The following is a 57671-nucleotide window of genomic DNA, read 5'->3' as shown; positions in this document are numbered from 1 at the left end:
TAGTTGACCCGAAATAGAAAATTCTTCGCCTTGTTTTTTGGTCGTCAACTTATAATCCATATTCCAGTCTAAATTACCATTGCTCATATCTGTGCTACTTTCAATATTCCCAGACTTCACATTATTAGTAAAAAAACCCGAGTTACCCGGACCTCCGTTGTAAAAACGAGTGTACTTAGCATTTGTACTGATATTGTTATAAGCATTAAAATCGTAATCTAAGCCCAAACTTCCGTTGTATGCTTCTCTTTTCCAGTCTGAGGTACCGTCTTGAAGAACACTTGTAGTTACATTGTTTTTAGTAATTTCATTTAAAAATACCACTCTCGATTCTTGAGGATAGGCCAGTTGAGTACCCAAGGCAGTATTAACACTAAAACGTCCAGTTTTAGCTGTTAAATTAAAAGCTCCTGCGTTTTGGCGTGTACCCGCTGTAGCATTTACACTACCACTTACACCTTCTGCATTACTTTTTTTGGTAATGATATTGATGATACCACCAGAACCTTCTGCATCATATTTAGCAGATGGGTTAGTAATTACTTCTACACTTTTGATTTGATCTGCTGGTAACATCTTCAAAGCATCAGCAACACTATTTGCCATTGTACCAGATGGTTTACCATTAATTAAAACACGTACAGAACTTCCACGTAACTGTACATTTCCATTAATATCTACAGACAGCATTGGCACTTTACGCATTACATCAGTTGCATCGCCACCTGCATTGGTAGCATCAGCTTCTGCATTGTAAACCAATCTATCAATTTTGTTCTCAACTACCGCTTTTTGTCCGATAATGTTAACTTCATTTAAAGTATTTGAAGTTGGCGATACCGAAATAGAACCTAGGTTATAATCCGGCTTTTCTGGCGTAGTTTTAATAATTACTGTTTTTGTTTTATAACCAATAAAACCAATTGATAATTTATACTCATCTGGCGCAACATTTTGTAAAACGATTTTACCTTTTTCGTCTGTTACACCACCATTTATAGCTTTACCATCTTTTACTTTAGCTAATGAAACAGTAGCATAATCTATTGGTTGTTTAGTTAATGAGTCTAAAATAACTGCAGTAATACGACCAGTTACTGTTGCTTTTTGACCTCCTCCCATTCCTGGAAACTGAGCCTTCGCATTGAACATGATGATTAAACCAGCACATAATAGTAGAATTTTTTTCATTTGTATTATTTTTAATTTGTTTGTCTGTTTCCTTAATTAGTTCAACAAAACTACTTTTTGTTACAATAAGGACGTATTAATTTTAGACCATCTGAACTAAATAGACGGTGAATGGTAAAAATTTATCGGCGAACGGTTTGTACAAAATTGCATACAAGCAACTGAAAATTGTTAACTGAAAACTGATTAGTTCTTTTCGAAAGTTTCTATTTCTTTTAAAAACTTCCCTGATTTAATAATCGATGACCATTCAACTCCATAAAACATCATCCTGAACCATCTTTTATCCATATTTTTGATATTAATGTTATTAAAGAACCAAATACCTATATAAGTTAAAAGTGCTATTACTGGCATTTGAATAAGCCAGAATGCAAATGGATTTTTCTCAATTAGCTCTAAACGAATATTCCATGTTGCAAAGACGGGAAATTGCAAAAAACATATACCTATTACTTTTAAAGTAGAACTCTGCAACTTTGCCATTTTTTGCTGCATATATAAAATGCTCTCACTACGGTCAATTTCACTTATGAGCACCAATTGTCTAATATACATGCCTACCGCGATGATCATAATCAATAAATGAATACCAACAGATAGATTAATAAAGATGGATAAGATAGGGCTCAAATGATATAAAAAATAGGCTACCAATGCAGAATAAATAATGCCTATAAAAACGACCAAAATTTTATAATTTCTTGCTGGCCTAAGCGCATTTTTGGCTTTTTGTTGTTGCAGTTCGGCAATTATTTTTTGGTTTAGAGAAAGGGATTTTTCCAGTTTCTCATCGTATTGTTTCCAAAGATTTATAATTTCTATATTTTCCATGATTTAGTAATTATCGGGATGAAAATTTTTGTTTCAATTGTTCTTTAATTCTGTTAATTTTTGTTGCCACATTGGTAGATGTAATCCCTATAATTTCGGCCATTTCTTTATGGGATTTTTCTTCGAGATAGAGAATCATTAATGCTCTATCCAATGGGTTTAATTCATTGATGAATTGTTGTAATGCATTTAAATTTGTTTCTAAACCTTCTTCTAAATTTTCATCTGCAATTTCAATAACATGATCGCCCATCAAAACTGTTGGTGTTGCCTTTTGCTCTTTGCGATAGAATGAAATAGCAACATTGAGGGCAATACGGTACATCCAGGTAGAAAGTTTGTATTCAGATTTGAAACTGCTCCACGATTTCCATAATTGATAGATTATTTCTTGCGCAAGATCTTCTCTGTCATCCATATTGCGGCAATAAGAATTACATATTTTAAATATGATTCGCTTATTTGCCTCAATTAAGGTTAAGAAATCTGGTGAAGTTTGTTGCATTAATTTAAATTCATCTTTCCCTATTATTCGCAACAAGGTCAGAAATATCACAAGGAATGTGAAAATTATTTATTCTTTTAACCGCAGAGAAAAGGGAAGGCACAGAGAACGCAAAGTTTTATTATGCAAAATAAAACCATAGCGCAAAATGACCACTAAATATAATTCGTCATGCTGAATTTATTTCAGCATCTGTTTACCTGTGTGTGAAAATTATTTATTCTTTCACCGCAGAGAAAAGGAGGAAGGCACAGAGAACGCAAAGTTTTATTTTGTGCTATAAATCCATAGCACAAAATAGCCACAGATTTGCAGATTGATTTTAATCTGCAAATCTGTGGCTAAATATTTCGACTTACTATCTCAATACGCAAATCGCTCTACGCAATACTAAACAACAATATTCACAATCTTTCCTTTTACAAAAATGATTTTCTTAGGTGTCTTACCTTCCAAATATCCTTTTACTTGTTCATTTGCCAATACTGTTTCTGTAGCTTGAGCTTCGTCTAAACTTAAACTTAAGCTTAAATTCATCTTCATTTTACCATTAATAGAAATTGGATAAGCGAACTCTGCCTCTTCTAAATAAGCAGGATTAAATTTTGGATAGGATGTATTTGATAAATCTGTATTACCTAACAACGACCATAATTCTTCGCAGATATGAGGCGCATACGGAGAAAGTACAATCACTAAATCTTCTAACACTTGACGGTTTTTACATTTCAAATCTGTTAATTCATTAACAGCGATCATGAAACTAGAAACGGAAGTATTGAAAGAGAAACGCTCTACATCGTCCTGAACTTTTTTAATGATTTTATGTAATGCTTTCAATTCTGCTTTGGTAGGAATTGAATCCTCAACATGGAAATTCCATTCTTCATTGTGAAACAATCGCCAAAACTTACGCAAGAATTTAAATACACCTTCAATTCCGTTGGTATTCCAAGGTTTACTTTGCTCTAACGGACCTAAGAACATTTCATACATACGTAAAGTGTCAGCGCCGTAATTTTCAATCAAAACATCTGGATTAACCACATTGAATTTTGATTTAGACATTTTTTCTACTTCACGAGAACAACGAAATACTGAATTTTCAGAAATAAACTCAGCTTCATAAAATCTAGGATCCTTTTGCTTTAAACTAAGTACATCGATCTCATTTTTAGAATTAACATAATCTATTGGAACATGTATCTTATAACTATTAATAAAAGGAAGCACCACTACCTTATCAAGTAAACTAGCATTCTTCAATTCTTCATATAATGACTTCGTATAAAAATCAAAAAGCTCTTTTCTTTTCTTATCTTGCTCGATTTCTTTTTCACTTATTGGATTAATGTGTTGTTTTAGTAAAATTTCAACTATATCGTAAGACAGGAACTTTCCAGAAATAAATCTGTATTTTTCTGTAATTCTTTCAAACGCCTCCCATTCCTCGGTAAGAAAATCAATACTTTTATCTTCACCAATATTAAAACCTATACTATGCGCAAAAGCGCTTTCACCCACAATCATCCCTTGGTTAATCAACTTTTTGAAAGGTTCTTCTTCGTTTACATAACCTAAATCTTTCAAAAATTTGTTCCAGAAACGGCTATACAATAAGTGCCCAGTTGCATGTTCTGAACCACCAATATATAAATCAACATCCTTCCAATAAGCAATCGCTTCTTTAGCAGCAAAATCACAATTGTTTTGTGCATCCATGTAACGGTACCAATACCAACTACTTCCTGCCCAACCAGGCATGGTGCTCAATTCATATTCATATTGATCCTCGTAACTCCAATCTGTTGCCCTACCTAAAGGTGGTTCGCCACTTTCAGTTGGTAAATATTTGTCAATTTCTGGCAATAGTAGAGGCAGTTCTTCTTCCTTAATTAAATAAGGCAAACCATCTTTAAAGTAAACCGGAATTGGCTCTCCCCAATAACGTTGGCGACCAAAAATAGCATCACGCATGCGGTAATTAACCTTTGCCTTACCAACACCTTCTCTTTCTAACCAGTGGTTTAAATAAGAGGTAGCTTCTTTATAGCCTAAATTATTAATAAAATCAGAGTTGATGTAGCTACCTTCTTTAGTTGGGTCTGCTTCTACTTCAATATCTTTTTGTCCGTCTAATATTTGAATAATAGGTAAATCGAAATGTTTGGCAAACAACCAATCACGTTGATCTCCACTTGGTACACCCATTACGGCACCAGTTCCATAACCAGCTAAAACGTAGTCGGCAATCCAAATAGGCACCAATTCATTGTTAACAGGGTTTATTACATAACTTCCTGTAAATGCACCAGAAACTGTCTTCGTATCCGCCATACGGTCTAGCTCAGATTTCTTTTTAGTTTGTGCAATATAATTAGCTATTGATTCTTTTTGAGTTTCAGTAGTTAAAGCTTGCACCAACTCATGTTCTGGTGCTAAAACAATAAATGAAACGCCAAAAATGGTATCAACACGGGTTGTGAAAACTTCTATATAGTTCTCAGTTTTCAGTTTTGAGTTTTCAGTTTCGTCAATTGCTAACTGTGAATTGTCAACTGCAAACTTAACTGAAGCTCCCACACTTTTACCAATCCAGTTGCGTTGCATTTCTTTAACAGGCTCTGGCCAATCTATAGTGTTTAAGCCCTGTAACAAACGTTCTGCATAAGCAGAAATACGCATGCTCCATTGCATCATTTTTTTCTGTTCTACTGGATAACCACCACGTTCAGAAAAACCATCTTTCACTTCATCGTTTGCTAAAACAGTTCCCAAAGCTGGGCACCAGTTTACTGTGCTTTCTTTTAAGTAAGTTAAGCGGTATTTCAATAATTCAACTTGCTTTTCCTCGGTAGTAAATGTAGCCCAATCGCTTGGCAAAAATGAACGTACATCTTCATCACAAACTGCTTTTACATCGGCGCTACCAGCTGAATTGAATTTCTCTATTAAAGTAGTAATGTCTTCTGCTTTGTCGGTTTCTAGATTGTACCATGAATTAAACAATTGCATAAAAATCCACTGTGTCCATTTATAATACCCTGGCTCACTTGTACGTACTTCCCTACTCCAATCAAAAGAGAACCCAATTTGATCTAGCTGACGGCGATAAGTTGCAATATTTGCTTCAGTTGTAATTGCTGGGTGTTGACCAGTTTGAATGGCATATTGTTCTGCTGGTAAACCAAAAGAATCATATCCCATTGGGTGCAAAACGTTAAATCCTTTTAATCTTTTATATCTAGAGAAAATATCTGATGCGATATAGCCAAGTGGATGACCAACATGCAAACCCGCTCCAGATGGATAGGGAAACATATCTAACACATAATATTTTGGTTTTGTAGAACTTGAATCTGCTTTAAATGTATGATTTTCCGCCCAAAACTTTTGCCACTTTTGCTCTATGGCTGCAAATTGATAATCCATTAATTTCCTCTTTCTTAAATAGTTTGCAAAAATAAGGAAATTAAGCCTCTTTTTTAAGAGATGAGTTAATTAAAAAAGCGCTACCACCTATTATGGCAGTAGCGCTTGTACAAAATTCCTTAATTTATTTATCTACTCAAGTAGTAAGTCTCCGTTATCTTAGGATTTGAGCCTACAACTGTACCAGTGAATTGAAATTTATTTTCGGTAATTGTAGTTAAGGTACAATCTAAATCTTTAGCAGTAAAGTTCAAGTAAATAACATCTCCAACTGTAACATTAAAGGTTCCGAGAGATCTTTCAGCGCCCAAACTCAATTCTACATCATCTGTTTCATTATTTTTAAAGTCCATATAGTCGCTTGCTGCATATGTTTTTGTCACAGTCTCAGCACCAGCTGTTGTGATGTCAATTTTGTTAACTTGCCACTTCCCTATCATTTTAGATTTTAGTGGCTTGGTTGCTTCATCTTGTTTTTTACAAGAAGTAAAACTTGCTACAAACAGCAAAATGGTTCCGGCAAATAATAATTGTTTTTTCATGTCAATTTAAGGTTTATTTTCAGTTTAATGAGAAACGTTACCATCAATAACGAAACAAATTAGGTGTCAGTATCATTAATTATAAAAAGTTAAATAATGTTAAGGCTTCTGCTAATTGATACAAAATTTGCTAATTTGCTTACGTTAATTAAGCCTTTGTGCAAAAACAAAAAGGCATTTAATTTATGTTTCTGCTTATCTTTCTTTATTTTCGCAGAAACAAAAACACAAATACATGGAAGAATTTGAAGTAAGCGAGGCTTCTAAGAAGACCAAAACAATATACATATCAACCATTTTTAGCATTGCCTTGGTTTTGTTAATGTTAGGTATGTTAGGTTTAATCTTAGTTCACGCTAAAAACCTATCTAATTATGTAAAAGAGAATATTGTTTTAAACATTATTGTTGATGAAGGCGCAAAAGAAACTGATATTCTGGCTTTTAAAAAAGATTTAGAGGGCAATATTGCGGTTAAGCAAACACAGTATGTTAATAAAGAGGTAGCTCAACATAACTTAACAAAGGATTTAGGCGAAGACTTTGTAAACTTTTTAGGTTATAATCCCCTGCTTTCTACTATCGATGTATATTTAAAGGCTGATTATGCCAATAACGCAACCATTGATGCATTAAAAAAGAAAATTGAAACAAATCCTATCGTTAAAGAGGTTGTTTATCAAAGTTCTTTAATTGATATGGTAAATAAAAACATCAGTACCATAAGCTTAATTGTTTTAGGTTTTGCACTGATTTTATTGGTTATTGCAGTAGCTTTAATTAACAACACTATTAGGCTTGCTATCTTTTCTCAACGCTTTTTAATTAAAAGCATGCAATTGGTTGGCGCTACAAAGAACTTCATCAGAAAGCCCTTTATCTTAGTAGCAGCGCTGCATGGTTTAATAGCTTCTTTTATTGCAATTATCATTCTGCTTGGCTTACTCTATTATGCCCAGAAAGAAATTCCTGAAATATTAATCTTAAGAAATTATACAGAGTTTGGAATTGTGCTTTTAAGCATGGTTGCAATTGGTATTTTCATTACTTCGATTAGTACATTATTTGCAGTAAGCAGATATTTACGTTTAAAACTTTACGATCTTTATAGATAATGGCAGAGAAAAAATCAGCTCCTGTAAAACAGGATGAAAAATTTGAAATGGTTTTTACTAAAAAAAACTATCAATTGTTATTAATTAGTATTGCTATTGTTGTACTTGGCTTCATTTTAATGATTGGTACCACAGGCGATATTTATGATACAAGAAGAACTTTAATAGCGCCAATGGTTGTGCTATTTGGTTTTGGTTTCGGCATTTATGCCATCTTAAAAAAATAAGTTTTAATGAATTTCTTACAAGCTTTAATCCTTGCTATAATTGAGGGGTTAACAGAATTTTTACCAGTTTCATCAACTGGCCATATGATTATCGGTTCTTCTGTAATGGGCATCGCTTCAGATCCCTTTGTAAAACTTTTTACAATTTGCATTCAACTTGGCGCTATCCTCTCTGTGGTAGTTTTATATTTTAAACGCTTTTTCAAGAGTATCAACTTTTATATCAAACTTATTGTTGCTTTTATCCCTGCTGCTATTTTTGGTGTGCTATTGAGTGATAAAATCGATGCAATGCTAGAAAGCCCCTTAACAGTTGGCATTTCTTTGGTTGTTGGTGGTGTAATTTTGTTATTTGTAGACAAATGGTTTAATAATCCAACCATTAATGAAGAACCAGAAATTAATTATTTAACTGCATTAAAAATTGGCTTTTTCCAATGTTTAGCAATGATTCCTGGTGTTTCTCGTTCTGGAGCTAGCATTGTTGGTGGTATGAGTCAGAAATTAAGCAGAAAAGTTGCTGCAGAATTTTCATTTTTCTTAGCTGTGCCAACCATGTTTGCCGCAACAGGCAAAAAACTACTAGATTTTTATAAAGATGGACATACCATTTCTACAGAGCAAATGCAAATTCTAGCTTTTGGTAACATCGTAGCATTTATTGTTGCTTTATTAGCCATTAAAAGTTTTATTGGCTATTTAAACAAAAACGGTTTTAAGATTTTTGGTTGGTATAGAATTATAGTGGGCTTAGTTATTATCGCACTGCTTTTATCTGGACACGAGCTCTCTATCATTTAATCTGTACCTTTGTAAGGTAAATTAATCACCGCTTTGGATCATAAAAACATTAAATTTCCTGATTTTGATTTTGCAGCAGGCGAACTTCTATTGATCAACAAGCCTTATAAATGGACTTCTTTTGATGTAGTTGGAAAAATCAGAAACTCGCTAAAACCACTAAAACTAAAAGTTGGTCATGCTGGTACTTTAGATCCATTAGCTACTGGCCTTTTAATCCTTTGTACTGGAAAATTGACTAAACAAATAGATACTTTTCAAGCAGAAGAAAAAGAATATACAGGCACTATGATCTTAGGAGCAAGTACACCATCCTTTGACATGGAAACAGAAGTTGATGAGACCTTCCCTATTGATAATATTAGCGAAGGGGCTATTTATAAAGCAACTGAACCATTTAAAGGGGATATAGCGCAATATCCGCCAGCACATTCTGCTGTAAAGGTTAATGGCGAACGTTTATATGTTAAAGCTCGCTTAGGAGAGGAAGTTGAGCTGCGCAAGCGCTATGTAACTGTTAGTGCTTTTGAAATTACTAGAATTGCTTTACCGGAAGTAGATTTCAGAATTGTATGTAGTAAAGGAACTTACATCCGTTCATTGGTTTCAGATTTTGGAAAGCAATTAAACAATGCTGCATATTTATCTAAGCTTACCCGAACACGTAGTGGTAATTTTTTACTTTCCAATGCATTTGAAGTAGCAGATTTGGTTGAGTATCTTCGCAATAAGCGTGAAGAAAATAAAAGGGAAATAGAAACCAAATAAATCATTTTTATGATAAACATCAAATATAAAAATACTCGATTTTTAAAAGAGGGAGCTTTAATTATTTGCGGTGTAGTATCTGCTTGCTTTGGACTTAAAAGTTTTTTGTTGCCAAGTCATTTTATTGATGGTGGTGTAACCGGTATCTCTCTATTGGTTAAGGCCCTAACCGGATGGAATTTATCATATCTCATTATAGTAATCAACATTCCATTCATTTTAATGGGATACAAACAGATAGGAAAAGGCTTTGCCATAAAAACTGCAATAGCTATAGCCTTACTTTCAATAGCTTTAATTGTATTGCCTTTTAACCCAATTACACATGACAAATTACTGATTGCGTTTTTTGGCGGCTTCTTTTTAGGAGGTGGAATTGGATTAGCGATGAGAGGTGGCTGTGTAATTGATGGAACAGAGGTTTTGGCCCTATATATTAGTAGAAATAGCATGTTAACGGTAGGAAATATTATCTTAATGTTAAACATTATTATTTTCGCTTTTGCTGCTTATTTTTTAAATATCGAAACAGCGCTTTACGCCATTTTAACCTATCTATCCGCTTCAAACACGGTAGATTTTATTGTTAATGGACTGGAAGCTTATACAGGTGTAACCATCATTTCAGAAAAAAATGATGACATCAAACACTTCATTATCAACAATATGAAAAGAGGGGTTACGGTATATAAAGGTGAGGGTGGTTATTTAGAAAAGAAAGATATTGATATTATTTATACAGTTGTAACTAAGCTTGAAATGAGCAAGTTACAATCTGAAATTAGACAAATAGACCCTGATGCTTTTGTTGTTCAGCAGCAAATTGCCGACCTTAAGGGTGGTGTTGTTAAACGCCAAGCTTTACATTAAAAAATAAGTTTTGAAGATATATAACCAACTTTCTGATTTTAAGAAACTTGATAATGCCATAGTTACTATTGGCACTTTTGATGGTGTTCATTATGGGCATCAAAAAATTGTAAAAAGGCTTTGTGAATTGGCAAAATCATCTGGCGGTGAAAGTGTAATTCTAACTTTTTTTCCGCACCCGCGGATGATTATTGATCCAGAAAATCAGGACCTAAAAATGATCAATACCATTAAAGAAAAGGCCGAAATTTTAGCCAACTTAGGTGTTGATCATTTAATTATTACTCCTTTTACAAGAGATTTCTCTAACCTCAGCGCCTCCTCATATATCAAAGATATTTTGGTTGATACCATTGGTACTAAGCAAATTATTGTGGGTTATGACCATCGTTTTGGTAAGGATCGCAAAGGCGGAATGAACGAATTAATTGAACTTTCGAAAGTTTACGGATATTCAATTGAAGAAATTCCAGAACAAGACATTAATGATGTAGCAGTAAGTTCTACTAAAATTAGAAATGCTTTATTAGAAGGTGATGTTTCTTTAGCGGCAGAGTATTTGGGGTACTACTTTTCTATTAACGGACCCGTTATTAAAGGAGATAAGATTGGAAGAACAATTGGATTCCCCACTGCAAATATCTTTGTAGAGGAAACCTATAAACTTATTCCAAGTGATGGAATTTATGCCGTTACTGTAGAAATGAGCCAAGAGTTTGTAGAAGAAGGTTTGGAGCCTGGACACTCAACTCGTAACTCACAACCCACAACTTTTAAAGGAATGGCCTACATTGGCCAACGCCCAACAATCAACGGAATGACCAGAAATATTGAGGTTAATATTTTTGACTTTAATCGTGAAATTTATGGCCAAACCATTAAAATGAACTTTTTAAAATTCTTGCGCCATGATGTTAAATTTACTGGTTTGGAGGCTTTAACTTTGCAACTTCATCAAGATAAAGAAGACACTTTAAGTTTTTTCAACAGTCAGCCTAATATAAAATAGTGCCCTCAGTTAACTTAAAAACTAATTGCTTTTAGTATATTTAGAGCAATGAGGTTTTTGATTACTTGCTTGCTATTGTTTTGTTTTCAATCTTTTGTGGTTTGCACCAAAGAAGATGGAGCATTTACTTTCGCTCAAAAAACAATTACTACTTCAAATACAGACAAAGCAATAGCTACATTAGCTTCTAAAAAAGAAAGTAGCGAATCTGTAAAAAAACCATCATTTGAGCGTTTAGATCGAATTCATCAAAATCTTGGCAATCATCTTTATGTGGTCGTTAATTTTTTGCGCTACCCTGATTTAATCTTATCAATCCCTTTACAATCGGTTAAATATTTAAGAGCTAACGCTAATCATAGTTATCGTTTTATTTTTGGCTGCCTTTATCCAAAGCATACTTTTTGGTAGATATTTTTGCTTTTTGGCATTAATTATTTATCTAATAAAAAATATACTTTATGATTCATTTACCTGTATTAATTGCAGATTTAGGCCTAATTTTAGCCGCAGCTGGAGTGATTACACTTCTCTTTAAAAAAATTAAACAACCCCTTGTGTTAGGCTATATTTTGGCCGGTTTATTGGTTGGACCACACATTAATATTATCCCAACGGTTAGCGACAATAAAAGCATTACCATTTGGGGTGAAATAGGCGTTATTTTTCTGCTATTTAGCCTAGGACTAGAATTCAGTTTTAAAAAATTAGTTAAAGTTGGTGGATCCGCATCTATAACAGCCATAGTTAAAATAATCTTTATCATTCTAGCTGGTTACTTAATAGGTAAGGCTATGGGATGGAATGACATGGATAGTATTTTCCTTGGAGGAATTATTTCCATTTCATCTACCATGATTACCATTAAAGCTTTTGAAGAGCTTGGAATTAAGCATAAAAAATTCGCTGGTTTAGTATTTGGGGTACTCATTGTTGAAGATTTAGTCGCTATTTTATTATTAGTGCTATTTTCTACTATGGCCGTTAGTCAGCAAGCTGCTGGTCCAGAAATGATCAAATCTATACTTAAGCTTGGCTTTTTTCTGATATTATGGTTCTTAGGAGGAATATTCTTAGTGCCTTCTTTTTTAAAAGCCACAAAAAAATTAATGAATGATGAAACCATGCTAGTGGTATCATTAGCCTTATGTTTGGTGATGGTATTATTGGCAGACAAGGTTGGTTTCTCTCCAGCACTTGGTGCCTTTGTTATGGGATCTATATTAGCAGAAACAACACAAGCAGAACGTATAGAGCATTTAACTAAATCTGTTAAAGATTTATTTGCTGCAGTATTTTTTGTATCAGTCGGTATGCTTATCAATCCTAGTATATTGATAACCTATGCTTTACCAATATTCTTAATCACATTGGTAATCATCTTCGGGAAAATTATTTTCACAGTCTTGGGAGCTTTACTTGCAGGCCAGCCTTTAAAAACTGCTGTGCAAGCAGGTATGAGTTTAGCACAAATTGGTGAGTTTTCTTTTATCATTGCTACTTTGGGGGTAAGTTTAAAAGTAACAAGTGACTTTCTTTATCCAATTGCGGTTGCCGCGGCAGCGATAACAACTTTTACAACACCCTATCTTATTAAACTGTCTGAACCACTCTATAATTTTTTAAATAAAGCACTACCTATAAAATGGGTTGAAGCAATAGAACGATACAGTTCGAGTACAGAGGGCATAACCACAATGAGCGATTGGAAGATTTTATTAAGATCTTACATATTTAATACGATTATCCACTCCGTAATTATCATTTCTATTATTTTACTAGCAGCAAGGTTTTTAAATCCATTTATACAAATCCAATTAAATGCAGGCGCAAATTCAACCATAATAAGTGTAATTATATCCTTTATTTTAATGTCTCCTTTTTTATGGGCATTATCATTAAGAAGAATACAGAGAACTGCTTATTCTCACCTGTGGTTAAATAAAAAGTATACCCGTGGACCACTTATTGCAATTGAAATATTTAGAATTATTCTAGGGATTTTCTTTGTGGGCTTTTTGATGTATGAATTTTTTGAAACTTGGGTAGCTGCAATTATAGCGTTAACCCTAGTTATTTTAGTAATGATTATTTTTTCTAGAAAACTCCAATCATTCTATAATAAAATGGAGAATAGGTTTATGCTTAACCTAAATGAAAGGGAAAACAGAACTCCAAATATTTTGCCATGGGATACCCACTTAACGGAAATAACTGTTGCTCCCGAATCAGAATTAGTTGGAAAAACCTTGGTAGATTTAAAAATCAGAGAACAATATGGAGTTAATATCGCCATGATTGAAAGAGGTAGAATTAATATTTCTACTCCCAGCAGAGATGAACGTTTGTATCCTAACGATAAGCTTTTAATTATTGGAACAGATGATCAATTGGCAAAAATTAAACCACTGTTTGAGGGAATAGTAGATGAAACATTAGTCTCAATTCCGATGGAGGATATGTCTTTACAAAAAATTATCATCAATAGTAAATCGTCTGTTTTTGGTCAAACCATTAGAGATTCTGGAATTAGGGAGCAAACTCAGGGTCTAGTTGTTGGAATTGAAAGAAATGGCCAACGTATTCTAAATCCTGACTCTAATTTAGTATTTGAGAATGAGGATATTGTGTGGATTGTAGGTAACAATAAGAAGATCCCTGAGTTGCTGAAATAAATTTTGTCATTCTATTATTAGAAGATTCCTTGTTCCTCGGAATGACAAATGGTTAAAAATTGTTTAATTTTAATAGAATAAAACTGAACCATGGAACAATACGATAAACGAATAGACACTTATATTGCCAAAGCAGAACCATTTGCACAACCTATTTTAAATCACATTAGAAATTTGGTGCATCAAGCCTCACCATTAATTAATGAAACAATTAAATGGAGCTTTCCTCATTTTGAATATAAGGCTACTATTTGTTCAATGGCATCATTTAAAGGGCATTGCACTTTGGGGTTTTGGAAAGCTTCGTTAATGCAAGACCCTTATCAATTATTTAATGAGAAAGAAAGTGCCATGGGTAGTGTTGGTAGAATTGAAAAGTTAGAAGATTTACCTTCAGATAAAATTTTAACCGAATATATTTTAGAAGCCTTAAAGATTGATGAAAGTGGAGCAAAACTAAAGAAAGTGATTATACCAAAAGCAGAAATACCAATGCCATCTTATTTTGCTGACGAATTAAATCAAAATCCAACAGCAAAACAACACTTCGAAAACTTTAGTCCTTCTCATAAAAGGGAATACTTAGAATGGATTACCACAGCGAAAACGGAAGCCACTAAATTAAAAAGGATGGCAACTACAATTGAGTGGTTAACAGAAGGGAAATCGCTGAATTGGAAGTATCAGAGGTAAAGGTTATCGGGACGAACTAAGGCGTTTTTGTATTCTGCAACCCTCGTTTCCTGAACAGTTTATCATTAACTAAACCCGATAATAACGGAAATATTTTGTGCTTCGACTACGCTCAGCATGACAAAAATATTGAAGGGGATAGCGGGACCAAACGTTAATAGTGCTACAGCCTATGCTTTCCAAAAAAATCCTACATTCTTAATCCTAGAAATCTTGTAACCTAATTAGTTACAATAAACAACGGTTTGTTTAATGATCAGGTACAATGCCAAAGCCCATAAAAAAAGCGCAATAGAACGATTAATGATATGGCTACTTAAAGCGAATTTCTCTTGTATATACTTTGCAAAGTGAGCATATCCATATAAAGCCAATGCAGAACCAATTCCAGAGCCTAAACTAAAAATAACTAGAGAAAGATAATCAGTTTTAATCCACTCATGTAGAATTACATAATTACCAAAAAACAACCAAAAAGGAATTTGAACTGGGTTTAAAACACCAAGCAACATCCCATAAAATACGCTGCCTTTTTTACTTCTGTTGTCCTCTGCTTTTGTCTTTGGAACTTTTTTACGGTTAATCCAAGTGATGGTGCCCATTACAACAAAGAGCATAATCATAAACAAATCTACATAAGTACCCAATCTAACTTCACTTACATTTTCATTCAAATTTACATCGCTTGAAACCCAACGTGCAAAACGCATCATGCCAAAAGTGAAAAATACTTCTACAATTGAAAATGAAAGTATGAAATACAATGCTTGGCGCATGCCCTTGTTAATGGTAAGCTGCGCCACAGTAAGATTAATATTCCCTGGCGGAATATAACCCATGGCATTTAACAAGATGCCTATAATTAAGGTTAAAAAGAGCATATTTTGCTAAGATACTATTTATTTCAAATGTGCTTTTAAAAATTGACCTGTATAAGATCCTTTTGCTTTTAATAAATCTTCTGGTTTACCCTCAAAAACTACATGACCTCCTTTGTCACCTCCTTCCGGACCTATATCAATTACCCAATCAGCGCATTTAATCATATCCATATTGTGCTCTATTACCAAAATTGTATTGCCCTGTTCTATTAAAGTATTTAATGCTTTTAACAGCTTTTTAATATCATGGAAGTGCAAACCAGTGGTAGGCTCATCAAAAATGAACATCGTTTTATTTGCATTATTTCCCTTGATTAAAAATGAGGCTAATTTAATACGTTGCGCCTCGCCACCTGATAAAGTATTAGATGATTGACCTAAATGTACATAACCCAAACCAACATCTAATAATGGGTTTAATTTCTGCAAGATCTTCGGCTCATTTTTAAAGAATACTACAGCTTCTTCAATCGTTAAATCTAAAATATCAGCAACATTTTTATCCTGATAAGTAATATCTAAAACTTGTTGCTTAAATCTTCTACCACCACAGGTTTCGCATGGCAAATAAATATCTGCCATAAATTGCATCTCAATTTTCACTTCACCCTCACCCTGACAGGTATCACAACGACCACCCTCTACGTTAAAAGAAAAAGCAGCTGGTTTTAATCCATTTGCTTTTGCTGCAGGCAAGGCTGAAAATAAAGCTCTTACATCATCCCAAGCTTTAACATAAGTTACCGGATTTGAGCGAGAAGAACGACCAATTGGATTTTGATCTACCATTTCTACCTGGCTAACCAAGTCAAGGTTTCCGAAAATCCCATCGTAACTACCGGTTTGTTCACCAGCATAATTACCAATGGCTTTCTGCAAAGCAGGGTATAAGATTTTTTTAACCAAACTCGTTTTTCCTGAGCCAGAAACACCACTTACACAAGTAAAAATTCCCAATGGAAACTTTACATCAATGTTTTTTAAATTGTTTTCTCTTGCACCTTTAATTAAAATGTGGTCATTCCAATTTCTGCGTTTTGCAGGAACAGCAATTTCTTCTTTTCCGGCTAGGTAACGGCCAGTTAATGAATTTTTATCCTTGATGATTTCATCATAAGTACCACTAAAGACCAAATTCCCTCCATGTGTACCTGCTTCAGGACCAATATCAATGATATGATCTGCAGCTTTCATCATTTCTTCTTCGTGCTCTACTACCAAAACAGTATTACCAACGTTTCTAAGCGATTGTAAAACTTCAATTAGTTTATGGGTATCACGTGGATGTAAACCGATACTAGGCTCATCCAACACATATACAGAACCAACTAAACTACTGCCCAAAGAGGTTGCCAAATTAATACGTTGACTTTCACCTCCAGATAAAGTATTAGATAAGCGATTTAAAGTTAAATATCCTAAACCAACATTGTTTAGATATAAGATACGACTTGTAACCTCAGCCAATAAACGTTTGGAAATCTTAACTTCAGTTTCTGATAATTTTAATGATTCGAAGAATGGTAAAATGGTAGATAAGGGCATTAAAACCATGTCTAAAATAGACTTCCCATTAATTTTTACATAAGAAGCGTCTTTACGTAAACGTGTACCTTTACAATCTGGGCAAATCGTTTTTCCGCGATAGCGCGAAAGCATTACACGGTATTGTATCTTATAAGTCTGCTCTTCAAGTTCTTTAAAAAACTGATCTAAGCCATCAAAATATTTATTTCCTGTCCAAATTAAACGCTGTTGTGCTTCTGTTAATTCACTAAACGACCGGTGAATTGGGAAATCGAATTTATCAGCATTTTTGATGAACTTCTTTAACCACTCACTCATTTTTTCGCCACGCCAAGGTGCAATGGCATTATCATATAAGCTTTTGCTCTTATCAGGGATTACCAAATCTTCGTCGATACCAATTACATTTCCGTAACCTTCGCATCTTTTACATGCGCCATAAGGGTTGTTGAAGCTGAAAAAATTTGGCGTTGGCTCCTCGAATCTCACTCCATCTAATTCAAAACGATCGCAGAAAAAACTCTGTTTTCCTTCATGCTCTACAAAACAATCACCTTTCCCTTCAAAAAATGCTGTTTGTACAGAATCCGCAATCCGACTTAAAGTTTCCTCTTCTTCGTTAACAACAATACGGTCAATTAAAATTCTTATGGTTTCGGTATCTGTTAATTCAATGTCTTTTACAGAATCATCTTCCAACAGATCCTCTATTTTTGAGATCTTACCTTTAAAATAAACACGTAAAAACCCTTTTTGTAATAATACAGCCAATTCTTCCTTAACACTTCTATTGTTATGCGGGTGCAGAGGACAGAAAATTGTAACTACAGCATCATTACCCAAACTCATTATGAAATCCACTACTGTGGTAACGTTATCTTTTTTAACTACAGCACCAGAAATTGGCGAATAGGTAATGCCAATTCTAGAGAAAAGTAGTTTTAGGTAATCGTAAATCTCGGTACTTGTACCAACAGTAGAACGTGGATTAGAGGTAATTACTTTTTGTTCTATCGCGATAGCCGGAGCTATACCTTTAATATAATCTACATCAGGTTTGTTCATTCTGCCCATAAACTGACGAGCATAAGAAGACAAACTTTCTACATAACGGCGTTGACCTTCGGCATATAAAGTATCAAAAGCTAAGGATGATTTGCCCGAACCAGACATACCAGTTATAACAACTAATTTGTTTTTAGGAATAGCTACATCAATATTTTTAAGATTGTGTACCCTTGCCCCTTTTATAATAATATGTTTGTGTGGATCTTTCTCTATTTCCTTGCTCATGTACCGCCTTGTAACTAATATTTTATATATCCCAAAATTACAAATTTGGTTTCAACCAACGCCTATATTAGACACCTTTTACAAAATTTTACATTTTTTAACATATTTATTGTTGGATTATCAAAAAAAAATCCGTCTTTTGAATTTATAACTCACACAAGTTAGAAACCAACATCTTAAATCAAAGGAGAAAAAGCTATAGATTAAAACTGCTACTTATTTATTGTTTAATAAAAAGAGAAGAATTTTAGTATACGCACTCCTATGAAATTACAGCAGTATAGTGATCAGGATTTGGTGAAGTTATATCTTGACGGAGAAGAATCTGTATTAGAAGAATTACTCCGTAGGCACAAATCAAAAATTTACACATCCATCTATTTATTGGTTAAAGACCAATACCTTGCTGAAGACATTTTTCAAGATGCCTTTATCAAAGTAATTAATACACTCCGTAGCGGCCGCTATAATGAAGAGGGAAAATTTTTACCTTGGGTGATGCGTATTGCGCACAACTTGGTAATTGATTATTTCCGAAAAGAAAAACGTGCGCCTATAATTACCAGCGCAGACGGAACAGACGTTTTAAACTTATTGCAAATTCACGAAGAAAGTGCAGAGGAACGAATGTTACGTGAGCAAACACATGTTGATTTACGGGCGATGATCCATCTTTTACCAGAAGAACAAAAAGAGGTTTTAATTATGCGCCATTATGCAGATTTGAGCTTTAAAGATATTGCAGATTTAACAGATGTAAGCATTAACACTGCCTTAGGGCGTATGCGTTATGCATTGAGCAACCTCCGCAAAATGATGAAAGTAAAAGAGGTAACCACAAGAAATTCCTAAATAAATTCGTCATGCTGAGCTTGTTTTAGCATTTTCATTAGCACATAATAGTAAAGCGCCGCAGTTTTGCAGATCGAATAACCTAATCTGCAAAACTGCGGCTATCCTGTATAATAGTTTAGTATATGTGGGTCATCAGTATGCTTCGTTAAAAATGATGAGGTAAGTTCATAAGAATTTCGCAACAAAATTGTGACATGGGAGAAGAGCCGCTAAAACATGCATTTAATAGTATTGCAAAGCGTTTAGCATATTAAGTTACTAATCAACAGATGTATAATTAATAAATTTTTACTAATTTAAATTTGCATTAAAATAAACTTGCACTACCTGCGTTTAATTGATAAAACCTTAATATTTTTTTTTCGCGTATGACAAAAACCTCTACTCCAAACAACCTTGTCAGTTCACCTAACACACAGCCTTTAGAGAAAGTAGCTGTAGAGGCAGAACAACAAGATGAACTGTTTTACAACAGCATTAAGCCTCAATTGAATAAGCTTGTAAAAGATCCTTCTGAGGAAACAATCGCCAAGATTTTAGCTTATTCTAAAAGCAAGTAATTAAAAAGCTACCACAAAATGGTAGCTTTTTTGTTTACAACGATTTGACTTTCTATTAGCATTGAAACACCTATCTTTGCTTAGTGTAAATTTAACACTAAGTGCTATGAAAAAGAGTTTACTTCCATTAACATTAGGCGGTTTAGGTATCGGAATTACAGAGTTTGTAATGATGGGCTTGCTACCAGATATTGCAAAAGATTTAAATGTTACCATTCCGCAAGCTGGTTATTTAATCTCTGCCTATGCGCTTGGCGTGGTCATCGGTGCTCCCCTTTTGGTTATGGCCGCGGGTAAGTTCCCACCAAAAAAAATACTAATTGCCCTAATGATCATGTTTACGGCATTTAATGCCTTATCTGCATTTGCACCTAATTTTAATTTACTATTTATTTCTCGTTTATTATCTGGCCTACCGCATGGTGCATTCTTTGGCGTAGGTTCCGTAGTTGCTAGCCGAATTGCCGAAAAAGGCAAGGCTGCTCAGGCAGTATCAATGATGTTTGCAGGCTTAACCATTGCCAATGTATTAGGTGTTCCGTTAGGAACTTTTATTGGGCATAATTTTTCATGGCGTTTTTCTTTTGCTGTTGTTGCTATCGTTGGAATAATCACTTTATTAAGCCTTAAACAATGGCTTCCGGCTTTGCCAGCAAATAAAAACAGGGATCTAAAAACCGAACTGAGTTTTTTTAAAAAACAAGAAGCCTGGTTAATCATCATCATGATTTCTATTGGTACAGGGGGCTTATTTACTTGGTATAGCTATATCGCTCCATTAATGACAGATGTCGCAGGTTTTTCTGCGAGTAGTGTTACCTATATTATCATGCTAGCAGGTTTAGGCATGCTTTGTGGTAATTTTATTGGTGGCTACCTAGCGGATAAGTTTTCTCCGGCTAAAGCTTCGGTCGCATTATTATTAACCATGGCGATTACATTAATTATAGTACACTATATTTCTTTCAATCCCATACTGGCCCTTGTCATGACCTTTATTACCGGAGCGGTTTCATTTGCTCTGGCTGCCCCAATTCAAATGTTAATGATTACATCAGCAAAGGGTTCAGAAATGTTAGCTGCATCTGCTAGCCAAGCAAGTTTTAATATTGGTAACGCTTTAGGCGCGTTTTTTGGCGGATTACCTTTAGTTTATGGATTTGATTATACTTGGCCCGCTTTGGTAGGCGCTGCAATGGCTTTTGTGGGGGCTTTGTTTGCATTATGGTTAATCAAAAGTCATCATCCTGCTAAGATAAAGCTAAAGTCAGCAGTGAGTTTAAGCTAATTTAAGGCTATCTAACATTTCCCAAGAAAGTTCCTACTGATAATCCTGCAAAACTTTGCATGGCGTTTAAATTCGCATTTGCAGATATACTTATTGCTATTATGTTCCCTAGTTGCAAGTTATATTTTGCCTCTATTGGCAAGCCGATTGTGTTATTTTGAATCTTTTCGTAAACACTATGCCCAAACAAAAGAATACCACTGTTTTCTTGCCCACCGCTTCTTAAATATTTTCCTTGAGTTACCTTGCCTGTAAAAGCTAATCCAGCTCCCAATTGAAAATTATGAATGCTACCTACATTAAAATTTTTACCAACCATTAACGCATAATCAAATAATTTTGGAGTTGGCTTATCTCCAAAAAGTCCAATTTCCCCAAGTCTAGAATTTTTCATTTTAAAATAATAAGCATCACTCTGTAAGGAGAAATAAGACTGACCATAAATACCAGCTTTAGTGCCTACTCCAGCTTCTAGCCCAACGGAAAAAGCACTAACTTTATTTGCGAAAAATTGCTGGGCAAAGCTATTGTTAGCCATTGATAAACTCATGGCGATAATAAGGATGTATTTCATCGTTTACTAATTGGTTAAAGGCTGATAAATGATTTGAGTATACTTTTCTAGGTCGGCTCTAATATTTGGAAAATCAGAGACCTCTAATCCTCTGTAGAATCGCTTATTGGCAAATAATTGACCAACCAAATTACCAACTGCAATTCCTACAGGAATTCCAGCAACAATGTAAGCAGCCTGTTCTAGAGGTAATTCTGATTCAGCAGCAGCAACAAGAGCAACACCTGCACCGAGAGCCATAAATGGAAAAATCACGCCTCGTTTACTAATATACAAGTCTTTTATTTGGTTAAAACTGAGTTTAACTGTATCTCTATTATGTTTTAATAGAACAAGCTCCTTATCGGTAACCGCATAAAAGACGCCACGTATATGGTGTTTATTTTTCTCGACTACCTTAATGTTATATTTTGGTTTTAATTGCGCCTTACAAACCACATCGCTAACTAGGCATAATAAAATTATAAGAATGATTTTCATAGTAAAAGTTTAAATAATGTGTTAAATCAAATGACTTATCCTTCAGCACCCATTTTTTTTAAATGATTTAGATGAGATTTTATTCCACCCCAATAACTTGTACAATTGGGCTTTATTCCTTTTTCTATTAACATTTCATACAAAATGATACTTATTTTAGGGTAAAATGTATGGTGATAATGAGGAAATAAGTGGTGCGCAATGTGATTATTAAACCCACCAAAAATAAAATTTGCCGTTTTACTAAATGGATGCATATCATTAGAACTTTTAACTTGGTTCATTAACCAAGAAGCATTGATATAACCTTGTTCATTTGCCCTTGGATATTGTGTTTCTTCCACATGATGTGTCATGAAAAAAGTAAACAACAAAAACAAGGATTGAGTTAAATGCATTAATAAAAAGCCTAATAGCACTACATACCACTGTTGTGTTGTAAATAGTAAGGGTAAAACCAACAACAAACCAATATAGCTCAATTTCTGTAGCCCAAAGGATAAGAAGTAACCGAATTTCTTTTTAACAGCACAAGTATCATCGTCACAAAAAAGAATGACAAAATCTTTAATGAAAATCCAAAACAAAGAATATGAAGTATACAAAAATGGTGCATACAAATGCTGATATTGATGAAACCAATGATGTCTGCTCCCAGGCACTACTCTAATCAACTTTGTTATTTTAAGATCAGAATCGTAATTTTCTACATTAGGAGCATAGTGGTGAGAGTTAACATGACGCTGTTTCCAAGCTTCTGCATGTGCACCAACCAAAGCGTAAATTATAACAAAACAAATGTGGTTAAGCCGCTTGCTTTTAAAAATGGTATTGTGAGAAAAATCATGAGAAAAGTTAAATGCAAAGAGCAACAATATAAAGCCATGAGCTACATAACAGGCAACAAAACCTATTGGATGACTAATTTTGTATAACGCAAGATAAGTTAGCAGAACAATTGAAAAATAGACTAAAAACTTAATCGCTATTATCCACCTAAATGCATTCTTATCCAAGACCAACTCTTGTCCAACACGCTTATAAATTGCTTTTAGCAATTCACTATCAGCCGCTACATATTGATGTTTATCTTTCATATTGAGTAACGATTAAATGTTCATTTTTACCCATCATTTTCAAAAACCTAAAATGAGAGGCCAATGATTCGCCATAAGACATTTCCATATAAGTTAGTTGATGTTTTTGCACTAAGGCCTTAAAAATGGGCATGATGTTAAGGTAATGTACATGACAAACATTTGGTAGTAGATGATGTACTGCATGTGCATTGAAACCTCCCAATACAAAGTTTAAGAATTTACTTTCAGGATGATAATCAATAGAGGTTAGCAATTGCAATTTTGGCCAACTTATGCTTAAGCTATTGTTTGCATTTGGGATGGGATGCACTACATAATCTGATAAATGTGCCACACCCAATACCCCAACAAATAATAATGAAATTAAAAAGTGGTTAAGCATAAAAGCCAGCAACACTATCGACCAATCAAAGTGCAACACATAGATTGGCAAAACAATCATATATCCGATGTATAGTGATTTATATAAAATCAATTTAACTACCTCACTTTTAGGAATTTTCACTTTAATTGTTCGACTAGAAAAATTAAATAGCATTAATGCCTCCCTGAAAAAAAACCAGTTAAGTGAGTAAAATAAATACAAGATCGGTGCATAGATAAATTGATAGCGATGATACCATTCTAAAGGTTGAGATTCGGTCATCCTAAAAAGTGGATTATTTAATACATCTATATCGCTACCCTCTATATTGGTATACAAATGGTGGGATTCATTATGGTTCTTGCCCCAGATATAGGCGTTGTTACCTTGTAAATTAAAGCTTAAAGAAAACAATACCCCATTCCAAAACTTACTTTTAACCGCAACGCCATGTGCCGCATCATGCGAAATATTAAACGCAGTTAATAAAACACAAAGTCCCATTAACAAATAAAATAGGTAAAATGTAAACACCGAATGGCTAGTAATCATTAAGGAATAGAATAAGACATCTAATCCGAAATAAAAAAATATCTTAAAAAACATCTTGCTATTCCCGGTTTTCTTTATTCCGTTTCGGGTAAAGTAATGCTCTATCTGCTCATTTAATTCTTTATAGAATAGTGAGCCTTCATCTTTTATAAATTTTAATTTTTTCATTCTGATAAATCTTTTAATTAACCCTTTTAAAATGATAAGCAAGATCGTACCCTCGTCCTGCCCATATAAACAATAAAAAAGCTCCTGAACCATCAACCGCGTGATTAAGTATCAATCCGCCATCTTTGGCCAAACCAATTCTTGTTTTTTTACTTTGCGTCCCACCCAAAAGATAAGGTATGCCATGAGTCTTGACTTCCATTTTACCAATTTTTAATAACCCTCTCGATTGTAATCTTCCTAGTAATATCAAGCTATCGATAGTGAGGTTTCCCTTTTTGATTGATATGGCTATGCTGTCTCTTTTGAGGTGGGTGAGTGCAATAAAATATCTATCACCAGAATCAATTTTGATTTCTTTTTTACTTACGTACTGATAAAAATAATCCTTCTCGATACCGCTAGTAATCTTCTCTGGATTTCCTCTTTTATCATAGCTAAAATCTGGAGAAAAAGAATAAGTGCCTGTTAATTCGCTTAAATTATCTGGAGTTAGTTTCTTAACACTATGCCTAATCCTTTTATTAGAAAAAGAGGCACAACCAGAACTCAGCGTTACTAGTACAAATAGTATAATGTAAAACGATAAAATATTTCCTTTAATGAAATTTCTTAGAAATTTTGAAGAGTAGTTTCTCATCTTATTAATTTTATGTTGGTCAAATATATCAACACCAAACAAGACAGATTATCCTTTAAGCACCCATAGAGTAACAAATTAATCTTTTAAAGCATAAAAATATATTCATATTTTATTTAAAGATTAATTTAAACTTTAAGTAATTAGAAAATAATTCTATTAGTTATTAATTTTAGCTAAATTCAACTCATAAATTATTCTTTTATGATAGATCAGCAAGTTCTGTTTTTTGAAACTATTAAATCATCCTTACCTGAATACCAAAATTTAGCGCAAAGTGTAGCCGAAGTTTTAAATATCAGCACTAATGAAGCCTATAAAAAAATACGGGGCAACAGCACGTTAAACCTGCCTCAAATCACCTCACTTTGTAATCATTTCCAAGTTTCATTTACTTACCAGCCTAATAATTTACCAAATGTAACTTTCGATTATATGGATTTAGGACAAGCACCAAATATGCAAGCCTATCTTAACAATTTGCTAGAAAATTTAAAAGCGATAAAAAAGAGGAAGGATAAACACATTACCATTACCACAGACGATATTCCGTTATTCCATTTCTTTAAATACCCAGAACTTACCTGTTATAAACTGTTTTTTTGGGCTGATAATGCAGTAGATGGAGCTACCATTTTTGACATGAAGCTTTTTAGCGATGAAATTTTAGCAACCGCTAAGGAAATGCATCAACTTTATTTAGAAATTCCAAGCACCGAAATATGGTCAAAGGATACCGTTATTGGCACCTTAGAGCAAATTAGGTATGGTTTTGATGCAGGTTTCATTAAAGATAAGGCGCTGGCCGTACAAATTGTAGAGCAGCTACGCTATTGTTTAACAGACATGAACATGTATGCATTAAGTAGTAAAAAGACCATCGACCCAACACATACTTTTAACTGGTACAATTGCGATGTCCTCGGGGGAATTTGCTATTTGATTGATTTTGGGGATGACATGAAATGCTATAATCGCTTTAATACTTTTAACTACCTTTCAACTAGTAACAAAACATATTGCCAGCAAACAAAAACGTGGGTAGCGAGTTTAATACGCAGGTCGATATCATTTAGTGGCCAAGGAGAAAAACACAGGAACAAATTTCTTTACAATTCATTTGCAGAGTGCGATAACTTAATTAAGGAAATTAATGGCCAATGACCTAACCAGTCATTTAATTCTAACAATTAACTTCTCACCAAACGTAATCTCAATACGCAATACTATATTTACCCATGCTAAAAAAAGAAAGATACCAACTTTTCGTAAAGCACTTTGCGGCCAAACAACCCAATGCCGAAACAGAATTACATTATAACAACCCTTATCAATTATTGGTTGCAGTTATTCTTTCTGCACAATGCACTGATAAAAGAATTAATCAGGTTACACCAGCACTTTTTCAGCGTTTCCCAAATGCAAATGCCCTAGCTGAAGTTACACCAGATATCGTATTCGACTATATTAGAAGTGTAAGCTATCCTAACAATAAAGCTAAACATTTAGTAGGAATGGCAAATATGTTAGTCCATGAATTTAATAATCAAGTTCCGTCAGATATTGATCAATTACAAAAAATGCCAGGTGTTGGTCGCAAAACGGCAAACGTAATTGCATCTGTTATTTACGACGCTCCAGCAATGGCTGTTGACACACATGTTTTTAGAGTCTCCAATAGAATTGGATTAACCACAGGCAAAACTCCACTAGCAGTTGAAAAAGATTTAGTTAAAAATTTACCTGAGCATACCATAGCGATGGCCCACCATTGGTTAATTCTGCATGGCAGATATATATGTGTAGCAAGAAATCCGAAATGTAGTATTTGTGAAATAACTCATATTTGTAAATATTTTGAAAAGCATTATAAAACTAAAGAAATTAGCGATGTTGATAATTTTATTAAAATAGTTTAAATATTATTTGCATAAATCAAATTAAAATTAATATGTTTGCTAAAGTTATTAGTATTACAAATTAAAATTATTAGCCGATACATATTTATTTACTTAGAAGATGAAAGACATGAACCCAAACGCAGAAAAATTAAAAGCACTACAATTAACATTAGATAAATTAGAAAAATCATACGGTAAAGGTTCCGTAATGAAATTAGGCGATGCTCCAATTGAAGCCATCGATTCGATTTCTACTGGTTCGATTAGTTTAGATATTGCCTTAGGCATTGGCGGTGTTCCAAAAGGCCGTGTGATAGAAATATACGGACCAGAATCTTCTGGTAAAACAACCTTGGCCACTCACATTATTGCAGAAGCTCAGAAAAAAGGCGGTATTGCAGCATTTATTGATGCAGAGCATGCATTTGATAAAGGTTATGCTAAAAAGTTAGGTGTAGATGTAGATAACCTTCTGATCGCTCAACCAGATAATGGAGAACAAGCTTTAGAAATTGCAGACAACTTGATCCGTTCTGGTGCTATTGATGTAATCGTAATTGACTCGGTTGCTGCATTGGTACCCAAAGCAGAGATTGAAGGCGAAATGGGTGACAGCAAAATGGGTTTACATGCCCGTTTAATGAGTCAGGCTTTACGTAAATTAACGGGAACAATTTCAAAAACCGGCTGTTGTTGTATCTTCATCAATCAATTACGTGAAAAAATTGGTGTGATGTTCGGTAATCCAGAAACTACAACTGGTGGTAACGCATTGAAATTTTATGCTTCAGTACGTTTAGATATTCGTAGAACTTCTCAAATCAAAGATTCTGATGAAGTATCTGGTAATAGAGTAAAAGTTAAAATTGTTAAAAATAAAGTTGCACCACCTTTCAGAATTGCAGAATTCGACATCATGTTTGGTGAAGGTATTTCTAAAACTGGTGAAATTATCGATCTAGGTGTAGATTTTAATATCATCAAAAAAGCCGGTTCATGGTTTTCTTATGGAGATACCAAACTCGGACAAGGAAGAGATGCTGTTAAACAATTGTTAATGGATAATCCAGAATTATCTGAAGAAATAGAAGCAAAAATCAGAACTGAAGTTACTGGAGATAAACTAGAAGAAAAAGTATAACTACAAACTTCGTCATCTCGAAACAAACTAGAACTAAGTGAGAAATCTGTTGCTGAATAAACAGCTATAGATTTCTCATTTTTTTATTTAAAACTTGAAGATTTCGGTGCAGCATGTGAATCATTCGACTTTTGCATAAATTTTTTATCAAGTGTAATTATCGTATAAGTTGCGATGATAATACCCACAACCAAAAGAACCAAACCTAAATAATTTCTTTTTTTATCCTGCTTAATCATCCATACCAAAAAGACGATTAAAGGAATTAGTAACAACCCGAAAAATATAAAACTATTTGCTCCCATAATTATTAAATTAAAAATTCATTCTCGCCATCGGCGAAATATCTTGTCCAACAAACTCACCTACCAAAAACTTCTGATAACCAGCAATCGCAATCATACCTGCATTATCTGTACAATATTGAAATGCTGGTATATATACATTCCAACCTAAACTTTCTTTCATTTCTGTTAATGCGTTCCTTAACCCAGAGTTTGCAGAAACACCACCAGCAATAGCTATTTCTTTAATGTCATATTGCTTTGCTGCCTTTTTCAACTTGTTCAGTAAAATATTAACAATGCTATATTGAACAGAAGCACAAATATCGGCTAAATTTTGCTCAATAAATTGTGGGTTCTCTTTTTGCCTGTCTCTTATAAAGTACAAAATTGCAGTTTTAAAACCACTAAAACTATAATTCAATCCTTGTATTTGTGGTTCAGGAAATTTAAATGCCAATGGGTTCCCATCCTTTGCATATTTGTCAATTAATGGTCCGCCAGGATAAGGAAGATTCAAGATTTTTGCTGTCTTATCAAAGGCCTCACCTGCTGCATCATCTAGTGTTTCGCCAACAATCTCCATGTCGAAATAGTCTTTAACTAGTACGATCTGTGTATGCCCTCCAGAAACAGTGAGGCATAAAAATGGAAATTTTGGTTTAGGTTCGTCTATAAAGTGGGCCAGAATGTGCGCCTGCATGTGGTTTACTGCAATTAATGGTAAATCTAGCGCTAAAGCAAAAGATTTAGCAAACGAAACTCCCACCAATAAAGCACCTAATAATCCAGGACCACGGGTAAAAGCTACCCCATTCAGCTCATTTTTGTTAACTTTAGCAATTGCTAATGCTTGCTGAACAGCAGGCACTATGTTTTGTTGATGAACTCTTGATGCTAATTCTGGAATTACTCCTCCATAATTTTCATGAATAGTTTGGTTTGCAATAACATTGGCAGTAATTTTGCCGTTGTTACAGATAGCAACTGAAGTTTCATCGCAAGAAGATTCTATAGCAAGTATTATCGGCACGTTTATAATTATTAAGCTACAAAACTATTAAAAAACTATTAAAAATACTGCTTTGGGTCATTGCATCATTATTGTTGGTGCTCGCTATACTGATATTTTCTCTTCAGTTTAAGCCTGTACAGACTTTTGTTGCAAAAAAATATGCCGCGTATTTATCCAAAGAATTAAAAGCAAACGTTTCAATAGGCGGCTTATACATTAAGCCGTTTAAATCCCTAGTGCTTGAAGACCTGTTAGTTATGGATCTAAAAAAAGATACTTTAGCTAATTTTCCAAAATTTTTGGTCGATTTAAATAGATTCTCTTTAAAGGAACGAGTTCTTGATGTAAATACTGTTCAAGTTAACAATGGGTCGTTCTATTTAAAAGACAATCCAGATGGCACTTCTAATCTAGATTTCATTATTGATTATTTTGACAGTCCGGCACCAGTTAAAAAACCCAAAAAGAAAAAATTTCAATTCTTATTTGACAGGATCATCTTAAACAATGTAAACTTTAAATACAAGAATTTAAAAGTTGACACAACAATTAAAGGAATAAACTTCAACGACATTAACATTACCAAGCTCAATGGCATTTTCGAAAAATTAAATACCACAGGGCATGTAATTCAAGCCAATATTAAAAACCTAACCTTAAAAGAAAAAAGCGGTTTTTATCTTAAAAACCTAAGTTCTTTTACAACTATAGACACCAACGCTATCGAGTTAAAAAATTTGATGCTGGTTACCAACAAAACACGTCTTTCTGATTATTTTCAGATGAAGTTTACAAAAATGAAAGACTTCAATGATTTTGTAAATAAGGTGAGAATGAAGGCTGACTTTAAGAATAGTCATATTTCTTCTAGTGATATCGCATTCTTCACACCGGCGCTTAAAAAAATGAAATTGGACATAGACATTGATGGTAAAATTACTGGCTATGTAAATGACTTAAAAGCAAAGAAACTCTCTATAAAAACTGGAAAAGCAACTTACATTAAAGGAGATTTTAGTTTAAAAGGGCTACCTAACTGGGAAGAAACCTTCATGGATATGAAAATTGAAATGGCGGGCACAAACAAAAAAGATTTAGATGAAATCCTAACAGATATTACCGGAAAACAAATGAAATCTATTCCGGCAATCATCAATAAGTTTGGCAATATTAATTTCAATGGCTCATTTACTGGTTTCCAAAATGATTTTATAGCTTATGGGGAGTTCAAGACCAAGTTAGGAAGAATAAAGTCTGATGTGAACATGAAGATTGACAAGAATGATGTGCCTTCATACACAGGTAATGTTAAAACGTTTGATTTTAATTTAGGTGAACTCCTTAATGAAAAAAGTTTAGGAAAAATAACTTCAGCTCTTTATGTAAAAGGCAAAGGAATTGAAATAAAAGGACTTACTGAACAATTGAGAGGTGAAGTAACTTATATTGATTTTAATGGTTATCGCTATAGAAATGTAAGCATCAACGGAACTTTTGATAAAAAATATTTTGATGGAAGTTTAAAAATCAATGATAAAAATGTTCAGTTGGTTTTTGATGGCGGTGTTAATCTTAACCCTAAACTACCTGTATTTAATTTTAAAGCCACTATCAAAAAAGCAAAGCTGAAGACCTTAAAATTATACAACGATTCACTTCAAGTTGATGCAGTTTTTAGCACCAATTTCTCTGGAAATAATTTAGATAATATACAAGGCGATTTATCTATTCAAAAAATAAGATTAAATAATGCTAAAGGGATTTACAATATTGATTCTGTGCAACTTACAGCTCAAGGAGTTGGGATTGATAGAAGCTTAACTGTAAAATCTGACATTTTAGATGCAAGTATAAAAGGGCAATACGATTTAAATTCTATTGTCTCTTATTATAAAGCTATTGCTAAAACCTACGTCCCATCGCTTAAAACAGAAATCATCAACTATAAAACCCAAATTTTTGATTTCGACTTAAAAATTAAACGATTTGAACCCATTGCTGAATTGATTTTACCTGGTTTGGAAATTGAAGATGAAGCTATTTTGGTTGGGTCATTTGACTCGCGGAACAATACTGCTACACTTAACGGCAGTGTCAAAAAACTAATCTACAAAGGGATAATAGTGAATAATATCATTATTGATGAGAGCACAACGTCAAAACAACTAACCGCGATCATTACTTCAGACAGGGTTGATTTAAACGACAGTTTGTATATTAAGAACGTCAATATCTCTAATGTATTACGAAATGATAGCTTATCCTTAAACGTTAAATTATCAAATGCTGATGATGCAAATCAACTAGACTTGAACGGGTTGGTTGAATTTGCATCCGATACAACGGCAAAAATTAGTATTCTGCCCTCTAATTTAAAAATCAATAGCGAAGACTGGAATATTCAAGAAAAAGTAAGAATTAGTTTCAATAAAGGAAAAACAGAAATTGATAACTTCTCTCTATCTAATAACAAACAAATATTAAAAGTAGATGGTATAATATCAAACGATCCAAACGATTTATTAACTGTAGGATTTGAAAATTTTAGTCTCAAAACACTTAACCCATTTGTTAAAACATTTGGTGTAAAATTAGCTGGAAATGTTAATGGCAAGACTCATTTATATAACATTTTAAAATCCCCAAGAATTACAGATAGTTTACATATTGATTCTTTGAATTTCAATAACACCTATATTGGTAGCTTAACTGACACCTCATCTTACAACAAAAGCCTGAATTTAGCTAATATTTATACTCAAATCTTAGCTGATGGTAAAGAAACTTTAAAAATGACAGGTATTCTGGATTTAAAAGAAAAGAATATTGACTTAACTGTTAAATTAGATGATAGTAAACTAACGGTTTTAGAACCTTTTGTTAAAAAATTAGTCTCTAATTTAAAGGGGAATGTTTCTGCAGACCTTGCAGTGAAGGGTCCATTTAGTAAACCAGAAATTAATGGAGATGTTAGCTTTAACAAAGGGGAACTGACTGTAAACTACCTTAAAACTGCTTATACTTTAAATGATAAGGTTGTAGTTAGCAAGAGTGTAATCGAAATTGATGATTTGGTGCTAGAAGATGCTGACGGCAATAAGGCTACAGCCAATGGAACTGTAGATTTAAATAACATCAATAATCCAAACATCCAGGTTTCTTTGGTTGCTAGTAATTTTATGGCATTAAATACCACCTCTAAAGACAATTCTGTTTATTATGGTAAGGCTTATGCTTCTGGTAACTTTTATTTTTCTGGGCCTACAGACAATATGCTTATAGATATTGATGCAAGAACAGAAAAAGGCACCATATTTAATTTGCCTTTAAATAGTTCAGACGTTGTTTCTGATAAAGATTTCATCACCTTTGTAAGTAAAGACACTACCCAAGTTGTTAAAAGAAGAACTAGCTTTAATGGTTTAAAAATGAACTTTAAACTTAAAGTTGACCCAAATAGTACAGCAAACATCTATACTATTTTAGGTAAATTGAGTGGTAAAGGTAATGCCGAGTTAGAGCTTAACATTAATAGTGTCGGCGATTTTGAAATGAAAGGTGATTATATTATTGAAACTGGTGTTTTCGATTTTACTGCTCAAGAAGTAATCAATAAACGTTTCGACATTAGACAGGGTGGAACAATTAGATGGACAGGTAATCCGACTACTGCCCAAATTAACTTAAAAGCTATTTATGCTTTAAGAGCCAGTACTGCTGATTTATATATAGCAGCAAATCGTGATCAAGGCAACAACACTAGCGAAAGGCTACAAACTGAGGTAGAAATGGGTCTATCCGGCTTGCTACTACAACCAGATATTAAATTAGATATCTTCTTTCCTGCTAACCCGGCCAAAAAGGAAGAGTTTCAATCTTATTTTAATGATGGTAATAATTTAAACACCCAAGCCCTTAGCTTAATTATACAACGCAGATTTGCACCTGGAACTGGTAAAGCAAATTTAGCGCAGCAACTAGGCTCAGTAGGTACAAGTACTGCAACAGAATTAATTTTCAATCAATTTAACAACTTGCTATCATCTTTAAATTTAACATTTGTTGATATTAACGTTAGAACCTTTAATGACGCCAGCGCTTCGTTTAAGTTCTTTAATGATAGGGTAATTGTAAATGCTGGCATTGTAGATAATTCTAAATCTTCTACAGATTTGTCTATTGGAGGATTTAGAGGCAATGTTGGAAAAGAGGTAGAGGTATTAGGCCTAATTAAAAAGGATGGAACATTGATAGGAAAACTAGCTAATAAACCACCTACATTGCAGAGTATATTTGCAAATCCAGGTTTAGATCAGAATAAGAATGTAACCTCCCTGGGCTTAATTTACAACCAACAATTTGATACATTTAACGAGTTTCTTCAAAAGATAACTGGTAAATATCGAAGAGAGCAAAAGAAAAAAGAAGCCGAAAAAGAAAAAGCTAAATTAGCTAAAGAGGCTATTTTAAATGAGAATAAAAAAGCTACTAATCCAAAGAAATAATTCTGATTAGGGCTTAGGATTAACGTATTGTCACCAAAGTCCTAATCAAAAAATACCTTATTTCATAATTTGATGCCCCATCTTATCACGTTTTGTTCTAAGGTAAGACTCGTTATGTTGGTTGCTTTCTATTTCTATAGCTATATTTTCTACAATCTCTAAACCATAGCCAATTAAACCAGCTCTTTTAGTAGGGTTGTTAGACATTAATTTCATTTTGCTTACACCCTGCGCCCTTAAAATTTGAGCCCCCACGCCATAATCGCGTTCATCACCTTTAAAACCTAATTTAATATTAGCTTCAACCGTATCAAAACCAGCATCTTGTAAATTATAAGAACGTAATTTATTTATTAGTCCAATACCCCTTCCCTCTTGATTCATGTAAACAATTACACCCTTTCCTTCTTGCTCAATCATCTGAAAAGCTTTATGCAATTGAGGGCCACAATCACATCTACAAGAACCAAAGATATCTCCAGTAACACAAGAACTATGTATTCTAGTTAAAATAGATTCCCCTTCTTCCCATTCTCCTTTGCTAATGGCCAAGTGTGTAGCACCATTACTTAATTGTGTATAAGCGGTCATTTTAAAATCACCCCATTGTGTGGGCAAATTTACGGTAACTTCTTCTCTTATTAAGCTCTCCGCTGCTAAACGGTAGGCGATTAAGTCTTTTATAGAAATAATTTTCAATTCATGCTGAGCAGCAATTAACATCAAATCAGGTAAACGGGCCATTGTCCCATCTTCATTCATAATTTCTACCAAAACACCAGCTGGTTCAAAACCTGCTAAACGTGCAATGTCTATTGTAGCCTCTGTGTGCCCTGTTCTTCTTAGCACTCCTTCTCTTCTGGCTTTTAAAGGAAATATGTGCCCAGGACGCCCTAAATCTTCAGGTTTAGTATCTGGATTAATTAAAGCCTGTACTGTTTTCGCTCTATCATGCGTTGAGATTCCCGTGGTACAACCATGGCCAATTAAATCAACTGAAACTGTAAATGGTGTTTGATGTAAAACAGTATTGTTTTGCACCATCAAGTCAAGTTTTAAATCATTACAAAGATCTTCAATAAGTGGTGCGCAAATTAAGCCTCTACCATATTTAGACATGAAGTTGATTACTTCTGGAGTAACGTTTCTAGCTGCAGTAAGAAAATCCCCTTCGTTCTCACGATCTTCATCATCAACAACAATAATTATTTTGCCGGCTTTGATATCCTCAATAGCCTCATCTATGGTATTCAATTTAATTTCCATCTGTATTCAGTCAATTCAAATTAACAAGTGCTAATTGCCCTATATAATTTTCAATTACAAAGTTACAACCTTTGCCGTTCAATTATTAAATAAAAATATCATTAGTAAGTAAAGGATTAACCGTTTGTTAATGCAAAAACATAACATTCGATAACGAAAGTTAACTAGCCAATTGGATAGGACAATACAACAATTATTTATTAGTTTTTTTCTTGAACAACCCTAAAATTAATTGTTTATAATAATCTACATCAAACAAGGCAGAATCTACTGTTGCCTTATAGGTTAAAAATACGCCAAGTGGAGTAAGTACAATAATTGCCGTCCACATGCCAAAAATAGGATCTAAAGAACCTTCCTTAGCAGATTTTTCAGCTACTGTTGATATGATATGATAAACTAAAAAGAATACAATTGCGATAACCACTGGTAAACCCAAACCCCCTTTTCTAATAATGGCACCTAAAGGGGCACCAATAAAAAACAGCAATAAACAAGAAACCGCTAACGTATATTTTCTTTGATATTCGATTTGGGCTTTGATGACTTCTTTTGACAAAAGATCGTGCTCTATAATACGTCCATTAATTACCTGTTTTATAGTCTCTGCCTGATCAAATGCATTTTGTAAGGTTTGAAAATGATTATTTTTCGGAATTGTATTTAAAATATTGCCTTTAATGATTTTAACAGGAACTTTAACTTTTGTATAGCCAGCTACGTAATTATTTTGTTTGTAATAGGCACTAGCAGTAATCCTAGTAGTTTTATTAATGCTATCTAAATTCTTTTTTAGCGAATCTTCTCTTTGCACCAACTCTTTTAAATTGAGCATTGGAGCATTATTTTTAAAATTTTCTTCTTGTGTACGGTTTAAGCCTTTGAAACTAGAAAAATCAAACTTTTGTTCAGTTTCTTTAAATCGCATTCTGGTAAAAGTTTGACGAGGGTTAAAAGAGTTTCCTCCACTACCATTTGCTTCTTCGTACCTTACACCATCAATTAACTTCAATATTAAATACTGACCGTCATCGGTTTTGGTCATCCTTCCTTTTTTGGCCTTAATTATTTTTGAAATACCATTGCTACCTGTATGGTCATAGATAGTAATCCCATATAAAGAGTCAACCCCTCCTTCTCCTTTCCTATCTACCAACAAAGCATAACCAGGGATACTATTATTAAATACACCAGGCTTGATTAGAAATGCAAGTTTTTTGTTCCGAATATCCCAAAGTAACGAACCATATTTTAGGTTTGCTTTAGGCAACATATAATCTGAAAAGAAAAATGAAGCAATTGAAAGACCAATAATAAAAATGAATAGCGGTTGCATTGCTTTTTGCAAAGAAACTCCGGCAGATTTAATGGCAACTAACTCATAGTTTTCTCCCAAACTACCGAAAGTCATAATAGAGGATAAAAGCACAGCGAGAGGCAATGCCATGGCAACATTTGAAGCAGATGCATACATCATTACTTCTGCAATAGTATACCACTCAAATCCTTTTCCTATTAAGTCATCCACATATTTAAACAGGAAAAACATCAATAGAATAAACATCACAATAAAAAATGTGACAATAAATGGCCTAATGAATGCCTTTATCAGCAGTAAATGTATCTTTTTCAATATGCAAAGATAGGCAATGCCGATGAAAATTTAAGCGCCAATTACGCTCAGAAGATAGGTAATTTGATTATCCCAGATTTTTGTTTTTTCGTTAAGTGTTTCGTCAGTAGCAAAATCTGTGATAGCCAATGCTACATCATTAGTTAACTCATCCTGTACAATCTCCATTTCAAAATAACAGTGAGGTTCATCATCTAACCACTTGAATTTTACAAGTTTATTTTCTTTGATACTTAACAGTTTTGCTTTCTGAACTTCATCATCCCATGTGAACGTATAAACCTGATCTCTAAAAATCACATCGTCTGCAAACCACTGAGATAAACCATTTGGTTCGCTAATAAAACTGAATAATATACGTGGAGAAGATCTCAACTCATATTCTAATGTAAACTTTTTCTTTTCTGACATCCTTAAATACCTCGTATTTTAAAAAATAATAGACTATTTTTCACTATTTGTTTCTAAAGAAAAGTAATTTATTCTATATTTGCAACTCTTTAAAAAAACAAAGTCTTTTAGATTTCTTTTTAAAGAAACGGCGGGGTAGCTCAGATGGTTAGAGCGCAGGATTCATAACCCTGAGGTCGGCAGTTCGATCCTGCTCCCCGCTACTGAAACGGCGAAAAGCCTTGAAGTTCGAACTCTTTCTTTGAAAAGAGCTCAAATTCAAGGCTTTTTCTTTTCATGAAATTTTCTCATAAAAAGAAAAAAACAAACATAACGCGTTATTCGCATTAAAATAATGCAATTAACAGTTCGATCCTGCTTGGGTTAACCGAAGCGGCGAAAAACAGATTAACAACACTTTACAGTTCGAAGCTCAAATCATAGCGTTCTTTATCTTTATTCTCCTTCCTTAAATGATCCTTTACAATTATCTCTGAAAATCTTTTTAGTGTTCGAACTACCTCTTCAGCTTCACTGTCAGAAAAAATGTTTAAACATAGGTAAAGCTTTAACTTCTTGAATAGTAATATCGGAATTATGATCCAATTATATTCGCCAACATTTCTTACACAAGCCCTTACATATTAGTTAGATAATTTTATATAATCATCGGTAATGATATTGTTGTGAGATTTTGTGCCCTTGGGAAACAATCCTTATCCTGCAACAGTGTTTGAGCCTATCATACTCTAGATAAGATGTTATTGTAATTATAAAGATATCTTATTTTGAGAGGAACAAACTTTGCGTATTTGCCTAACAATATGTAATAATATCAACGCATGATTTCACTTATCAAGCAACATCCTGACCAGTTTTACCTTCCTGAAGCGTATTGGCAGGGCCAAAAGAACATAGTAGTGCTTCCATATTATTACAAAAAAGAATTGCTTCTGTATTGTCTTCTGCGATAGCAATTAACCTCGCGGCGCCCATGACCATTTTCATTCTTTTCTCTAGGTTAGCGAGTTCAATGGATTCTGCCTCTGCATGAGTCTTCCTGGTTTCGGCAGCAATTTTTGCAGAACTGGATAGCATCTGCTCAATTTCTACTTGAAGTTTCATGTTTTCCAGAGTTGGTTTGATGAGTTTAGCATTTGCAAATTCTATCACATTAGAAGTAGCCCTTTTCAACTCATCTTTTACAGTACTATCACTGTAAGTATTAATTTTGGTATCCATCAGTTCACTCATGAGCTTCATCAGCTTTCCTTTTGCCCCTTCCCAGATACTCTTATCCTTTCCCTCAACTTCGACTTTTAAAAAGTCTTTTTTTTCTATTTCTTCTTCTGGATAACTCATCATACACACGCTAATTCTTGAACGACTTGGAATTGGCTCATCCCTTTAATTACTAGGTGATCTCCTGATTGCTCATGATAGATTTCCCCTATCAAGGCAATAATATTTTTGATTTCTTCAGGCGTGTACTCATCCATATCGAAAATCAGTGACAAAGGTTTTACGACCTTTAATTTTGCTTTATGACGTACTGTTTCTTGCGATGCAGCTTTCAACCGAAGAATTCTTTCTTTGCTTTTAGCTAATTGCACTTCAATAGAATCTTCATCTTTAAGACTCAAATTTGGTTTTATTTGATCATCAAACACAATATTTCTAGATACTGTTAGCAGGTCAAATTCATTGACATTTAAAAACTCTTTTCTTTCCACCCTGTCCATCTCATTAAGGTAGGAACCTAATAAGTGTATCGTATCTATCGTTCCATGCTCGCCAAAGCGGATAGCCATCAGGGTACTTCTTTTCAATACTTTTTCTGCCTGCTTAGTTAAAGGAACATTTCCAGTAGGTGCAGTGTCCACCTTTTTGAGTTTGGTCCCAATTTTCATTTCCAGATAGGTAATTAAGGTTTCAATGTTTGTCTGCATAGACATCATGCACATTACTGCTCCATTACGATCTCCAGAATTATCATTTATGATATCATATAGGATTCCTAAAATAAACATCTCCTCAGTGATGGCATCGTAGCCCATTTCAAGACATATCAGCCTTGATTTTGCGATAACTTCTTTTACTTGATTACTAAACGTTAGTTCCATGTGCGAATAGCTTTTTAAATAAGTCCAATTTCATATTTTTCCATATTATCATATGCTGATATTTCTAGCTTTAGCCCAAGATCTTCCGGATCTTGTGACAATATGATGCTATAGAGAAACTTTTGCGCTTCGTCTTCCAGATCCCACGGAGCATGCTGATGGTTCATGTACCATGTTTTACCGGACCAGAATTCATTATTTCTAATATCATCAACATTGTGTGGTTCCAGCTTCTCTTGTCCATAACTATCAGCTCCGTATATTAACTCTAATTCATCAACTAGAATTAGAACGTTCGAGAGATCAATGGCATTTGTACTGTAATAGGTCAGCAAGGTGTGCGTTGAGGTATTGTATTCTTTTTCATCACTGAACAATCGTACAGCTAAGCGATTAAAAATCTCGAATTCTGATTCTATAAGCTCAAATTCATAGTCTATGAATTTGATTTTTTCATTTTCAAAGGTTGGTTTTTCAGATAGGGGATTTTCATAATCCAGTAATCTTGGAGAATGTTTCAGTAGCTGAATGAGTGTTCCGTTTTCCCTCCTTACAGCATCCAGTATCTTCTCTTTTTTTAGCCTAAATGATAGCAACAATTGTCTTAAAGGATTGAGCTTATAATTAAGAGTAACCATGAATTCTCCTGCATCCCAAAGATGCAATAATTCATCTCCAGCATTTTTATATCGTCCTTTTGCTAATTCCGCGACTTTTTTTATATCATTAAAACTACTGAATTTATGGTCTGCAAGAACTCCTCCTCCCAATGTATTCTTTAATAGCGAAAAAAGCTCAAGGATCATATGGTGGTTTTCAATCTCTTCATAAAACATCATTTGCGTTTCCCCTTTATCATTGTGTTTTATGTGGAGGGATTTAAATATTCCAAAGAAGGTTCTCTCAAAAATTACTTCTACCTTATTCACTCCATCTGCAATATCGTCTGAGTTTTGCATGAGCATCTCAAATGGAACTTCGCGCAAAGAACCCTTGGATAATCTGAGAGCGTTTAGGTAATTTGATTTGTCGTTATTAAGTTCTTCAATAAATTTAATTAACTCCCCAGAGTTGGGTTTTTTAGGATTAAAAAAGTTGAGGCGATTCATAGTTACCCTAATGTAAGCATTTATAATAACAGTTGAAAATGTCTCGTCCTACTATAGCTTGTCATTAACACAATTCCGAAAAACATTTACAATAATTTCTTTTTCCAGTACTGTCCCTCAATCTTGTTCTTCAACACTTTTCAAAATTTACTATTGCCTCGCAATGTTCATATAGGGTCGATTTTCCGTGGGTTGACTCTACTGGTAAAGCCTTGAGAGATCAAGGCTTTTTTTGTTTCTAAGCTTTTTACTCTGGATTTGAAAAAACCATTTATCTGACCTTAATCATTTATAGGAATAACCATTTTTTCCATCATCTCAAATTTCAAAAGCGATTCCCTGGTTAATTCCTTTTATTATACAAACCGTTAATTACTGGTCTATACTTCTTATAGATTCGTTGCGCTACCTCTACCGAATTGCCTGTAGCTGTATCCGCATAAGTTTCTGTACTGTTTACCCAGTTCCACTCCCAGTTTTTTATTTGCTCATCAAAAAACTTTTGGTCCACAGGCTTCTTGAGTTTTGCTTGCTGATTAACATATTTAAAAAATTGCTCCCAGCGAGGTTTGTAATAGCCGCTTAGCATACCCGACCATTGCCTACACGAGTATTCGCTCAAGGTGCTATTTTTATCGCCCCATAAGGTTATTAAATTGCGGGCATTCTTTTCAAAAAGCTTCTTTTCGGTGGGTGTTGTTCCCCATTTCTTAGCATCATTAAGCCATTTACCCAATAAAAAATCTTTACGAGTTGCAAGCAATTTATCAGTATCGTCTATAACCATTAAAAACTCACTGGTCTTTTTGTTAAATTTTGCTACATCACCAGCTTTATAAGCTGCCGCAAATTGTTGTTGAAGAGTGTCGGCATAATTTACTAATACCTGTCTAGTAACATCAACCAAATCATAGCTAAAGCCATCACTGGCTTTAAGTTCCGCAGATGCTTCTACTAAATTTCCCCAGGCTGGTAAAAGTGCTTCAGGGTTATAGTTTTTTTGCGGACGGGTGCCCCGTGATGTTTTTGCAAAGGTTGGTCTGCCTGTAATTATTGATTCGGGGCCGCCAGGTAGAATACCCCCAGTGTATACTGTTTTATGCAATACTTCCCACGCGCTCTCGGCATTCTTGTTAATTCTACCATAACGACGACGAGTATAAGCTTTTAACCAAGCGTTAACGTCAATGGGCGTATTACGCCACACATTCTCTAGAAATAACTGGTACACTGCAGGGTTTTGTTCAATGGCTTCGGGCGTTAGGCCTATACCAGCCATTTTGCCAGAGGCAGGATCGTTCATCGCCGCTACCGGATCGCTGGCCACATTGTCCATGCGGCCATACATGCTAATGTTTCCGCCAAAATTGTGAAGCATGCACCATATCCAAGGCTTGCCATAATAGGCTTGCGTGCGGTTCCATACTGGGTGGTTTTCGCTCCAAAGATCGAGTATGATCATACGGTTGTTGGGCACTGCGTTTAGTAACGCTTTAATTTGTGCTGGTTGCCAAAATTTTTCATGGTGATGAAAAAGCCAGCCTTGCATAACCCAGGTAGCCTTGTTATCGGCGGCAGTCATCGATTCAAAAACTTTTTTACTTACATCGTGCAAATAGGTTGTATCATTAGTGGGCGGCATGTTCTCATTAAAAGTATCTGCCGTGTATAAATGATCGGTACCAAATGTGCGGATTTCCTCTTCAATAAATTTTCGGCCAATAGTAGTAAACATCGAATCATTAGGATCTAAAATGTATACATCTGGAAATGTAGTCCAATGCGTTTTTTTTAACTTAGCATTTGGAAACCTATCTTTAAACGATGGGGGTACATGCCCTGTAAAAGCAGGTAAAATGGGTGTCATCCCTAATGATCGTTCGCGGGCCAGTATTTTCTTCTGTAACTCTTCATGCCCCTTAATTATGCTATTAGGCAAAGGACCTCCCCAACCATCTAGGTTGCCCATAAAAAACCAGTTGAAATAGGCCGGACCACTAAAAAATGCTTCCAGCTCTTTATCGGTAAACCCCATACCTTTGTATACCCTTTGCCACACAGCGTTTTGCCCTGTTATTGCCAATGGCATATTAATTCCGTTAAGCGCCATCCAGTCAATCTCCTGTTGCCAGCGATCCCAATCCCACCAGCTCATAGAATAATTGAATGTGCAGTAATTTAAATAATACCGATACTGGTAGGGCGTTACCTGGGCTATTTTTTGCGGAACCGATGGTAAAGGATTAGGCAAATTAAGATTGGTTCCATTCCAGGTGATATCGCAAAATGCATAGTTTTTAAGGTAATAGTTTAAGGCGCTTGCTGCTGCTATGCCATTAGTACCGCGGATCACTATCTTTCCATTTTTTGATTCCAGCTCAAATCTGTCTTTACCATTTACAGGCTCAATAAACTCTACCTTGAATTTGCTGGCTGCTGTGGGCACAACGCGTTTAATGAGGTCGTAAACGGCAGTTTCTTGATCGTTTTCTGCAATGTGCTGAGTAGCACAAAGCCTTCCTGCTAAAAGCAGGATGGCCAAAGATGCTAGGAATTTAAAACTATTTATCTTCATTAATTCATTTGGAAGGTTACCACCAACGGACGATGGTCAGACGCGTAAGTTTCAGGAATAACAATATGGCTTTTTACGGGCCATGTTGCATTCTTTATAGCAATGTAATCAATAGTCTTAGTTGGGTTAATTACAGGAATTGTACCAGGACAATTTAGGATGCAGGTGCGCTTGAACTGTTGGTCTAAGAGTTTAATGGCTTCAGACGTATCTACACTATTGAGGTCTCCACAAAGTATAATAGGTTCTCGTTTAGCTGATAACTCTTGTAATATAGTTTTCATTTGCAGCGTGCGCGTATCGTTATTACGTTGCGCATCTAAATGGGTGTTAGCTAGTATAAAGGTTTTCCCCGAAGGCATTTTTACCGTCACATAAGCGAGAATACGGTCCTCTCCCGGAAATGCCTCTGGTAAGGAAATACTTTTTATATCGGAAAACGGATGTTTGCTCAGTATCATAGTCCCGTATTCACCTCCATCATGATCAATAGCCCTAAAAAAGTGATATTTCATACCGGTTTTTTGAGCCAGTAGCTTAGCCTCATCAATGCCCCCAGAGCGTTTGGTTAACCTATCAATCTCTTGTAATGCAACCACATCCGGGTTTTCGGCTTTTATAACGTTGGCAATGGCATCCAAATCTATCAACCCTTCTTTAGATGGTGGGTTAGCATGGTGTATATTATAACAAAGAACTTTTAGCTCGTTATTCCCAGATGTCTGGGTCTGATGCGCTGGCATCGTTACCTTATCAGAACAGGCAGTAAACAAGAGCAGCAGAGGCAGTATAAAAAAATAATGTTTCATAAATTAATTAGCTTACAAACAGCAGTCATGTGTACGAACACGACTGCTGTAAGATCATATTACCAGTTTGGATTTTGCCCTAAATTTGGATTTTGTTGTTTTTGGCTAAATGGTACAGGCCATAGGTAGTTTTTGTTCACATCAAACCTTCTGCCAGTATTGACTACAAAATAGCCGTTGGCATCGGTAGGTATGGTGTTTACAAACTGTTGGTTAAAGCTTTCTACCAGGCTTTTTTTCATGCCTTTTACATCCTGAGCCAACAATGAGCCCTGTTTCCAACGAAGTATATCATAGTAACGTTGACCTTCAAAAGCAAGTTCTACCCGGCGTTCTCGGCGTATTTCAGTACGCAGATCAAGGCCTGCGGCGGTCAGCTCGGCAATTACCATGCGTTTCATACCTACACGATCTCGCAGTTTATTAATGGTGTTATCTATATCGGTTTGAGTTAAGGTACCCTGCTCAAATTTAGCTTCAGCATAGGTAAGCAAAACTTCTGCTAACCGAATATGATGAATGTCATTCGCATCCTTGGTTACCGCTCCAACTATTGATATTTCAACATACTTGGTAAAATAAAAGCCAGTTCCAGTAATACAGCCTTTCTTATCGGCGTCCCATTTTGGTGTGTTAAAATTAGCGTTAGTGTCTGCATTGGCATCACCATCGTCACGGCCACCCCAGGCAGCTCCAGGTGAAAGGATGGTTTGTTTCATACGCGGATCTCTGTTTTTGAAAATATCTGCATAAGTTGCTTCGCTATATAACGGCGACTTGTCAATTGGCAGTCCATCCGAACATAAATAACTATCTACAAGCGCTTTAGTTGGACAGAAACGTGAGGTTTGATCGGGCACTTGGCATTCTCGGCTCAGGTTATGTAGGTAAACATCGATTAAATACCTGCGCACTAGGATGGTTTCCTTATTGGTGCCATTTGAAACCTTGCCTTTATAGGTAAATAGATCGTTATAACAAGTTGCAGTTCCGCCCGCTGTATATAGCTGATATAAATTCAAATCCATAACCGCTTTAGAAGCCGTCTCGGCAACCGACCATTTTTCGAAAAATAAAGCCACGCGAGCTTTCCATGCAAAAGCCGCACCCTTGGTGATGCGTCCCAAATCTGCAGCCGCATAGGTTGTAGGTAGGCCAGTAGCGGCTTCATCCAATTCTTTTAATATAAAATCAACCACTTCTGTACGTTTGGTACGTGGCCCATAAATTTCAGTATCACCAATAATTAACGTTTTGGTAATTAATGGTACATCTCCGAACAGGAATACCAGATAAGTATACATGTGTGCACGCATAAAGCGTACTTCACCAGCGTACTGTTTCATTTTAACATCGGTAACACCCTGGGCTTTTTCGTAGTTTTCCAAAAAGTGATTACAACGTCTTATACCATTATAATGGCCAACCCATTCGCTGTTTAATGTACCACGGGTAAAATCATAGTTGCCTGATGATATGGCCTGATAATCGGAACTTGGCGGGTATATTGTGTTATCGCCTAGGTTTTCCATATCAACTGTGTTTTTTGCTTTCAGAAAAGCATATACACCGTTAACTGCTAATTCTAATTGCTGAGGAGTTTTCCAGAAACTTTCGTCTGATATTTGATCTAGAGGTTCTCTGTCTAAAAAGTCTTTTTTACAACCTGCTAAAAACGTTGCCATAAATGATGGAACTGCAATTGCTGATAGGCCATATACACCGGCATTACGTAAAAACGAACGGCGGCCATTTGCTGTAGTATCTTTAGTTTTCATGCTTACTGTAATTTGATGTTTATACCAAAAATGAATGTTTTAACCTGTGGATAAAGGCCGCCGCTGGTACTTGGCGATTCTGGATCGTAGGCATAATAGTAATTTGATTGTGTGAACAGATTATCACCTGATGCATAGAAGCGCAATTGCTGAATACGCAGTTTTTGAGTGAGTTTAGGATTGATAGTATAACCTATCTGCACATTCTTCAAGCGCAGGTACGATGCATTCTGCAACCAATAATCTGAAACAGGTGCAGTGTTACGCGTGTCTTTATAAATAAAGCGGGGATAAGAAGCATTGGTATTTGTAGGGGTCCAGCGGTCTAAATGAATTTCCTGTGGGAAAGCGGCATCAGCGTTATAAGCGTGTAAACCAGGGCCGGTTATATAACCACTATTTTTTCCTACACCCTGTAAAAAGGCGGTAAAGTCAATCCCCTTCCAAGAGGCATCCAATCTAAATGAGTAATTATAGCGTGGAAAAGCATCACCAATTACTTCCCTATCAAGGTCTGCTGTAATTTTTCCATCTCCGTTTAAATCGCGGTATTTAATATCCCCCGGTGCAATTTTACCTGCGTACTGATCCATTATTGCAAATTTGGGAATATATGCACCTGCGGCGTTACGTGTAAAATCGCCTTCCTGTGCAAGCCCGTCTGTGCGGTAACCGTAAAACGCGTTAAGTGGATAGCCAATATCTCTTATACGATCACCAATAGTTGGTGGCACCCCGCCAAGGTCTGTAACTTTATTTTTGATATCGAAAAATATTGCGGTTATACCATATTTGAAATCTTTAATGCGGTCATTCCAACCTAAAGACAATTCATAGCCTTTATTAGACATGCCTCCTGCATTTTGATCAGGAACTGCCAATCCCAAAATGTCTGGTTGAGGTACCTTGATCTGAATGTCGCTTATCTTTTTATTGAACCATTCGCCGGTAAAAGATAAGCGGTTATTTAAAAAAGTAAGATCTAAGCCTATGTTCAACATGCTGGCTTTTTCCCATTCAAGTAATGGGTTTGACAATATGGTTTGAGCAAATGCAGAGGTTGGTGCAGAACCGTTACCAATGGGAGCTGTGCCAACCGAACCAATGGTATTTGCATAAGGATAGTATTCAGAATATGCAGAACCATCAGCACCAAACTGGTTTCCAAGCGTACCATATGAGGCCCTAATTTTACCGTCAGACAACCAACTGATGGTGTTATTCTTAATAAAACTTTCTTCGGTAAAGCGCCAACCTGCTGATACCGACGGGAACATGCCCCATCTGTGTCCTTTAGCATAACGCGATGAACCATCATAACGTAGATTTAATTCTAGGAGATATTTTTCTGAGTAATCATAATTAAGGCGACCAAATATGCCTTGCGTTGCGTATTGATAAGCATCGCCGCCAACGTTGAAATTGGTAGTACCTAAGTTAAGAACTGGTACATTATCATCTACAAAGTTATTGGCACTTGCCGAAAATGCATCGAAACGGTTTGATTCCTGCTGATAACCAGTTAACACTTTAAAGTGGTTTTTATTTAAGTTTAAGCGGTAATCAATTTGCGTAGAAAAGTTCTTGAAGGTTATGGTAGTTGCAATGTTTTGCAGCGAGTTTGGCGATCCTGTAGTATAAATAACCGCATTGGTAACCGGATCGAAGTATTGAATTGTGCGGTTAAAGGTTACACGTTTTTGGCTTGTACCTCTTATGCCATATTGAGAAGTAATATCTAGGTTCTTTAAAACATGCAGCTTACCTACAAAACTCGAGGTAAATTCTTTTGAAACAAAGTTGTTAAAACCACCATCAGTTGCAATAGCTACCGGATTGCTCGATCCACCTCCGTAACCCCAACCACCTGAAGTAAAGCGTACTGGGTTAAGTGGCGACATGGTAAGCGCTGTATAAATTGCGCCGCCTCCCACATCAGTGTTTGAAGATGGTTGGTTTTGATTGCGGTCGAGGTAACTCAAGTTAGCCTCAAGATCTAATATATTGAGTATACGTGCGGTATTAACCTTTAACCTTACATTATCTTTTTTAAACTTGTACTGATCTCCTACCACTAAACCATCTTGATTTTGGCGTCCGTAAGAAACGAAATATTGCACATCTTTGCTGCCGCCACTTACATTAATGTTGTGGTTTTGTTGCGAGGCCGATGATTTTATAAGCTCATTAGGCCAGTCGGTGTTGGCAAAGTAATTAGGATCTGAGCCTTTTCTTGCAATTTCTATCTGGGCATCGGTATAGCTTTTAGGTAAACCAGCATTAATTTGTGCTTCACCCAGCATGGTCATGTAATCAACAGAGCCCAGCATTTTAGGTAATGCGGTAGGTTTTTGAAAACCAAAATAACCGCTGTAAAATAATGTAGGTTTTTGGTCGGGCAAGCCTTTTTTAGTAGTAATTAATATAACACCGTTGGCTGCCCTAGTACCATAAATAGATGATGCAGCTGCATCCTTAAGAACCGAAATAGTTTCTATATCTTCCGGATTGATCCAGTTCATATCCCCTGGCACACCATCAATCAAAATATAAGGATCGGAATTGTTAAAAGTTCCAATACCACGCACCCTTACCTCGCCATGACTAGCGCCAGGCTGCCCTCTTGTTCCAACAACACTTAAACCCGGAACCGTACCCTGTAAACCAGTTGATACAGCTGTAATTGGCCTACTTGCTAATACTTTTTCGTTTACCACCGATACCGCTCCGGTAAGGTTTGCCTTTTTTTGCGTGGCAAAACCTACTACTACTACGGCATTAAGCGATAAGTTGGTAGCTTTTAAATTTGCTGTTACACTACTTTTACCAGCAACGTTAACTACCATATCCTCATAACCTAAAGAGCGTATGGTAATATCGTCGGTTTCTGTAACCAATATGGAAAATTTTCCTTCGGCATCAGTAGTGGTTGCCCTTCCGCTGCTTTTTGAGCTTACGGTAGCACCGGGAATAGGTTCATTCGCAGAAACATCGGTTACAATACCTGTTACAGTTTTAGTACCGGTTGATTGCGAAAAAGCGGTTTGTGAATAAATTGGTATCAACACAGAGAGCAATGTCAGCACCTGGATACACCTAATAATACTGGAACGTAAAATTCCTTTCATAGTCAAATTTTTAGTTAGAGATGAGTTGTTTGTGCCTAATTCGTCAATAAATGTCAACTTTTTCTAAAAATATATGCGCCAAAATTGATAGTATAATAAAATATTAATAATAGCTTAACATCTTTAATAAAATTTTTATTGAAGTTTGACATTCACTGCAATCAAGTAGCACCTAAGTATTAAATTATAGAATGAAGTCCCTTATTATAAGCAAAGACCATATTAGCAAACTAAGTAACATTGATAAAAAGAAGCATATTCAAAAACTAAGGTTACTGAAAACAATTATTGCTTCAGGGCCAAAATCAGTTTCAGACCTGTCAGCTATATTATTTACAAGCACCCCTACCTCCATCCAAATTATAAATGAACTGCTTCACGATGGTATCATCGAAAAAAATGGTTATGGTAAATCAATAGGCGGCCGTAAGCCTGAGCTTTATATGATGAAGCCTAACTCATTATACATTTTAAGTATAGAAATGGAAGGTTTCAAAACTAAAATGGCTATAGTTGATAACAATAACAATATTGTAAGTGGTATACAAAGCTTTCCTTTGGTACTTGCTGATGAAGTAAATGCGGTTGATTTATTGTATAATTATGCTAGGCAACTCATTAAATCATCTGAAATTGATTTTAATAAGTTGATAGGAATTGGCATAAGTATACCTGGCTTAGTAAATACTAAATATGGCAGTAGTTACACTTACATTATAAGCAATCGGCATTTGCAAACGTTGCAACAAGTATTTGAAGAAAAATTTAACAGACCGGTTTTTATACAGAATGATGTTAAAAGCTCGGCATTGGCCGAAAGCAAAGTAGGCCTTGCACAAGACAAAAGAGATGTGTTGGTATTATTGATGGATTGGGGCATTGGTTTGGGCATTATTATGGACGGAGAACTAAGAAGTGGAACCTCAGGATTTGCTGGAGAAATTGGTCACATTCCGTTTGTTGAAGATGGGGCATTATGTTATTGTGGCAAACGTGGTTGTTTAGAAACTGTAGCATCGGGAATTGCTTTGGTGCGCATGGCTAAAGAAGGCATAAAGTCAGGACAGCTTTCAATGCTCAATGAACTGTCTGACCAAGAAATTGACAAGATTGAACCTCACATTGTAATTGATGCCGCCAATCGGGGTGATCAGTATGCTATAAATATATTATCGGATATTGGAAAAAATCTAGGTAAAGCTATTGCCACTCTTATACAATTATTTAATCCAGAGTTAGTTATTTTAGGAGGGAGAATAGCAGAGGCGAAACAATATATCACTACCCCTATTCAACATTCTATAAATATGTACAGCATGGTGCAGTTTACAGAAAACACTAAAATTGTGCTTTCTGAATTGGGGCCTGACGCCGGTATTTTAGGAAATGTGCATACTGTAGTAGAAAAAATATTCGATTACCAAATTGAGTTAATTGGAGCCTAGACAGACAGATCATTGGAACCTAACTAAAAGAAAAGGCTGCCTCCAATTAATGGCTTTATAGGTGAAGCTAGAGTTTTAAGAAAATTAGACCTTCTAAAACCTATTCATTTCCCTCAATTCTTCAATGGGTTGAGTTATATTTCTATATTTGGGAAAGCTCATCACTATTTTGAAATTCCAAAATCTAATCAGAACATACTGGTCCAAATTAATTGGTAATGAAATCCAATATAATATGGAATATCGCATTTTTAATGCAGTAAGTATTTTTTCAGCGATAGGTGCATCTATTAATGCAATTATTAATTTTGCTATTGGTCTAACTTTTTATGGCTATATCATGTTGCCTCTAATAGGCATATTATTATTAGGTTACTATTTATCTCGTTATAAAAATCAGTTAGGTATTGCTGTAGGTATTTTTGCCGTTTCTTTTAATGCATTATGTGGTGGCACTTATTTCGCAGCTGCAGGATCTAATGGTGTAAATCTGTATACATTTATTGTAATCATCTTCATTTTAGCTATTGTTAGTCCTAAAAAGCAATTCTGGATTTGGATACCTTCAACCCTTATTTTTTTAATTGTTCTTTTAACATTAGAATACAATCACCCTGAATATATTAAAACTATTTATGTTGATGAAAACCATAAACTATTAGATCTGTCGCAAACCATTTTTGAGGTAATAATCATGATTATAGTAATTACTATGTTCATGAAGAAGAGCTATAATAGAGAAAAAATACTTGCCTCTAATAGATTGGTAGCTTTGGAAAAGAGTAATGATACCAAGAATAAATTATTTTCTATTGTTGCTCATGATCTAAGAGCACCTCTTGCTTCTATTGAGAATTATCTTTCATTGTTAAATCAGCTGGATCTAAATAAAGAAGAAAAATTAGAAATTGAAAAACAGCTTCTAGCCTCTACCAGACAGACTTCTGAAATGCTACAGAATATTTTATCCTGGTCAAAAGATCAAATGGATGGTATTCATGTTAAGCTAAGTGCAATTGCCGTTTATGAAACATTGCATCATACTTTGCTTCTGCAAAAAAATATAGCTAAAGAAAAAGGAATCAAGTTAAATTATACGATAGCTCAAGATCTAATCGCAATTGCAGATCCAGATATGCTGCAACTTATAATCAGAAATTTAGTAAACAATGCAATTAAATTCTCTTTGCCCAATGGGAAGATTGATCTAATAGCTACTATTAAAAATAACAAATGTTTAATTAGTATAAATGACAACGGAATTGGGATAGATGATGACCAAAAACAGTTAGTATTTTCTCTTAAAAACAAAAGTACTTATGGAACTAACAAAGAAAAAGGCGTAGGACTAGGCTTAAGACTAGCAAAAACTTATGTTGAATTATTAAATGGAGAAATTTGGTTCGAAAGTGATGTTAGCAAAGGAACCACTTTCTATGTTAGTTTAGCTAGTAAGTAGCTATTTTTTCTCTTTTAATTTTGCATAAAACTTCCATCACCTCTACGCATCATTTGTTGTCCATTTCTAGGTCTTGCCCCACTCCATTTTTGTAAACGAATGCTCATCCTAACCATAAAATAGCGACTTAAAGCATTAGTTTTAGTATCTGTAATTGTTCCATCGTCTGTAATGTTACGATTAACGAAATTATTTTGGTTAAGAATATCAAAGGCTTGAAGTGTAAATGAAGCTCTTCGTTTCCAAAACTCTTTCTGCAAATAACTATTAATTACCAATGGATTAGCAGTTACATTCGCATTAATTCCACTTACAAAGTTCTTGCTTGCGCTATAGCCTAAAATCCAACTCTCCCATGCAATAAATTTACCATCAATATTAAACGACAATGTTTTTGTTAAACTTCCAAGCGAGGTTGGTAAGGTATTGCTAGACTTAATAAAACTATAACCTACATTTGGATTAACCTCAATCCATTCATTAGGATTAATACGGGGTCCGAAACGATTGTTCATATTCCAAACAGAGGAGGTATACTCAATATTTCTGCTCATTGCCACATTATGATTGTGGTTTACACTTCCATTTAAGGTAAGGTTATATTTTCTATCTGCCAGTTGCTTGCTGATTGAATAATTACCACCAACCCTATAAACACCAGACATATTTAAAAATCTGGTTTCGTACACTGTAATGTTATCTTGAACAATTTGCACTGAATTTCTCACTACCGCATTATTAACGAACGTTGCATTCATATTAACGGAGTAATTTAATTTAGAGTTGGCTATATAGTTATTATATGCTGCATTAATAGAGTGGTTGAAAGTAACTTTTAGGTTTGGATTACCCACTACTGGACTCTGCGGATTTGATACGTCACGTACAGGTTGAATCTGATCAAAACTAGGTTCATTTGCATTTCCAGAATAATTAATCTGCACGCTGTGTTGACGAGACCATAAATATTGGAACCTTGCAATCGGAATAATATTCAGGATGCTTCTGCGAGTAGTAGTACCCAAGCTAACTTTAGTGCCACTTAATAAACCTGGTACTGCAGTAATCCCAAGTGAAAATCTAAACTTAGAAGCATTACCTAAACCATAACGATAGTTCAATGCTAATCTACTTTGTAAAAACGAATAATCGTAAATATTGCTTAAGGAATCAATAATCTTTGGGTCGCCCGCAGTATTTATGTCACTTGAAATAGCTTTATTATCATAGCCATTATAGTTCATCTGTGCATTAACTTCAAATTGGGACTTTAAATTGATAGGTTCCACATAAGTGATACTTCCACGATAGGTTTTTTGGAGATTATCTCGCTCAATCAGTCGATGTGTTAAAAGTTGACTTTTCACTACATCAGTTGTATCTATATATTCAACTACGTTAGAATTACGGTCTTGTTCGGACTGCTGATTGGCTGTATTTAAGCTAAATTGCATGGAAAGATTCCTTCTCCTATTTTTAGGAAAGATGTGCTGATAGAACAAGGTGGCCTCTAAATTTGGGCGTTTATTCGTACTCGTGTTCGAACCTATTTGATCTTGGTGAATAGCGCCCGTTTGAAACACAGAAAACTCGCTCCCAGATAATGAAGAAGAATAGCTAATCGATGGTGTAAATTTGATGTAGTTATTGCTATCTAAATCTGCCTCTAATTCAAAACTAAAGTTATGGCTCTTACTGTCATTATCTCCTCTGCTATCGTTCGCTATAAATAATGACTGGTTACCTACTGGCCGAGTTGTTAAGCTGCTATTTAAGGTATTTACATTATTAAAATTATAACGGTAGTTGGCATTAACTTCAACCTTTTTCCCTATTTTATCTCTAAAAGAAAATGAACTGTTCCCATTGTTTGTGGTTCCTCCACTTCCTCCCGATGAGTTTCCTCCGCCTCCTCCGCCACCTCCGCCCCCGTTTCCACCACGACCTCCACCACCACCATTGCCTCCATTATCGCCACTATTTGCAACGCCATTAACAGTGTTGTTTAAACGCCCATTTACACCAATGGTTTGATTCCCATTAAGCCTGGTCCCAAAAACAGCCCCTTGGTACCGATCATTATTACCAACACCCCCATTAAGGTTCACTGTATTTCCTACAGATTTATCTGTACGGGTAACAATATTTAATATTTTCTGAGGTTCACCATCTTTCACACCTGTTCTTGCCGCTTGGTCTCCATAATCATCAACAATCTGTACCTTATCTACAATTTCCGCAGGTAAATTCTGCATTGCAGTAGCTACATCGCCACCTAAATAGGTCTTACCGTTAATTTTAGCTTTGGTTACCGGATTTCCCTGATGCACTAAACTTCCATCGGTACCAACCTCCATGCCCTCCATTTTCTTTACCAACTCGTCAACAGTAGCATTTTCTCTTACGATATAATCGCTAGCCTTATACTCAACAGTATCAGTTTTATAAGTTATAGAAGGGGTTCCATTAATTACTACTGCATCTAAGGTTTTAGAATCTCCATTCATAATGATCGGATCCATTACAATTCTAGGAATAGCATCATTTTGTTTATATTTTGCTACAATTGGCTTAAAACCCAAACTGTTAACACTAATTGTATAGGTAGCGGACTTTACGTTTTTGAATACAAAAATCCCATCTGGATTTGTACTTATTACCAGCGTATCTTTCTCAGAAGTTAATCGAACTGTTGTTCCTGGAATACCAACATCAGTAGTGTCTTTTACAATTCCACTAATTTCCCTAGTAGGTAATGGAGGTGGCGTAGTAGCTTTTTGAGGTGATTGTTGGGCATAAACTCCGGTATTTAATCCAGCAATTAAAATAACAAAAGTTAGACCTTTTAATAAGGTAGAAAAAGAAAGCGGCTTGTAAAATTTAGACATGCTGGTTAGTAGCGTTAGCTGATAGTTATTGTTTAATTAAAATATATTTACCCCAAAAATCTGTCGGGCTCATTAAGTCTTGAGAATTATTGCCCCCACCTGCACCTAATCTTCCGCCACCAAAGTTGCCTCCACCACCAAAACCACCGAAACTCATATTACTTAATCCGCTTAATTTTAACTGATACACAAACTCTTTTTTATCCTTAAGATCTATTAAACTTAGCGGAATAGCGAGTTCATAAACGTATTCACCTTTTTGATTAAAATTAGCAACTGCTTTTATTCCATATTCATTATAAATGGAGATTAGGGAATCAGTTATACTTTTAAATCCAGTTACTCTAATTTCCTTTACGCCAGCCAATTGTGCTTTTCTTGCCACTAATGCAATAGAATCCCTCTGCTGTGGATTTTGTTGATTTCTATTTTGAAAACCTCCCTGTCCCCCTTGTCTATTTTGACCTTGGCCAGTTCTTCCTCCTTGATTTCTATTTGCTCGATTTATCAATGGATAGGTTATACTTACACCTTCCTTTTCACGCTTTTTACCTTCGGCATTTATTGTAAAAGTAACACCTCCTAGCATTATCTTATTTGTATTGTTACTATTAGCCGATTTAAGTATTAAATATAAATTCTTATCATCATTAGCTAAAGTATAAAACACCTCAGTTCTTCTATTTTCTGCAGCAAATACATCATTCCATTCAGTTGATTTTCCATCTATTCTTATCCCTGTAGGCGCTATCATTGAAGCCGATTGAATATCTGGCAATTTTTGCGCAAATGATGAGCCTATAATTAAACTAAAAAAACAAATGAAGTAAATTCTTTTCATACGATTAGGCTATTTTTATTGCTAAATTAACAATGATACAGCCTATAGACTTATATAAATTGTAATGGCTTAATAACAAGAGTTAGATTTTTATTTAAATCTGTTGAAGAGAAAATAAAAGTCCTCTAATTCACCTTAAACAACCATTCAGTATAATTATATCGCTAAAATGTTACTAAATAAAAAACCCCTGAAAAATATTCAGGGGTTTCAATTTCTTTATTTTTTGAAAATTTATTTAGCTAATTGATAGCTTTCTGCCATTTTTAAAGCATTGTAAGTATTCACAATTCCCCCACTAACACATATTTCACTAAAGAGAACACGAACATTTTCACCCTTATCGTTTTTATATTTTATTTTATGATCAACTTTTGTAACTGATTTCATAATTATATCCCTTAAATCTACAGGTTTAAGTTGTGGATAATAAGTTAAAATTAAAGCTGCCAATCCAGAAACTACAGGTGACGCCATACTTGTACCATCATACTCCTCATATTTAGAGCCTGGAATTGTAGAATTTATCATAAAACCAGGTGCAAAAACATCAACATTATATTTCCCAAAATTCGAAAAGGAAGCCTTTAGTTCATCATTATCTTTATAAGTACTAGCACCCACCTCAATCCAATTGTTAGCATGAGGTAGTTTAAATTTTACGGTATCTTTAGGTATAGGTTTAACAAATGGATCAGGCCTTCTATTTACTGGTTGCCCAGGCATAGCAGGTTGTTGTCCAGGCATATCTCCAGGTTTGGGAGGAACAAAACCTGTATTTTCCCTTTTTTTATGAGTTTTAGCATAAGCCTCTGCTTCAGGGCTATCATAATACTTATTAGGATAATTTTCTATCGCGTCATTGTCATTGTTATCATTTCCTGCAGCATGAACAAGCAATACTCCTTTGGTTTCTGCATATTTAACAGCTTCATCAACAGCCTTTTTATCCCATTTATAACCTTTCCCAAAACTCATATTAATAATTTTGGCTCCGTTATCTACAGCGTAGCGAATGCCGTTAGCTACATCTTTATCCCTTTCATCTCCTTCTGGCACTACACGGATAGTCATTATACTTACATTATTAGCAACACCTAGAATGCCAATAGCATTATTTCTATCAGCCCCAATAATTCCAGAAACGTGAGTTCCATGGTCGGCATTTGGTCCAGCTACATCATTATTTCCATAGTTACGTTGATTAGAATTACTATAATCATCTCCTACCAATTCAAAACGTTGATCATATTTTATATTCAGATTATATTTCAGCATAACCTCTAGCTCATGATAACCTTTCTTAATCGTAGTATAAAATTTTTCAATACTACCTTCATCTTTAGCCCCTTTTCTTATAATCTTCTTTACATATTCTTCTGTTTCATCATCTGCTTTATATCTTTCAATATCATCCATTGATGGAACATCTTTTTTGTTGATTAGAGCAACAGAGTCCATTACTTTTTTTATGAGGATATATACCGGAAAAGTACTGCTCGCTTCGTCATATTTTTTTCCAAAATCTGTTCTAGCTTTTTGATAAAGGGTATATTCTTTTCTCTCAGTACTATCTAAGATCGTGCTATTGATAACGGATCTGTATTTAGCATCGAATTTTCTCATAATCCTAACTAGCTCTAAGTTATCATAGGCTAAGTTTCCATTTTTTGAGCCTAAAAAATTCCAACCATGTATATCATCAATGTAACCATTACCATCATCATCAATTCCATTACCAGGAATTTCTTTAGGATTGGTCCATAAAACACCTTTTAAATCTTCATGATTGATATCTGTTCCGCCATCAATTACGGCAACAATAACTTTCTGCTTAGGAGTTTTGTTTTTTAGCAACTCATTGTAAGCTTTTTCAGTACTAATACCAAAATAACCAGATGTTGCTAAATCAAGATTGTGCCAATTAGGAGGGAGAACAACATTTTTATCTTGTGCAAAAACGTTAACACCTATCCCAATAAAAAATGCAAAAAATAAACTAATCCTGAATTTCATAATTAAAATGTTTTTAAGACTAACGTAATTTACAATATTACGGTTTTAAAATAGTTAGGATATAAAATTATGTTGATTTAACAAAATTTTAACAAGAATTTCTGGATGTTTGGGATATCCATAAAACAAGAAAGCCGTACAGGTTTCGCTGTACGGCTTCTTTTAAGATCTGGCACCGACCTACTCTCCCACATGTTACTGCAGTACCATCGGCTCTGGCGGGCTTAACTTCTCTGTTCGGAATGGGAAGAGGTGGACACCGCCGATATAGGCACCTGAATATTTTTAATAGCATATAGTGTTCGGTGTATGGTACATGGACACATTGGTCCGACTACCGGGTACTGGGCACTAGTTGCTAAATGACATATTATTGAAAGAAGTTATATTGAAGAACAAACAACAGTCTATTGCTCTTGAAA

The 57671-nt window shown here is 34.9% G+C and carries 45 protein-coding genes, 1 tRNA gene and 1 rRNA gene (1 of these 47 running past the window's edge); 19 read left to right on the top strand and 28 right to left on the bottom strand.

Annotated features, from left to right (window positions below; genetic code table 11):
- From FA048_RS12320 to FA048_RS12300, 5 genes are all read right to left on the bottom strand, one after another.
- On the bottom strand, nucleotides 1-1191 hold the start of the coding sequence (locus tag FA048_RS12320; RefSeq protein ID WP_136841415.1) for a TonB-dependent receptor domain-containing protein. 1224 nt of this gene lie to the left of the window's left edge; the window shows 1191 of its 2415 coding nt (coding positions 1-1191); its start codon is at nucleotides 1189-1191; its stop codon lies off the left edge, out of view.
- Between the two features lie 186 nt (nucleotides 1192-1377).
- Nucleotides 1378-2025, bottom strand: a complete 648-nt coding sequence (locus FA048_RS12315) for a hypothetical protein (protein ID WP_136841413.1) — start codon at nucleotides 2023-2025, stop codon at nucleotides 1378-1380.
- A gap of 10 nt (nucleotides 2026-2035) precedes the next feature.
- Entirely contained in the window at nucleotides 2036-2530 is a 495-nt protein-coding gene (locus FA048_RS12310) for an RNA polymerase sigma factor (RefSeq protein WP_136841411.1), read from the bottom strand.
- 390 nt (nucleotides 2531-2920) lie between these two features.
- On the bottom strand, nucleotides 2921-5962 hold the full coding sequence (locus FA048_RS12305; protein WP_136841409.1) for a leucine--tRNA ligase: 3042 nt from the start codon (nucleotides 5960-5962) through the stop codon (nucleotides 2921-2923).
- Between the two features lie 128 nt (nucleotides 5963-6090).
- Nucleotides 6091-6504, bottom strand: a complete 414-nt coding sequence (locus FA048_RS12300) for a hypothetical protein (protein WP_136841407.1) — start codon at nucleotides 6502-6504, stop codon at nucleotides 6091-6093.
- A gap of 235 nt (nucleotides 6505-6739) precedes the next feature.
- On the opposite strand from FA048_RS12300, the gene FA048_RS12295 reads away from it, so the two are divergent.
- The 9 genes from FA048_RS12295 to FA048_RS12255 all read left to right on the top strand — a co-directional run bounded on the left by FA048_RS12295 (nucleotide 6740) and on the right by FA048_RS12255 (nucleotide 14661).
- Nucleotides 6740-7618, top strand: a complete 879-nt coding sequence (locus tag FA048_RS12295; RefSeq protein WP_136841405.1) for a cell division protein FtsX — start codon at nucleotides 6740-6742, stop codon at nucleotides 7616-7618.
- On the top strand, nucleotides 7618-7845 hold the full coding sequence (locus FA048_RS12290; protein WP_136841403.1) for a DUF3098 domain-containing protein: 228 nt from the start codon (nucleotides 7618-7620) through the stop codon (nucleotides 7843-7845). Before FA048_RS12295 ends, FA048_RS12290 begins: the two co-directional genes overlap by 1 nt.
- 6 nt (nucleotides 7846-7851) lie before the next feature.
- Nucleotides 7852-8646 carry an undecaprenyl-diphosphate phosphatase gene (locus FA048_RS12285; RefSeq protein ID WP_136841401.1) on the top strand — a complete coding sequence of 265 codons (795 nt, stop codon included), beginning with the start codon at nucleotides 7852-7854 and terminating at the stop codon, nucleotides 8644-8646.
- Nucleotides 8647-8679: 33 nt separating this feature from the next.
- The gene (gene truB / locus FA048_RS12280) at nucleotides 8680-9414 is read left to right on the top strand and encodes a tRNA pseudouridine(55) synthase TruB (RefSeq protein ID WP_136841399.1); all 735 of its coding nucleotides are present in this window, start codon (nucleotides 8680-8682) and stop codon (nucleotides 9412-9414) included.
- Nucleotides 9415-9423: 9 nt separating this feature from the next.
- Entirely contained in the window at nucleotides 9424-10284 is an 861-nt protein-coding gene (locus FA048_RS12275) for a YitT family protein (protein ID WP_136841398.1), read from the top strand.
- Between the two features lie 10 nt (nucleotides 10285-10294).
- A complete protein-coding gene (locus FA048_RS12270) occupies nucleotides 10295-11293 on the top strand; it encodes a bifunctional riboflavin kinase/FAD synthetase (protein ID WP_136841396.1) in 999 nt (332 codons plus the stop codon).
- A 48-nt stretch (nucleotides 11294-11341) separates the two neighbouring features.
- The gene (locus FA048_RS12265; RefSeq protein ID WP_136841394.1) at nucleotides 11342-11704 is read left to right on the top strand and encodes a hypothetical protein; all 363 of its coding nucleotides are present in this window, start codon (nucleotides 11342-11344) and stop codon (nucleotides 11702-11704) included.
- A 50-nt stretch (nucleotides 11705-11754) separates the two neighbouring features.
- Nucleotides 11755-13968, top strand: a complete 2214-nt coding sequence (locus FA048_RS12260) for a cation:proton antiporter domain-containing protein (protein ID WP_136841392.1) — start codon at nucleotides 11755-11757, stop codon at nucleotides 13966-13968.
- Between the two features lie 90 nt (nucleotides 13969-14058).
- Nucleotides 14059-14661, top strand: coding sequence for a YdeI/OmpD-associated family protein (locus FA048_RS12255; RefSeq protein WP_136841391.1), 603 nt, complete (start codon nucleotides 14059-14061; stop codon nucleotides 14659-14661).
- Between the two features lie 224 nt (nucleotides 14662-14885).
- On the opposite strand, the gene FA048_RS12250 is transcribed toward FA048_RS12255, so the two are convergent.
- Both FA048_RS12250 and uvrA read right to left on the bottom strand, forming a co-directional pair.
- The gene (locus FA048_RS12250; RefSeq protein ID WP_136841389.1) at nucleotides 14886-15542 is read right to left on the bottom strand and encodes a LysE family translocator; all 657 of its coding nucleotides are present in this window, start codon (nucleotides 15540-15542) and stop codon (nucleotides 14886-14888) included.
- An 18-nt stretch (nucleotides 15543-15560) separates the two neighbouring features.
- On the bottom strand, nucleotides 15561-18362 hold the full coding sequence (gene uvrA / locus FA048_RS12245) for an excinuclease ABC subunit UvrA (protein ID WP_136841386.1): 2802 nt from the start codon (nucleotides 18360-18362) through the stop codon (nucleotides 15561-15563).
- A gap of 264 nt (nucleotides 18363-18626) precedes the next feature.
- On the opposite strand from uvrA, the gene FA048_RS12240 reads away from it, so the two are divergent.
- From FA048_RS12240 to FA048_RS12230, 3 genes are all read left to right on the top strand, one after another.
- The gene (locus FA048_RS12240; RefSeq protein WP_136841384.1) at nucleotides 18627-19214 is read left to right on the top strand and encodes an RNA polymerase sigma factor; all 588 of its coding nucleotides are present in this window, start codon (nucleotides 18627-18629) and stop codon (nucleotides 19212-19214) included.
- Nucleotides 19215-19585: 371 nt separating this feature from the next.
- Nucleotides 19586-19777, top strand: a complete 192-nt coding sequence (locus tag FA048_RS12235; RefSeq protein ID WP_136841382.1) for a hypothetical protein — start codon at nucleotides 19586-19588, stop codon at nucleotides 19775-19777.
- A gap of 106 nt (nucleotides 19778-19883) precedes the next feature.
- Complete coding sequence (locus FA048_RS12230; RefSeq protein ID WP_136841380.1) at nucleotides 19884-21065, top strand: MFS transporter; 1182 nt, start codon at nucleotides 19884-19886, stop codon at nucleotides 21063-21065.
- Nucleotides 21066-21072: 7 nt separating this feature from the next.
- On the opposite strand, the gene FA048_RS12225 is transcribed toward FA048_RS12230, so the two are convergent.
- The 5 genes from FA048_RS12225 to FA048_RS12205 are packed head-to-tail and all read right to left on the bottom strand — an operon-like array spanning nucleotide 21073 to nucleotide 24943.
- Entirely contained in the window at nucleotides 21073-21639 is a 567-nt protein-coding gene (locus FA048_RS12225; protein ID WP_136841377.1) for a hypothetical protein, read from the bottom strand.
- Between the two features lie 6 nt (nucleotides 21640-21645).
- Nucleotides 21646-22119: a hypothetical protein gene (locus FA048_RS12220; RefSeq protein ID WP_136841376.1), complete on the bottom strand. Its 474-nt coding sequence runs from the start codon at nucleotides 22117-22119 to the stop codon at nucleotides 21646-21648.
- Nucleotides 22120-22154: 35 nt separating this feature from the next.
- The gene (locus tag FA048_RS12215; RefSeq protein ID WP_136841374.1) at nucleotides 22155-23216 is read right to left on the bottom strand and encodes a fatty acid desaturase family protein; all 1062 of its coding nucleotides are present in this window, start codon (nucleotides 23214-23216) and stop codon (nucleotides 22155-22157) included.
- The gene (locus FA048_RS12210; protein WP_169306867.1) at nucleotides 23206-24303 is read right to left on the bottom strand and encodes a fatty acid desaturase family protein; all 1098 of its coding nucleotides are present in this window, start codon (nucleotides 24301-24303) and stop codon (nucleotides 23206-23208) included. Before FA048_RS12210 ends, FA048_RS12215 begins: the two co-directional genes overlap by 11 nt.
- A gap of 13 nt (nucleotides 24304-24316) precedes the next feature.
- On the bottom strand, nucleotides 24317-24943 hold the full coding sequence (locus FA048_RS12205) for a hypothetical protein (protein WP_136841370.1): 627 nt from the start codon (nucleotides 24941-24943) through the stop codon (nucleotides 24317-24319).
- 204 nt (nucleotides 24944-25147) lie between these two features.
- Between FA048_RS12205 and FA048_RS12200 the strand changes: the two genes are divergently transcribed.
- From FA048_RS12200 to recA, 3 genes are all read left to right on the top strand, one after another.
- On the top strand, nucleotides 25148-26107 hold the full coding sequence (locus FA048_RS12200; RefSeq protein ID WP_136841368.1) for a hypothetical protein: 960 nt from the start codon (nucleotides 25148-25150) through the stop codon (nucleotides 26105-26107).
- Between the two features lie 74 nt (nucleotides 26108-26181).
- Complete coding sequence (nth, locus tag FA048_RS12195; RefSeq protein WP_136841366.1) at nucleotides 26182-26862, top strand: endonuclease III; 681 nt, start codon at nucleotides 26182-26184, stop codon at nucleotides 26860-26862.
- A gap of 109 nt (nucleotides 26863-26971) precedes the next feature.
- Complete coding sequence (gene recA, locus FA048_RS12190; RefSeq protein ID WP_136842424.1) at nucleotides 26972-27985, top strand: recombinase RecA; 1014 nt, start codon at nucleotides 26972-26974, stop codon at nucleotides 27983-27985.
- 83 nt (nucleotides 27986-28068) lie between these two features.
- Here recA and FA048_RS12185 read toward each other — a convergent pair whose 3' ends face one another.
- Complete coding sequence (locus tag FA048_RS12185) at nucleotides 28069-28290, bottom strand: hypothetical protein (protein ID WP_136841364.1); 222 nt, start codon at nucleotides 28288-28290, stop codon at nucleotides 28069-28071.
- 10 nt (nucleotides 28291-28300) lie between these two features.
- Nucleotides 28301-29302, bottom strand: coding sequence for a tRNA (adenosine(37)-N6)-threonylcarbamoyltransferase complex transferase subunit TsaD (tsaD, locus tag FA048_RS12180; protein WP_136841362.1), 1002 nt, complete (start codon nucleotides 29300-29302; stop codon nucleotides 28301-28303).
- A 239-nt stretch (nucleotides 29303-29541) separates the two neighbouring features.
- Between tsaD and FA048_RS12175 the strand changes: the two genes are divergently transcribed.
- On the top strand, nucleotides 29542-33789 hold the full coding sequence (locus FA048_RS12175; RefSeq protein WP_225872538.1) for a translocation/assembly module TamB domain-containing protein: 4248 nt from the start codon (nucleotides 29542-29544) through the stop codon (nucleotides 33787-33789).
- 57 nt (nucleotides 33790-33846) lie between these two features.
- Here the strand turns inward: FA048_RS12175 and FA048_RS12170 are convergent, their stop codons facing one another.
- The 3 genes from FA048_RS12170 to FA048_RS12160 form a co-directional block, all read right to left on the bottom strand.
- Nucleotides 33847-35055, bottom strand: coding sequence for a bifunctional 3,4-dihydroxy-2-butanone-4-phosphate synthase/GTP cyclohydrolase II (locus FA048_RS12170; RefSeq protein ID WP_136841358.1), 1209 nt, complete (start codon nucleotides 35053-35055; stop codon nucleotides 33847-33849).
- A gap of 193 nt (nucleotides 35056-35248) precedes the next feature.
- Nucleotides 35249-36688 carry an LptF/LptG family permease gene (locus tag FA048_RS12165; RefSeq protein ID WP_136841356.1) on the bottom strand — a complete coding sequence of 480 codons (1440 nt, stop codon included), beginning with the start codon at nucleotides 36686-36688 and terminating at the stop codon, nucleotides 35249-35251.
- 30 nt (nucleotides 36689-36718) lie between these two features.
- Nucleotides 36719-37099 carry an START-like domain-containing protein gene (locus FA048_RS12160; RefSeq protein WP_136841354.1) on the bottom strand — a complete coding sequence of 127 codons (381 nt, stop codon included), beginning with the start codon at nucleotides 37097-37099 and terminating at the stop codon, nucleotides 36719-36721.
- A gap of 129 nt (nucleotides 37100-37228) precedes the next feature.
- On the opposite strand from FA048_RS12160, the gene FA048_RS12155 reads away from it, so the two are divergent.
- A tRNA-Met gene (locus tag FA048_RS12155) sits at nucleotides 37229-37302 on the top strand.
- A gap of 631 nt (nucleotides 37303-37933) precedes the next feature.
- On the opposite strand, the gene FA048_RS12150 is transcribed toward FA048_RS12155, so the two are convergent.
- The 7 genes from FA048_RS12150 to FA048_RS12120 form a co-directional block, all read right to left on the bottom strand.
- A complete protein-coding gene (locus FA048_RS12150; protein ID WP_136841352.1) occupies nucleotides 37934-38443 on the bottom strand; it encodes a hypothetical protein in 510 nt (169 codons plus the stop codon).
- Nucleotides 38440-39201, bottom strand: coding sequence for a hypothetical protein (locus FA048_RS12145; protein ID WP_136841350.1), 762 nt, complete (start codon nucleotides 39199-39201; stop codon nucleotides 38440-38442). Before FA048_RS12145 ends, FA048_RS12150 begins: the two co-directional genes overlap by 4 nt.
- A gap of 14 nt (nucleotides 39202-39215) precedes the next feature.
- On the bottom strand, nucleotides 39216-40310 hold the full coding sequence (locus FA048_RS12140) for a hypothetical protein (protein ID WP_136841348.1): 1095 nt from the start codon (nucleotides 40308-40310) through the stop codon (nucleotides 39216-39218).
- A 343-nt stretch (nucleotides 40311-40653) separates the two neighbouring features.
- A complete protein-coding gene (locus FA048_RS12135) occupies nucleotides 40654-42885 on the bottom strand; it encodes an alpha-N-acetylglucosaminidase (protein WP_136841346.1) in 2232 nt (743 codons plus the stop codon).
- On the bottom strand, nucleotides 42885-43694 hold the full coding sequence (locus tag FA048_RS12130) for an endonuclease/exonuclease/phosphatase family protein (protein WP_136841344.1): 810 nt from the start codon (nucleotides 43692-43694) through the stop codon (nucleotides 42885-42887). Before FA048_RS12130 ends, FA048_RS12135 begins: the two co-directional genes overlap by 1 nt.
- A 59-nt stretch (nucleotides 43695-43753) precedes the next feature.
- Nucleotides 43754-45472, bottom strand: coding sequence for a RagB/SusD family nutrient uptake outer membrane protein (locus FA048_RS12125; protein ID WP_136841342.1), 1719 nt, complete (start codon nucleotides 45470-45472; stop codon nucleotides 43754-43756).
- A 2-nt stretch (nucleotides 45473-45474) separates the two neighbouring features.
- Nucleotides 45475-48600 carry a SusC/RagA family TonB-linked outer membrane protein gene (locus FA048_RS12120; RefSeq protein ID WP_136841340.1) on the bottom strand — a complete coding sequence of 1042 codons (3126 nt, stop codon included), beginning with the start codon at nucleotides 48598-48600 and terminating at the stop codon, nucleotides 45475-45477.
- A 191-nt stretch (nucleotides 48601-48791) separates the two neighbouring features.
- Between FA048_RS12120 and FA048_RS12115 the strand changes: the two genes are divergently transcribed.
- Together FA048_RS12115 and FA048_RS12110 are read left to right on the top strand one after the other, a co-directional pair.
- Complete coding sequence (locus FA048_RS12115) at nucleotides 48792-50045, top strand: ROK family protein (RefSeq protein ID WP_136841338.1); 1254 nt, start codon at nucleotides 48792-48794, stop codon at nucleotides 50043-50045.
- Between the two features lie 235 nt (nucleotides 50046-50280).
- The gene (locus FA048_RS12110; protein ID WP_136841335.1) at nucleotides 50281-51504 is read left to right on the top strand and encodes a sensor histidine kinase; all 1224 of its coding nucleotides are present in this window, start codon (nucleotides 50281-50283) and stop codon (nucleotides 51502-51504) included.
- Nucleotides 51505-51518: 14 nt separating this feature from the next.
- Here FA048_RS12110 and FA048_RS12105 read toward each other — a convergent pair whose 3' ends face one another.
- The 4 genes from FA048_RS12105 to rrf all read right to left on the bottom strand — a co-directional run bounded on the left by FA048_RS12105 (nucleotide 51519) and on the right by rrf (nucleotide 57528).
- Nucleotides 51519-54392, bottom strand: a complete 2874-nt coding sequence (locus tag FA048_RS12105; protein ID WP_136841333.1) for a TonB-dependent receptor — start codon at nucleotides 54390-54392, stop codon at nucleotides 51519-51521.
- 25 nt (nucleotides 54393-54417) lie between these two features.
- Nucleotides 54418-55233: a hypothetical protein gene (locus FA048_RS12100; RefSeq protein ID WP_136841331.1), complete on the bottom strand. Its 816-nt coding sequence runs from the start codon at nucleotides 55231-55233 to the stop codon at nucleotides 54418-54420.
- Nucleotides 55234-55467: 234 nt separating this feature from the next.
- On the bottom strand, nucleotides 55468-57249 hold the full coding sequence (locus tag FA048_RS12095; RefSeq protein WP_136841329.1) for a S8 family peptidase: 1782 nt from the start codon (nucleotides 57247-57249) through the stop codon (nucleotides 55468-55470).
- Between the two features lie 167 nt (nucleotides 57250-57416).
- Nucleotides 57417-57528: ribosomal RNA gene (gene rrf, locus FA048_RS12090) — 5S ribosomal RNA — on the bottom strand.
- Nucleotides 57529-57671 lie beyond the last annotated feature (143 nt).

The sequence above is a fragment of the Pedobacter polaris genome (assembly GCF_005116505.1).
Classification (GTDB): Bacteria; Bacteroidota; Bacteroidia; order Sphingobacteriales; family Sphingobacteriaceae; genus Pedobacter; species Pedobacter polaris.
Note: the sequence above shows the minus strand (reverse complement) of the source record. Positions and strands in the feature narration are given on the sequence as shown.

Bases quoted from the DNA above. Each gene is read 5' to 3' on its own strand.
- FA048_RS12315 (WP_136841413.1), bottom strand. From the start codon at position 2,025: ATGGAAAATATAGAAATTATAAATCTTTGGAAACAATACGATGAGAAA.
- FA048_RS12310 (WP_136841411.1), bottom strand. From the start codon at position 2,530: ATGCAACAAACTTCACCAGATTTCTTAACCTTAATTGAGGCAAATAAG.
- FA048_RS12305 (WP_136841409.1), bottom strand. From the start codon at position 5,962: ATGGATTATCAATTTGCAGCCATAGAGCAAAAGTGGCAAAAGTTTTGG.
- FA048_RS12300 (WP_136841407.1), bottom strand. From the start codon at position 6,504: ATGAAAAAACAATTATTATTTGCCGGAACCATTTTGCTGTTTGTAGCA.
- FA048_RS12295 (WP_136841405.1), top strand. From the start codon at position 6,740: ATGGAAGAATTTGAAGTAAGCGAGGCTTCTAAGAAGACCAAAACAATA.
- FA048_RS12290 (WP_136841403.1), top strand. From the start codon at position 7,618: ATGGCAGAGAAAAAATCAGCTCCTGTAAAACAGGATGAAAAATTTGAA.
- FA048_RS12285 (WP_136841401.1), top strand. From the start codon at position 7,852: ATGAATTTCTTACAAGCTTTAATCCTTGCTATAATTGAGGGGTTAACA.
- FA048_RS12275 (WP_136841398.1), top strand. From the start codon at position 9,424: ATGATAAACATCAAATATAAAAATACTCGATTTTTAAAAGAGGGAGCT.
- FA048_RS12265 (WP_136841394.1), top strand. From the start codon at position 11,342: ATGAGGTTTTTGATTACTTGCTTGCTATTGTTTTGTTTTCAATCTTTT.
- FA048_RS12260 (WP_136841392.1), top strand. From the start codon at position 11,755: ATGATTCATTTACCTGTATTAATTGCAGATTTAGGCCTAATTTTAGCC.
- FA048_RS12255 (WP_136841391.1), top strand. From the start codon at position 14,059: ATGGAACAATACGATAAACGAATAGACACTTATATTGCCAAAGCAGAA.
- FA048_RS12250 (WP_136841389.1), bottom strand. From the start codon at position 15,542: ATGCTCTTTTTAACCTTAATTATAGGCATCTTGTTAAATGCCATGGGT.
- uvrA (WP_136841386.1), bottom strand. From the start codon at position 18,362: ATGAGCAAGGAAATAGAGAAAGATCCACACAAACATATTATTATAAAA.
- FA048_RS12240 (WP_136841384.1), top strand. From the start codon at position 18,627: ATGAAATTACAGCAGTATAGTGATCAGGATTTGGTGAAGTTATATCTT.
- FA048_RS12235 (WP_136841382.1), top strand. From the start codon at position 19,586: ATGACAAAAACCTCTACTCCAAACAACCTTGTCAGTTCACCTAACACA.
- FA048_RS12230 (WP_136841380.1), top strand. From the start codon at position 19,884: ATGAAAAAGAGTTTACTTCCATTAACATTAGGCGGTTTAGGTATCGGA.
- FA048_RS12225 (WP_136841377.1), bottom strand. From the start codon at position 21,639: ATGAAATACATCCTTATTATCGCCATGAGTTTATCAATGGCTAACAAT.
- FA048_RS12220 (WP_136841376.1), bottom strand. From the start codon at position 22,119: ATGAAAATCATTCTTATAATTTTATTATGCCTAGTTAGCGATGTGGTT.
- FA048_RS12215 (WP_136841374.1), bottom strand. From the start codon at position 23,216: ATGAAAGATAAACATCAATATGTAGCGGCTGATAGTGAATTGCTAAAA.
- FA048_RS12210 (WP_169306867.1), bottom strand. From the start codon at position 24,303: ATGAAAAAATTAAAATTTATAAAAGATGAAGGCTCACTATTCTATAAA.
- FA048_RS12205 (WP_136841370.1), bottom strand. From the start codon at position 24,943: ATGAGAAACTACTCTTCAAAATTTCTAAGAAATTTCATTAAAGGAAAT.
- FA048_RS12200 (WP_136841368.1), top strand. From the start codon at position 25,148: ATGATAGATCAGCAAGTTCTGTTTTTTGAAACTATTAAATCATCCTTA.
- nth (WP_136841366.1), top strand. From the start codon at position 26,182: ATGCTAAAAAAAGAAAGATACCAACTTTTCGTAAAGCACTTTGCGGCC.
- recA (WP_136842424.1), top strand. From the start codon at position 26,972: ATGAACCCAAACGCAGAAAAATTAAAAGCACTACAATTAACATTAGAT.
- FA048_RS12185 (WP_136841364.1), bottom strand. From the start codon at position 28,290: ATGGGAGCAAATAGTTTTATATTTTTCGGGTTGTTACTAATTCCTTTA.
- FA048_RS12175 (WP_225872538.1), top strand. From the start codon at position 29,542: ATGGATCTAAAAAAAGATACTTTAGCTAATTTTCCAAAATTTTTGGTC.
- FA048_RS12170 (WP_136841358.1), bottom strand. From the start codon at position 35,055: ATGGAAATTAAATTGAATACCATAGATGAGGCTATTGAGGATATCAAA.
- FA048_RS12160 (WP_136841354.1), bottom strand. From the start codon at position 37,099: ATGTCAGAAAAGAAAAAGTTTACATTAGAATATGAGTTGAGATCTTCT.
- FA048_RS12150 (WP_136841352.1), bottom strand. From the start codon at position 38,443: ATGATGAGTTATCCAGAAGAAGAAATAGAAAAAAAAGACTTTTTAAAA.
- FA048_RS12145 (WP_136841350.1), bottom strand. From the start codon at position 39,201: ATGGAACTAACGTTTAGTAATCAAGTAAAAGAAGTTATCGCAAAATCA.
- FA048_RS12140 (WP_136841348.1), bottom strand. From the start codon at position 40,310: ATGAATCGCCTCAACTTTTTTAATCCTAAAAAACCCAACTCTGGGGAG.
- FA048_RS12135 (WP_136841346.1), bottom strand. From the start codon at position 42,885: ATGAAGATAAATAGTTTTAAATTCCTAGCATCTTTGGCCATCCTGCTT.
- FA048_RS12130 (WP_136841344.1), bottom strand. From the start codon at position 43,694: ATGAAACATTATTTTTTTATACTGCCTCTGCTGCTCTTGTTTACTGCC.
- FA048_RS12125 (WP_136841342.1), bottom strand. From the start codon at position 45,472: ATGAAAACTAAAGATACTACAGCAAATGGCCGCCGTTCGTTTTTACGT.
- FA048_RS12120 (WP_136841340.1), bottom strand. From the start codon at position 48,600: ATGAAAGGAATTTTACGTTCCAGTATTATTAGGTGTATCCAGGTGCTG.
- FA048_RS12115 (WP_136841338.1), top strand. From the start codon at position 48,792: ATGAAGTCCCTTATTATAAGCAAAGACCATATTAGCAAACTAAGTAAC.
- FA048_RS12110 (WP_136841335.1), top strand. From the start codon at position 50,281: ATGGAATATCGCATTTTTAATGCAGTAAGTATTTTTTCAGCGATAGGT.
- FA048_RS12105 (WP_136841333.1), bottom strand. From the start codon at position 54,392: ATGTCTAAATTTTACAAGCCGCTTTCTTTTTCTACCTTATTAAAAGGT.
- FA048_RS12100 (WP_136841331.1), bottom strand. From the start codon at position 55,233: ATGAAAAGAATTTACTTCATTTGTTTTTTTAGTTTAATTATAGGCTCA.
- FA048_RS12095 (WP_136841329.1), bottom strand. From the start codon at position 57,249: ATGAAATTCAGGATTAGTTTATTTTTTGCATTTTTTATTGGGATAGGT.